The 48843-nt window shown below is 72.0% G+C and carries 41 protein-coding genes; 29 read left to right on the forward strand and 12 right to left on the reverse strand.

The genetic code is table 11. The annotated features are described in order from the left end of the window. Positions 1 to 69: 69 nt before the first annotated feature. From rpoZ to QQA02_RS09410, 4 genes are all read left to right on the forward strand, one after another. Positions 70 to 360: a DNA-directed RNA polymerase subunit omega gene (rpoZ, locus tag QQA02_RS09395; protein ID WP_075663755.1), complete on the forward strand. Its 291-nt coding sequence runs from the start codon at positions 70 to 72 to the stop codon at positions 358 to 360. A gap of 298 nt (positions 361 to 658) precedes the next feature. Then, positions 659 to 1927, forward strand: coding sequence for a bifunctional phosphopantothenoylcysteine decarboxylase/phosphopantothenate--cysteine ligase CoaBC (gene coaBC, locus QQA02_RS09400; protein ID WP_284776242.1), 1269 nt, complete (start codon positions 659 to 661; stop codon positions 1925 to 1927). A gap of 154 nt (positions 1928 to 2081) precedes the next feature. Further along, a complete protein-coding gene (gene metK / locus QQA02_RS09405; RefSeq protein WP_284776238.1) occupies positions 2082 to 3308 on the forward strand; it encodes a methionine adenosyltransferase in 1227 nt (408 codons plus the stop codon). Between the two features lie 41 nt (positions 3309 to 3349). Then, positions 3350 to 5380 carry a primosomal protein N' gene (locus QQA02_RS09410; RefSeq protein WP_284776236.1) on the forward strand — a complete coding sequence of 677 codons (2031 nt, stop codon included), beginning with the start codon at positions 3350 to 3352 and terminating at the stop codon, positions 5378 to 5380. 106 nt (positions 5381 to 5486) lie between these two features. Here the strand turns inward: QQA02_RS09410 and QQA02_RS09415 are convergent, their stop codons facing one another. Both QQA02_RS09415 and QQA02_RS09420 read right to left on the reverse strand, forming a co-directional pair. Next, a complete protein-coding gene (locus tag QQA02_RS09415; RefSeq protein ID WP_284864195.1) occupies positions 5487 to 6836 on the reverse strand; it encodes a D-arabinono-1,4-lactone oxidase in 1350 nt (449 codons plus the stop codon). Next, positions 6833 to 8065 carry an amino acid deaminase/aldolase gene (locus tag QQA02_RS09420; RefSeq protein ID WP_284864196.1) on the reverse strand — a complete coding sequence of 411 codons (1233 nt, stop codon included), beginning with the start codon at positions 8063 to 8065 and terminating at the stop codon, positions 6833 to 6835. Before QQA02_RS09420 ends, QQA02_RS09415 begins: the two co-directional genes overlap by 4 nt. Before the next feature lie 321 nt (positions 8066 to 8386). Here QQA02_RS09420 and fmt point away from each other — a divergent pair, with 321 nt between their 5' ends. From fmt to secG, 17 genes are all read left to right on the forward strand, one after another. Further along, on the forward strand, positions 8387 to 9367 hold the full coding sequence (fmt, locus tag QQA02_RS09425) for a methionyl-tRNA formyltransferase (RefSeq protein WP_284864198.1): 981 nt from the start codon (positions 8387 to 8389) through the stop codon (positions 9365 to 9367). Further along, entirely contained in the window at positions 9364 to 10929 is a 1566-nt protein-coding gene (locus tag QQA02_RS09430) for an RsmB/NOP family class I SAM-dependent RNA methyltransferase (protein ID WP_284864197.1), read from the forward strand. The genes fmt and QQA02_RS09430 overlap by 4 nt, the downstream gene beginning before the upstream one ends. A 10-nt stretch (positions 10930 to 10939) precedes the next feature. Then, a complete protein-coding gene (rpe, locus tag QQA02_RS09435; protein ID WP_284776230.1) occupies positions 10940 to 11617 on the forward strand; it encodes a ribulose-phosphate 3-epimerase in 678 nt (225 codons plus the stop codon). Between the two features lie 47 nt (positions 11618 to 11664). Beyond that, on the forward strand, positions 11665 to 12687 hold the full coding sequence (gene ribD, locus QQA02_RS09440; RefSeq protein ID WP_284864199.1) for a bifunctional diaminohydroxyphosphoribosylaminopyrimidine deaminase/5-amino-6-(5-phosphoribosylamino)uracil reductase RibD: 1023 nt from the start codon (positions 11665 to 11667) through the stop codon (positions 12685 to 12687). Between the two features lie 64 nt (positions 12688 to 12751). Continuing rightward, on the forward strand, positions 12752 to 13345 hold the full coding sequence (locus QQA02_RS09445) for a riboflavin synthase (protein ID WP_284774729.1): 594 nt from the start codon (positions 12752 to 12754) through the stop codon (positions 13343 to 13345). A gap of 183 nt (positions 13346 to 13528) precedes the next feature. After that, the gene (locus QQA02_RS09450; protein ID WP_284774727.1) at positions 13529 to 14812 is read left to right on the forward strand and encodes a bifunctional 3,4-dihydroxy-2-butanone-4-phosphate synthase/GTP cyclohydrolase II; all 1284 of its coding nucleotides are present in this window, start codon (positions 13529 to 13531) and stop codon (positions 14810 to 14812) included. 8 nt (positions 14813 to 14820) lie between these two features. Next, positions 14821 to 15306, forward strand: coding sequence for a 6,7-dimethyl-8-ribityllumazine synthase (gene ribH, locus QQA02_RS09455; RefSeq protein WP_284774724.1), 486 nt, complete (start codon positions 14821 to 14823; stop codon positions 15304 to 15306). A gap of 203 nt (positions 15307 to 15509) precedes the next feature. After that, the gene (locus QQA02_RS09460) at positions 15510 to 16061 is read left to right on the forward strand and encodes a PH domain-containing protein (protein ID WP_423777770.1); all 552 of its coding nucleotides are present in this window, start codon (positions 15510 to 15512) and stop codon (positions 16059 to 16061) included. Positions 16062 to 16071: 10 nt separating this feature from the next. After that, positions 16072 to 18177, forward strand: a complete 2106-nt coding sequence (gene uvrC / locus QQA02_RS09465; RefSeq protein ID WP_284774723.1) for an excinuclease ABC subunit UvrC — start codon at positions 16072 to 16074, stop codon at positions 18175 to 18177. Positions 18178 to 18310: 133 nt separating this feature from the next. Next, entirely contained in the window at positions 18311 to 19213 is a 903-nt protein-coding gene (gene rapZ, locus QQA02_RS09470) for an RNase adapter RapZ (RefSeq protein WP_423777769.1), read from the forward strand. Between the two features lie 116 nt (positions 19214 to 19329). Further along, positions 19330 to 20373, forward strand: a complete 1044-nt coding sequence (locus QQA02_RS09475) for a gluconeogenesis factor YvcK family protein (protein ID WP_284774720.1) — start codon at positions 19330 to 19332, stop codon at positions 20371 to 20373. 47 nt (positions 20374 to 20420) lie between these two features. Further along, positions 20421 to 21422 (forward strand): DNA-binding protein WhiA, encoded by a 1002-nt coding sequence (whiA, locus tag QQA02_RS09480; protein WP_284774719.1) that lies wholly within the window; start codon positions 20421 to 20423, stop codon positions 21420 to 21422. Positions 21423 to 21746: 324 nt separating this feature from the next. Beyond that, the gene (gene gap, locus QQA02_RS09485; protein ID WP_284774718.1) at positions 21747 to 22739 is read left to right on the forward strand and encodes a type I glyceraldehyde-3-phosphate dehydrogenase; all 993 of its coding nucleotides are present in this window, start codon (positions 21747 to 21749) and stop codon (positions 22737 to 22739) included. A gap of 152 nt (positions 22740 to 22891) precedes the next feature. Then, the gene (locus QQA02_RS09490) at positions 22892 to 24109 is read left to right on the forward strand and encodes a phosphoglycerate kinase (RefSeq protein WP_284774717.1); all 1218 of its coding nucleotides are present in this window, start codon (positions 22892 to 22894) and stop codon (positions 24107 to 24109) included. Positions 24110 to 24157: 48 nt separating this feature from the next. Continuing rightward, entirely contained in the window at positions 24158 to 24940 is a 783-nt protein-coding gene (tpiA, locus tag QQA02_RS09495; protein ID WP_284774714.1) for a triose-phosphate isomerase, read from the forward strand. A 194-nt stretch (positions 24941 to 25134) separates the two neighbouring features. After that, positions 25135 to 27903 carry a phosphoenolpyruvate carboxylase gene (ppc, locus tag QQA02_RS09500; protein ID WP_284774713.1) on the forward strand — a complete coding sequence of 923 codons (2769 nt, stop codon included), beginning with the start codon at positions 25135 to 25137 and terminating at the stop codon, positions 27901 to 27903. Positions 27904 to 28028: 125 nt separating this feature from the next. Beyond that, a complete protein-coding gene (gene secG, locus QQA02_RS09505) occupies positions 28029 to 28262 on the forward strand; it encodes a preprotein translocase subunit SecG (protein WP_075663773.1) in 234 nt (77 codons plus the stop codon). 104 nt (positions 28263 to 28366) lie between these two features. Here the strand turns inward: secG and pgl are convergent, their stop codons facing one another. The 5 genes from pgl to tkt all read right to left on the reverse strand — a co-directional run bounded on the left by pgl (position 28367) and on the right by tkt (position 35313). Next, positions 28367 to 29179 carry a 6-phosphogluconolactonase gene (pgl, locus tag QQA02_RS09510; RefSeq protein ID WP_284774712.1) on the reverse strand — a complete coding sequence of 271 codons (813 nt, stop codon included), beginning with the start codon at positions 29177 to 29179 and terminating at the stop codon, positions 28367 to 28369. A 25-nt stretch (positions 29180 to 29204) separates the two neighbouring features. Further along, positions 29205 to 30131, reverse strand: a complete 927-nt coding sequence (locus QQA02_RS09515) for a glucose-6-phosphate dehydrogenase assembly protein OpcA (protein WP_284774711.1) — start codon at positions 30129 to 30131, stop codon at positions 29205 to 29207. A 62-nt stretch (positions 30132 to 30193) separates the two neighbouring features. Then, on the reverse strand, positions 30194 to 31750 hold the full coding sequence (zwf, locus tag QQA02_RS09520; RefSeq protein ID WP_423777768.1) for a glucose-6-phosphate dehydrogenase: 1557 nt from the start codon (positions 31748 to 31750) through the stop codon (positions 30194 to 30196). A gap of 239 nt (positions 31751 to 31989) precedes the next feature. Beyond that, a complete protein-coding gene (tal, locus tag QQA02_RS09525; RefSeq protein ID WP_284774710.1) occupies positions 31990 to 33072 on the reverse strand; it encodes a transaldolase in 1083 nt (360 codons plus the stop codon). 144 nt (positions 33073 to 33216) lie between these two features. Then, positions 33217 to 35313 (reverse strand): transketolase, encoded by a 2097-nt coding sequence (tkt, locus tag QQA02_RS09530; RefSeq protein ID WP_284774709.1) that lies wholly within the window; start codon positions 35311 to 35313, stop codon positions 33217 to 33219. A 332-nt stretch (positions 35314 to 35645) separates the two neighbouring features. Here tkt and QQA02_RS09535 point away from each other — a divergent pair, with 332 nt between their 5' ends. Continuing rightward, on the forward strand, positions 35646 to 36578 hold the full coding sequence (locus QQA02_RS09535; protein WP_284774707.1) for a heme o synthase: 933 nt from the start codon (positions 35646 to 35648) through the stop codon (positions 36576 to 36578). 78 nt (positions 36579 to 36656) lie between these two features. On the opposite strand, the gene QQA02_RS09540 is transcribed toward QQA02_RS09535, so the two are convergent. From QQA02_RS09540 to mptB, 5 genes are all read right to left on the reverse strand, one after another. Further along, the gene (locus QQA02_RS09540; RefSeq protein WP_284774706.1) at positions 36657 to 37631 is read right to left on the reverse strand and encodes a quinone oxidoreductase family protein; all 975 of its coding nucleotides are present in this window, start codon (positions 37629 to 37631) and stop codon (positions 36657 to 36659) included. A 106-nt stretch (positions 37632 to 37737) separates the two neighbouring features. Continuing rightward, positions 37738 to 38628, reverse strand: a complete 891-nt coding sequence (locus QQA02_RS09545) for a COX15/CtaA family protein (RefSeq protein ID WP_284774738.1) — start codon at positions 38626 to 38628, stop codon at positions 37738 to 37740. 151 nt (positions 38629 to 38779) lie between these two features. Then, positions 38780 to 39586: an ABC transporter permease gene (locus QQA02_RS09550; protein ID WP_284774705.1), complete on the reverse strand. Its 807-nt coding sequence runs from the start codon at positions 39584 to 39586 to the stop codon at positions 38780 to 38782. Continuing rightward, entirely contained in the window at positions 39583 to 40533 is a 951-nt protein-coding gene (locus QQA02_RS09555) for an ABC transporter ATP-binding protein (RefSeq protein ID WP_284774703.1), read from the reverse strand. Before QQA02_RS09555 ends, QQA02_RS09550 begins: the two co-directional genes overlap by 4 nt. 6 nt (positions 40534 to 40539) lie before the next feature. Next, positions 40540 to 42318, reverse strand: coding sequence for a polyprenol phosphomannose-dependent alpha 1,6 mannosyltransferase MptB (gene mptB, locus QQA02_RS09560; protein ID WP_284774702.1), 1779 nt, complete (start codon positions 42316 to 42318; stop codon positions 40540 to 40542). Positions 42319 to 42437: 119 nt separating this feature from the next. Between mptB and QQA02_RS09565 the strand changes: the two genes are divergently transcribed. From QQA02_RS09565 to QQA02_RS09595, 7 genes are all read left to right on the forward strand, one after another. Then, positions 42438 to 43148 (forward strand): helix-turn-helix transcriptional regulator, encoded by a 711-nt coding sequence (locus tag QQA02_RS09565; protein ID WP_284774701.1) that lies wholly within the window; start codon positions 42438 to 42440, stop codon positions 43146 to 43148. Continuing rightward, a complete protein-coding gene (gene sufB / locus QQA02_RS09570) occupies positions 43145 to 44593 on the forward strand; it encodes a Fe-S cluster assembly protein SufB (protein ID WP_284774700.1) in 1449 nt (482 codons plus the stop codon). The genes QQA02_RS09565 and sufB overlap by 4 nt, the downstream gene beginning before the upstream one ends. Then, a complete protein-coding gene (sufD, locus tag QQA02_RS09575) occupies positions 44594 to 45763 on the forward strand; it encodes a Fe-S cluster assembly protein SufD (RefSeq protein WP_284774699.1) in 1170 nt (389 codons plus the stop codon). Between the two features lie 79 nt (positions 45764 to 45842). Continuing rightward, positions 45843 to 46598 (forward strand): Fe-S cluster assembly ATPase SufC, encoded by a 756-nt coding sequence (gene sufC, locus QQA02_RS09580; RefSeq protein WP_284774698.1) that lies wholly within the window; start codon positions 45843 to 45845, stop codon positions 46596 to 46598. Next, positions 46598 to 47863, forward strand: a complete 1266-nt coding sequence (locus tag QQA02_RS09585) for a cysteine desulfurase (protein ID WP_284774696.1) — start codon at positions 46598 to 46600, stop codon at positions 47861 to 47863. The genes sufC and QQA02_RS09585 overlap by 1 nt, the downstream gene beginning before the upstream one ends. A 1-nt stretch (position 47864) precedes the next feature. Continuing rightward, the gene (sufU, locus tag QQA02_RS09590; RefSeq protein WP_284774694.1) at positions 47865 to 48329 is read left to right on the forward strand and encodes a Fe-S cluster assembly sulfur transfer protein SufU; all 465 of its coding nucleotides are present in this window, start codon (positions 47865 to 47867) and stop codon (positions 48327 to 48329) included. Then, entirely contained in the window at positions 48329 to 48736 is a 408-nt protein-coding gene (locus QQA02_RS09595) for a metal-sulfur cluster assembly factor (RefSeq protein WP_284774692.1), read from the forward strand. Before sufU ends, QQA02_RS09595 begins: the two co-directional genes overlap by 1 nt. The last annotated feature ends 107 nt before the right edge of the window (positions 48737 to 48843 follow it).

A 48843-nucleotide genomic window follows, 5' to 3' on the forward strand; every position in this document is an offset into this window, starting at 1 on the left:
GACCGGACGTGTGTGCCCGTCCGGTCCGCCGCGGCCGCATTCAACGCAACCGAAGAAACACAGGTGTGAGTGACTAACGTGACTAACGAGACGGAAGAAAACCAGCCGGTCTTCGATCCGCCGGTCGGCATCACCGACCCGCCGATCGACCGTCTGCTCGAGAAGGTCTCCTCGAAGTACGCTCTGGCGATCTTCGCGGCCAAGCGGGCGCGCCAGATCAACGCGCACTACCAGCAGGCCGACAACGAGGTCTTCGAGTACATCGGGCCGCTGGTCACCCCGGAGCCGGGCGAGAAGCCGCTGTCGATCGCGCTGCGCGAGATCGACGCGGGCCTTCTCGAGTACGAGGAGGGCCGCTAGGCCCCTCGGGGTGACCCCACCCCGACGTCTGCTTTCCGACGCCCCCGTGCGCCCACCGTTTGTGCGGTGGGGCACGGGGGCGTCGGCGTGCGTGGGCGTGGGCGCAGGCGTGCATGGGCGGGGTATGTTCGGCGGATGAGCGCGGACGCATCCGCGGAAGCGCCGGACCATCCGCACCGACGAGCCCAGGGGAGTGGCACCCGTGACCGACCCGCACACCGACCACCGCCACGCGCAGCGCGCGCACGACGAGGCGCCGCGCGAGACCGGGGGAGAGGCGCCCGCCCGCGCCCCGCGCGTGCTTCTCGGCGTGGCCGGCGGCATCGCCGCCTACAAGGCCTGCCACCTGGTGCGCGAGTTCTCCGAGCACGGCGCCGACGTCACCGTCGTGCCCACCCCCAACGCCCTGAGGTTCATCGGCGCGGCGACCTTCGAGGCCCTCTCGGGCAACCCCGTGGCCACCGACGTCTTCACCGGCGTCGACGAGGTCCGCCACGTGCGCGTCGGCCAGGAGTCCGACCTCGTGGTCATCGCCCCGGCCACCGCCGACCTCATCGCACGCCTGGCCGCCGGGCGTGCCGACGACCTGCTGACCGCCAGCGTGCTGGTGGCCACCTGTCCCGTCGTCGTCGCCCCGGCGATGCACACCGAGATGTGGCTCAACGCCGCCACCCGCGACAACGTCGCCACGCTGCGCCGCCGCGGCATCACGGTGCTCGACCCCGCCAGCGGCCGGCTGACCGGGCCCGACTCCGGGCCAGGCCGCCTGCTCGAGCCCGCCCAGATCGTCGAGCTGGCCCGCACCGCCGCCGCCCGCGGCGGGCTTTCGCGCCCGCTGGAGGGAACCACCGTGGTCATCTCCGCCGGCGGCACCCGCGAGGCCCTCGACCCCGTGCGTTACCTGGGCAACCGCTCCTCGGGCCGCCAGGGCTTCGCCCTCGCCGAGCTCGCCGGTCAGCTCGGCGCCCACGTCGAGCTCGTCGCGGGGGCCACCGACGCGCTGCCGACACCCGCCAACACCACGGTCACCCGCATCGAGTCGACCGCCGAGCTCAAGGCCGCCGTCGACGAGCGCGCCGCCGACGCCGACGTGGTGATCATGGCCGCCGCCGTCTCCGACTTCCGCCCGGCCAACGTGGCCGGGGCGAAGATGAAGAAGGGCTCCGAGGCCGAGGCCGGCCTGGAGACCCTCCAGATGACCGAGAACCCGGACATCCTGCGCGGCGTCGTCGAGGCCCGGGAGAGCGGCGTCCTGGACGCGGACACCGTCATCGTCGGCTTCGCCGCCGAGACCGGCGACGCCGACGCGGACGCCCTCGAGTACGGCCGCCGCAAGCTGCTCAAGAAGGGCTGCGACGTCATCCTGTGCAACGAGGTCGGCGGCGGCAGGGCCTTCGGCACCCCGGACAACGCCGGCTGGCTGCTCACCGCCCCCGAGGGCGCGGCCGCACCGGCCGACGTCGAGGTGCGCGAGGTGCCCCGCGGCAGCAAGCAGGAGATCGCCGCGGAGATCCTCGCGGAGGTCGTGCGCATCCGACACGCGGACAGCTCGGCATTGCAGGATTAGACCGCTTGGTCTAATGTGGTCCGGGAATCCGACCCGCCACGCCGGCGCCCCGCGCCGTGGCGGGCCGGGCCGCGGCCCGGCACCTGCGCAGACGCAGGCCGCAACGCCCCGCCGCGGCGCAACAGGTCGAAGCGAGAGCAAAGGAAGCGATCAAGTGGCAGAGACAGCGAGCACGGTGCGACTGTTCACCAGCGAGTCCGTGACCGAGGGGCACCCGGACAAGATCTGCGACGCGATCTCCGACGCGATCCTGGACGCCATCCTGGCCGAGGACCCGACCGCGCACGTCGCCGTCGAGACCCTGGTGACCACCGGGCAGGTCCACGTCGTCGGTGAGGTGCGCACGAGCGCCTACGTCGAGATCCCGCTGCTGGTGCGCAAGACGCTCCTCGACATCGGCTTCACCTCCTCCGAGGTCGGCTTCGACGGCCGCACCTGCGCGGTCAACATCGCCATCGGCGAGCAGTCCGCGGAGATCGGCTCGGGTGTGGACACCTCCCACGAGGTCCGCTCCGGCAACGGCCACGAGGCCGACGACCAGGGCGGCGCCGGCGACCAGGGCCTGATGTTCGGCTACGCCACCGACGAGACGCCGGAGTACATGCCGCTGCCGATCGCCACCGCCCACCGCCTGGCGCGCCGCCTGACCGAGGTGCGCAAGGAGGGCATCGTCGACCACCTGCGCCCGGACGGCAAGACCCAGGTCACCTTCGCCTACGACGCCGAGGGCAACCCGACCCACCTGGACACCGTGGTCATCTCCACCCAGCACGACCCCGAGGTCGACTCCGCCTGGCTGGAGCCGCGCCTGCGCGAGCACGTCCTCGACCACGTCCTGGCCCAGGCCGACCTCGAGCGCTACCGCACCGACGAGCTCACCCTCCTGGTCAACCCCTCCGGCTCTTTCATCCTCGGCGGCCCGATGGGCGACGCGGGGCTGACCGGCCGCAAGATCATCGTCGACACCTACGGCGGCATGGCCCGCCACGGCGGCGGCGCCTTCTCCGGCAAGGACCCGAGCAAGGTCGACCGCTCGGCGGCCTACGCCATGCGCTGGGTGGCCAAGAACATCGTCGCCGGCGGGCTGGCGCACAAGGCCGAGGTCCAGGTCGCCTACGCCATCGGGCGCGCCGCCCCGGTGGGCCTGTACGTGGAGACCTTCGGCACCGCCGCCGAGGGGCTCGACGACGCCGCGATCCAGGACGCCGTGCAGAAGGTCTTCGACCTGCGCCCCACGGCCGTGATCCGCGAGCTCGACCTGCAGCGCCCGATCTACCGCCAGACCGCCGCCTACGGCCACTTCGGCCGCACCGACGTCGACCTGCCCTGGGAGCGCGTCGACCGCGCCGAGGAGCTGCGCCGCGCCGTCGGCCTCGGCTGAGCCGTGACCCGGGCAGGCGCCCGCGGGTAGAATCCCGCGGTATGTCACCGACCCGCGCCCCCGCCGAGACCCGGCCCGTGGCGCGGGTCCTGCCGTTGCTGGGCCTGCCGCACCTGGACCGGCCCTTCGACTACCTCGTCGCCGCCGACCAGGACGCCGAGGCACGCCCCGGCGTGCGCGTGCGCATCCGCTTCTCCGGGCGCCTCGTCGACGCCCTGCTCCTCGAGCGCGTCTCCGACAGCGAGCACGGCGGCCGCCTGCGCTACCTGGAGCGGGTCATCTCCCCGGAGATCGTCTACCCGAAACGCCTGGCCACGCTCATCGACAAGCTGGCTGACCGCTACGCCGGCACCCGTTCCGACCTCATCCGCGCCGCCGTGCCCCCGCGCCACGCCAAGGCCGAGGAGGCCGACACCGACACTCCCTGGGAGGAGCTCGGCGAGCCGGCCGAGGCGGATCTGTCCGCCTGGTCCGGCTACACCCACGGCGAGTCCTTCGTCGACGCCGTTATCGAGGGCCGCACCGCGCGGGCCGCCTTGCAGATCGCGCCGGGGGAGGACTGGGCCGCCGCGCTGGCGGCCCTCGCGGTGGCCGTCGTCTCCGACGGCGGCGGCGCGCTGATCGTGGCGCCGGACCAACGCGACGTCGACAAGCTCGAGGCCGCCTGCCGCACCCTCGTCTCCGCCCGCCAGGTCACTGTGCTCGGCGCGGCACTCGGCCCGCAGGCGCGCTACCGGCGCTACCTGTCGGTGCTGCACGGGCAGGCCCGCCTGGTCATCGGCACCCGCTCGGCCGCGTTCGCGCCGGTGCAGAACCTGCGCCTGGCGGTCTGCCTCTTCGACGGCGACGACAACCTCGTCGAGCCGCGCGCGCCCTATCCACACGCCCGCGAGGTGCTCACGACCCGCTCGGCGTTGGAGAAGTGCTCGCTGATCGTCGCCGGGCACACCCGCACCGCCGAGGCCGAGCTGCTCGTGCGCTCCGGCTGGGCCCACGGCCTGGTCGCCCCGCGCGAGGCCCTGCGCGCCCGCGCCCCGCGCGTGCAGGCCACCGCCGACTCCGAGGCCGCCCTCGCCCGCGACCCCCGCGCCCGCCAGGCGCGCATCCCCTCGGTCGCCTTCGCCGCCCTGCGCGAGGGGGTCGCGGCCGGGCGCCCCGTGCTCGTCCAGACCCCGCGGCGCGGCTACGTGCCCACCCTGGCCTGCGGCAACTGCCACACCCCGGCCCGCTGCCGAGCCTGCAACGGCCCGCTCGGTGTGCCCGAGGCCACCGACGGGCAGCGCGCGGCCGTGCCGCAGTGCCGCTGGTGCGGGCGCCTCGAGCCGCGCTTCCGCTGCCAGGAGTGCGGCTCGCCCAGGTTGCGTGCCGTGGTGCTGGGCAACCAGCGCACCGCCGAGGAGCTCGGCCGTGCCTTCCCCGGCACGCGCGTGATCGTCTCCGGCGGCAACCGGGTCATCGAGGAGATTGACGACGCCCCGGCGTTGGTGGTCGCCACCCCGGGTGCGGAACCCGAGGTAGCCGGCGGCGGCGCCTACGGCGCGGCGTTGCTGCTGGACACCTGGGCGCTGCTGGGACGCCAGGATCTGCGCGCCACCGAGCGCACACTCGCCGCCTGGACGGCGGTGGCGACCAGGGTGCGCCCGGCGCGCGAGGGCGGGCGCGTCATCGTCGTCGCCGACTCGGCGCTGCCGGTGGTCCAGCACCTGATCCGCTGGGACATGCCGGCCGCCGCGCGCGCCGAGCTCGACCAGCGCGGTGAGGTGCGCCTGCCGCCGGCGGTGCACCTGGCCGCCGTGGACGGAGCGGCCGCGGCCGTCGACGCCCTGATCGAGGAGACGGAGCTGCCCGCCGGCGCCGAGGTGCTCGGCCCCGTCGATCTGCCGGCCGGGGTGAGCCTGCCCGGCGAGTACGACGAGGAGCGCTTCGGCCCGCCGCAGCGCGTGCTCGTGCGCGTGCCCCTCGGCCCGGCCGGCGAGCTGGGCCGCGCGCTCAAGGCTGCCGCCGTGGCCCGGGTGGCACGGCGCGACGACCTGCCGCTGCGCATCCAGGTCGACCCCGTCTCCGTCGGGTGACGGAGCTTCGCTCCGTCACTGGGGCGCGGCGACGCCTCGTCACAGGGCTGGGGTGGCCCCGCACCAACCGTGAGGGCGCCCGGGGTGGGTGCCCCGCGGGACGTCGTCAATCCAGGCCGAAGACGCGGTCGATCATCGGGTTGCGGAACATGCCCTCAGGATCGACGCGGGCGCGCAGTTCGCCGACGGCGTCCAGGTGCGGGTGCACCGCGGCCAGGCCGTCGTGGTCGAGGGTGTGCAGCTTGCCCCAGTGGGGGCGCCCGCCGGCGGCCACCAGAACCGGCTCGATGAGCTCGAAGAGCTCCTCGTGGTCGTCGCGGTGGTAGCGGTGCACCGCGATGTAGCAGGACTGCCGGCCGTAGCCGGTCGACAGCGGCACCTCGTCGGCGCCGGTGGCGCGCACCTCGATGGGGAAGGTGACCTGCACGTCGCGGGAGTCCAGGCGGCGGTGGACCTCGCGGAGGACCTCGGCGGCGTCGGTAAGGGGCACCGCATACTCCATCTCGTTGAAGCGCACCCGGCGCGCGGAGACGAAGACGTCGTGGGCCAGGTCCGAGTACTCGCGCTGGGCGAGGAAGCGCGCCGAGAGCCGGTTGAGCGTCGGCGTTACCGCCGGCGCGAAATGCCCGAGCGCGCACATGGCGCGGTAGGCGACGTTGTTGGCCAGCTCGTCCTCGAACACGGCGCGCCAGCGCGGGATCGGGGCGGCGACCCGGTCGCGCTCGGCGAGGGTGTGCCGGGTGTTGCGCTTGACGTGGGCGACGTCGGTGCCGGGGAACCAGTAGTACTCGACGTGGTCGGCCGAGGCGGCGGCCTGGGCGAAGTCGTCGCGCAGCGCGGCGACCGGCTCGGCGCGCTCGACGGCGGCCAGCACGAAGGTCTCGACCACCGCGACGGTGACCCGGGTGACCATGCCGAGGGCGCCGAGGTGCACGCGGCCCAGCTCGAAGAGCTCGTCGCCGGGGCCGACGTCGTGGACGGTGCCTTCGGCGGTGACGATGCGCTGGCGGCGCACCATGCCGGCCAGGCCGGTGAAGCCGAGGCCGGTGCCGTGGGTGGAGGTCGCGATGGCGCCGGCCAGCGACTGCGGGTCGACGTCGCCCTGGTTGGCAAGTGCCAGTCCGTGCGGGCGCAGCAGGCGCGGCACGTCGCGAAGCCGGGTGCCGGCCAGGAAGGTGACCTCCATGGCCTCGCGGTCGACGTTGACCACGCCGGACAGCTCGTCGAGGCTGATGAGCACCCCGTCGGTGACGGCCACCCCGGAGAAGGAGTGCCCGGCGCCGACGGTCTTGACGTGCAGGCCGGCCTCGGCGGCGCGGGTGACGGTCTCGACGACCTCGGCCTCGGTGGCCGGGCGGGCGACCTCGCCGGGCCGGGCGGCCTGCGCGCCGGACCAGTTGCGCCAGGTGGCGCCCGCGCGGGCGCCGCGGCGGGTGGTTCGGGTCGGGGTGGTCATACGAAGCTCCTCTTCTCTCCGCGGTAGGTCGGCCATTCGGCCACGGTCAGCCCGTCGGAGACGACGAGCACCGAGTCGGTCCACTCGGCCTGTTCTCCGGCCTTGGCGTGGCGCATCCAGACGTGGTCGCCCAGGCGCAGCCGGTCCGCACCCGTCCCGCGCAGCGGGGTCTGCACCTCGCCGGCGCCCTCGAGGGCGATGGTGCGCAGCCCCTCGGGGTAGTCCACGACGGGCAGGCGGTCGTCGCCCGGCGCCCCGGAGGCCACCCGCCCGCCGCCGGCGACGGTGACGAAGCCGCGGGCCGGGTGGCGCACCACCGGCACCACGAACCACTCGGCCGGGTGGGGCGTGAAGGTCTTGTAGTGGTCGAAGAGGCCCGGTCCGAGGACCCCGGAGCCGGCGCCGATCTCGGTGACGGCCTCCTCGGCCCGGGTGGTCTCGATCGAGCCGGTGCCGCCGCCGTTGACGAACTCGAGCTCGAGGCCGTCGACGGCCAGCCGCTCGGCCACGGCGGCGACGACCTTCGCCCGCCGCCCGGCCAGCTCGTCGACCGAGAGGCGCTTCATCGCGGCGATCGCCGGGGAGGTGTCGGTGGTCCCGGCGATCTGGCCCTCGTAGGCCATCAGGCCGACCAGGCGCATGCCGGGCCGCGAGCAGATTTCCGAGGCCATCGCCTCGGCCTCGGCCGGGGAGTGCACCGGGGAGCGTCGCGCCCCGATGTGCACCGGGCCGATGACGTAGGAGGCGTCGACGTCCAGGCACACCCGCAGCTCGGCGGCGTCGGTGTCCGGCTCGCTCCAGTCCGGGTCGGGGTGGCACGTCTCCAGCCCGACGGCCTCGGCGGCCTGTTCGATCAGGCGCAGGTGGCCGGGGCAGTCGACCATGACCGTCACGGCCCGGCGGTAGGCGGGTTCACCGGCCCAGGCGGCCAGCAGGTCCGGGTCCGCGCACGGGTAGGCGACCAGGATGTCGTCGCAGACGCCCTCGTCGACCAGCCACAGCGCCTCGCCGAGGTGGTAGGAGAGCAGCCCCGAGAAGCCGGGCACCTCGAGCACCCGCGAGATCAGCTCCCGGATGCGCAGCGACTTGGTGGCCAGGCGGATCGGGGTGCCGCGGGCGCGCCGTGCCATGTCGCGGGCGTTGGCCAGCGCGGCGTCCAGGTCCAGCACGCTGAAGGGCGCGGGCCTGCCGGCCACGGCTTCGCGGACCTCGGGCGGGGGAGCGGTCACTTCAGGCCTCCTTGTCTTCGCGGTCTTCGCCGGGCTCCGCGTCGGTCCCGCCGTCGCCTGCGCCGGGGAGAAAAACTTTCGCGGATGCAAGTGCACCCATCCTGACACCGGGGCGACCGCGCCCGCAGCGGTTTGGCCGGGTTTTCTGTGGGCGGGGCCACAGTCGCGTGCCGACGCCGCGTGCGTGCCCCGCCGCCCCGCCGCCCACCCGGCGTGCGCGGCCGGGTCGCGCCCCGGCGCTACAATGGACCCCCTGAACGCGCCGGAAGCGGCGCCGGAACCTGCACCGAAAGGAGCGCGCGGGAAGCGCACATGACTCACCTGAGACTCGTCTTCGCCGGCACCCCGGAACCCGCCGTCGTCGCCCTCGACCGGCTCCTCGACTCCGACCACGAGGTCCTCGCCGTGATCACCCGCCCCGACGCCCGCCGCGGCCGGGGCCGCACGCTGCACCCCAGCCCCGTGGCCGCCCGCGCCGCCGAGCGCGGAATCGAGGTCCTCAAGCCCGCCACCCTCAAGCCCGGCACCGAGGACGGCGACGCCCTGCGCGCCCGCCTGGCCGAGCTCGCCCCCGACGCGCTGCCGGTGGTCGCCTACGGCAACCTGATCACCCCGGACCTGCTCGACGTCGCCGAGCACGGCTGGGTCAACCTGCACTTCTCCCTGCTGCCGCGCTGGCGCGGCGCGGCCCCGGTGCAGGCCGCGATCGCCGCCGGCGACGCCGAGACCGGGGCGAGCACCTTCCGCATCGCCGCCGGCCTGGACACCGGCGACGTGCTCGCCCAGATCCACGAGCCGATCGGGCCCGAGGACACCGCCGACGACCTCTTGACCTGCCTGGCCTACTCGGGCGCGGACCTGCTCGCCGAGACCATGGACGGGCTGGCCGCCGGGACGCTCACCGTCCGCTCGCAGGCCGAGCTCGGCGGCGAGCCCACCCACGCCGCGAAGATCACCAGCGCCGACGCCCGCATCGACTGGACCCGGCCCACCGCCGAGACCGACCGGATCATCCGCGCCCACACCCCGGCGCCGGGCGCCTGGACCATGTGGGGCGAGCGGCGCATGAAGCTCGGGCGCGTCGTCCCGCTGGCCGCCGACTCCGAGGCGGCCGCCCCGGTCGCCGGCCGCCCGGGTGCGGTGCACGCGGGCCGCCACAGCGTGGTCGTCGGCACCGCCGACGCCGCCGTGGAGCTCACCCGCATCCAGCCGCCGGGCAAGAAGGCCATGGCCGCCGAGGACTGGGCCCGCGGGGCACTGTCCGGCACCACCGACGAGGAGCAAGGAGTCACGTTCCAGTGAACCAGAACGCACAGGGCGGGGGCTTCCGCTCCCGCAGCAGGAAGGGCCGCGCCCGGTCCGGCGCCGCCGGCGCCGGCCGCGGCAACCACGGCACCGACGGCCACGGGCGCAGCCGCCGCGACGGACGCAAGATCTCCGACGCCCGCGGTGCGCGCGGGCGCGACGGTGCGCGCGGCGGCAACGGCGACCACCGCGGGCGTCGTCAATCGGACGAGGGGCAGGCCCGGCGCGACTACCGCGGCATCGACAAGGCGCGCCAGGCGGCCTTCGAGACGCTGCTGAAGGTCACCGAGGACGACGCCTTCGGCAACCTGACTCTGCCCGGCGAGCTGCGCGCGCTGGGGCTCAAGGGCCGCGACGCCGCCTTCGCCACCGAGATCACCTACGGCACCCTGCGCACCCTCGGGGTGGTCGACGCGGTGATCGACAAGTGCGCCGCCCAGGGCATCGAGTCGATCAACCCGCAGGTCCTCGACGCGCTGCGCCTCGGCGTCTATCAGCTGCTCTACACCCGCGTCGAGGAGCACGCGGCCGTGGACACCTCCGTGCGCCTGGTCGGCGCCACCGGACGGTTCAAGGCCAAGGGCTTCGCCAACGGCGTGCTGCGCACCGTCACGCGCACCCCGGTCGAGGAGTGGCTGGAGCAGCTCACCCCGGCCGACCCGCTGGAGGCGCTGGCCTTCCGCACCGCGCACCCGGCCTGGATCGCGAGGTCGTTTTCCAAGGTGCTGCCTGAGGGCGAGCTGGAGGCCGCCCTCGAGGCCGACTCCGAGCGCCCGCACGTGCACCTGGTCGCCCGCCCCGGCGAGATCTCCGCCGAGGAGCTGGCGCTGATCACCGGCGGCGAGCAGGGCAAATACTCGCCGTACGCGGTCTACCTGCCCGGCGGCGACCCCGGCACGCTCGAGCCGGTGCGCCAGGGTCTGGCCGGCGTGCAGGACGAGGGCTCCCAGCTCATCGCCCGCGCGCTGACCGAGGTCGAGCTCGAGGGCGAGGACACCGGCCGCTGGCTCGACCTGTGCGCCGGCCCCGGCGGCAAGGCCGCGCTCGCCGGCGCGATCGCGCGCATCGAGGGCGCGCACGTCGACGCCGTCGAGACCGCCGCCCACCGCGCGAAGCTGGTGGAGAAGGCCTGCGGCGACCTGCCGGTGACCGTGCACGTCGCCGACGGCCGCGACCCGGGCCTCGAGCCGGGCTTCGACCGCGTGCTCGTCGACGCGCCGTGCTCCGGGCTCGGCGCGCTGCGGCGGCGGCCCGAGGCGCGCTGGCGCAAGTCCGAGGCGGACATCCCGGGCCTGTCGGTGCTGCAGTTCGAGCTGCTGAGCTCCGCGCTGAGCCTCGTGCGCCCCGGCGGCGCGGTGGTCTACTCGACCTGCTCGCCGGACGTGCGCGAGACCCGCCAGGTCGTCGAGCGCGCCGTCCACGAGCTCGGCGCCGTCGAGCTCGACGCCCACGGGCTGGTCGGCGGGATGACGGACGTCGGCGAGGCGCCCTCGGTGCAGATGTGGCCGCACCGCCACGGCACCGACGCCATGTTCTTCGCGGTCCTTCGGCGTCGCTAGACTCGGGGGCATGCCGCAACCGATCATCGCGCCCTCGATCCTGAACTCCGACTTCTCGCGCCTCGGCGAGGAGATCGGCCGCATCAAGACCGCCGACTGGGTCCACGTGGACATCATGGACGGCCACTTCGTGCCCAACCTCTCCTTCGGCCCCGACATCACGGCGACCGTCGACAAGCTGACCGACCAGCCGCTCGACGTGCACCTGATGATCGAGGAGCCGGAGACGTGGGTCGACCGCTACATCGACGCCGGCGCCGACACCGTCATCTTCCACGTCGAGGCCACCGAGGACCCCGTGGCACTCGCCCGCCACCTGCGGGAGAAGGGCGTGCGCGCCGCGTTCTCCCTGCGCCCGGGCACCCCGCTGGAGGACTACCTGGACGTCCTCGACGAGTTCGACCAGGTGCTCGTCATGAGCGTCGAGCCCGGCTTCGGCGGCCAGTCCTTCATGCCCGATCAGCTGGACAAGGTGCGCACCCTGCGCCGCGAGATCGCCGAGCGCGGCCTGGAGTTGACCGTCGAGATCGACGGCGGCATCAACGCCGAGACCATCCGCGAAGCCGCCGCCGCGGGCGTGGACGTCTTTGTCGCCGGCTCCGCCGTCTACAAGTCCGATGACCCGGCCGCCGCCGTCGAGGAGCTGCGCGCCGCCGCCGCGGAGGCCGCCGAGGCCGTGCAGCGGTGACCCTGACGGACGCACCGGCCGGGGCGGGCCAGTCCCGCTTCCCGCACCTGCGCCCCGGCGAGCTTGAGGCGCTCGCCGCCGCCGAGGCCGCCTCGGCCGCCGTGCGCGGCACCACCAGCCCCAACCCGCCCGTGGGCGCGGCGATTGTCGACGTCGCGGGTGACACCGTGGGCGTGGGAGCCACCCGCCCGGCGGGTGGCTCCCACGCCGAGGTGATGGCACTTGCCGCAGCCGGCGAGCGCGCCCGCGGCGGCACCGCCGTGGTCACCCTCGAGCCGTGCAACCACACCGGGCGCACCGGCCCGTGCACCCACGCCCTGGTGGCGGCCGGGATCAGGCGTGTCGTCTTCGCCCGCCGCGACCCCGACCCTGTCGCCGGGGGCGGGGCGGAGTGGCTGCGCGACAACGGCGTGGAGGTCGTCCACCCGGAGGGCGATGAGCTGCCCGCCCCGACGCTGGAGCCGTGGCTCACCGCCGTGGCGGCCGGCCGCCCGGCGGTCACCCTCAAGTTCGCCCAGACCCTCGATGGCTTCACCGCCGCCGCCGACGGTACCAGCCAGTGGATCACCGGGCCCGAGGCCCGCCGCGCCGTGCACGCCGACCGGGCCCACCGCGACGCGATCATCGTCGGTACCGGCACCGTGCTGGCCGACAACCCGCGTCTGACCGCCCGCCGCGACGACGGCACGGAGTATGACCACCAGCCGCGCCGCGTGGTCATCGGCACCCGCGAGGTCCCGGCCGGGCACCACCTGGCCGGGGTCTGCGAGCACTACCCCGACATCGACACCGCGCTCACCGGACTGTGGGAGAGCGGCGCGCGCGACGTGCTCGTCGAGGGCGGGGCGGGCCTGGCGGCCGGCTTCGTCGCCGCAGGTGTGGTCGACTTCGTCCAGGCCTACCTCGCCCCGAAGCTGCTCGGCGCCGGCCACCCGGTGCTCGGTCGGGCCGTGACGGACACTCTCTCCGGCGCCTTCGAGTTCGAGACCACGGCCGTGCGACGCCTCGGCGCGGACGTGTTCGTCGAGGGCGTTGCACGGCTGCGCCGTGCAACCGGGGAAGACTTGTGACCGGGGCAGGCCCCGCTACCAACTGAACGCACCCGATACCGCACCAGACCAGGAAGGACCCGCCATGTTCACCGGAATCGTCGAGGAGATCGGCCGCGTAGCAGGCATCGAGCGGCTGAGCGATGCCGCCCGCCTCACCGTCGCCGCCGAGACCGTGCTCTCCGACGCCCGCCTGGGCGACTCCATCTCGGTCAACGGCGTGTGCTTGACCGTCGCCGAGCTCGGCGAGGGCACCTTCACCGCCGACGTCATGGCCGAGACCCTCGACCGCAGCGCGCTGGGTGCGCTGGCCGAGGGCGACCCGGTTAACCTCGAGCGCGCGCTGGCCGCCGGTGGGCGCCTGGGCGGCCACATCGTCCAGGGCCACGTCGACGCCGTCGCCGAGCTGATCTCGCGCACCCCCTCCGAGCACTGGGACGTGCTGCGCTTCCGCCTGCCGGCGGAGCTGGCTCGCTACGTCGTGGATAAAGGTTCCGTCGCGGTCTCGGGCACCTCGCTGACCGTCTCGGCGGTCGGGGCGGACCACTTCGAGGTCTCGCTGATCCCGGCGACGCTGCGCGACACCGTCCTCGGCGGGCTGGGGCCCGGCGACCCGGTCAACCTCGAGGTCGACGTGCTGGCCAAGTACGTCGAGAAGCTCACCGCTGCGCGGAGCTGAACCGCGGCCCCGCCCGCGGCTGAACCAGGCGTCCGCCCGCGGGGCGCAACCAGGTGACGCAGGTCATGGCCGTGGGCGTGCACCGCGGCCGCGCGCGGTGACCGAACCGGGGGCGGAGCCGGGGTGCACCGGGGGTGCACCCACCGGAATGGGGTGGGTCGACGGGTGACTAAGGTGTAGCGCGTGACTGACAACGAGGATCGCACCACCACGGTCAGGCTGGACAGCGTGGAAGACGCCATCGCGGACATCGCGGCCGGTAAGGCCGTGGTCGTGGTGGACAACGAGGACCGGGAGAACGAGGGCGACCTCATCTTCGCCGCCGAGAAGGCCACCCCCGAGCTGGTCGCCTTCATGGTGCGCTACACCTCCGGGTATATTTGCGCGCCCGTCGTGCGCGAGGACGCCGACCGCCTGCACCTGCCGCCGATGGTCGCACTCAACGAGGACGCCCGCGGCACCGCCTACACCGTCACCGTCGACGCCGCGACGGGCAGCACGGGCATCTCCGCCACCTCGCGCGCCGAGACCCTGCGCCGCCTGGCCGACCCGAAGTCCACCGTCAGCGACTTCACCCGCCCCGGCCACGTCGTCCCGCTGCGCGCCCGCGAGGGCGGCGTGCTCGAGCGCGACGGCCACACCGAGGCCTCCATCGACCTGGCACGGGCCGCCGGCCTGCGCCCGGTGGGCGCGCTGTGCGAGATCGTCTCCGAGGACGACCCCACCGACATGGCCCGCGGGCCCGAGCTGCGCCGCTTCGCTGACGCCCACGGCCTGCACATGATCTCGATCGCCCAGCTGATCGAGTGGCGCCGCCACCACGAGGTGCTCGTCGAGCGCGTCGTGGAGACCCGCCTGCCCACCGACTACGGCTACTTCCGCGCCATCGGCTTCTGCAACACCGTCACCGGCTTCGACAGCGTCGCACTCATCGCCGGCGAGCCTGACCAAGACGGCGGCGTGGACGTGCCCGTGCGCGTGCACTCCGAGTGCCTGACCGGCGACGTCTTCGGCTCGCGGCGCTGCGACTGCGGCCAGCAGCTCGACGCCGCGCTGCGCCTGATCCAGGAGCGGGGCCGCGGCATCGTGATCTACCTGCGCGGTCAGGAGGGCCGCGGCATCGGCCTGATGGAGAAGCTGCGCGCCTACCGCCTGCAGGACTTCGGCCTGGACACCGTCGACGCCAACCTGCAGCTCGGCCACACCGCCGACTCGCGCGAGTACTCCACCGCCGCGCAGATCCTGCGCGAGCTGGGCATCAAGTCGGTGAACCTGATGAGCAACAACCCCGCCAAGGTCGCCGACCTGACCGGCCACGGCGTGGAGATCACCGGGCGCACCCGCCTGCCCGTCGAGGTCAACGAGGACAACGTCCGCTACCTGCGTACCAAGCGCGACCGCATGGGCCACGACCTGCCCGCCGTGGCGGACTGGGACGCCGCCCACCCCGTGAACCGAGGAGAGTAGGAGACCCCATGGCCAAGGAAGGACTGCCCGCCGCCGGCGCCGACACCGACTCGCTCGACGCGAGCGGACTGCGCCTCGCGGTGGTCACCGCCACCTGGAACGAGGAGATCTGCGACCGCCTGCACGAGCGTGCCCTGGCCGCCGGCCGCGCGGCCGACGCCACGGTCGAGGGTTTCCGCGTCGTCGGCGCCCTCGAGCTGCCCGTCGTCGTACAGGCCGCCGCGCGCAACTTCGACGCCGTCGTCGCCTGCGGCTGCGTCATCCGCGGCGGCACCCCGCACTTCGACTACGTCTGCGACTCGGTGACCGCGGGCCTGACCCGCATCGCCCTGGACGAGGAGACCCCCGTCGGCAACGGCGTGTTGACCACCGAGACCCGCGAGCAGGCCGTCGAGCGCTCGGGCGGGCCCGGCGCGGTCGAGGACAAGGGCGCCGAGGCCGCAGTCGCCGCCCTGCGCACCGCGCTGACCCTGCGCGAGGTGCGCGGGAACTAGAAAGAGCTTGCCGGCGCCCGCGCCGCCCCAGGCGGCGCGCAGGCGCCCCACGCCGTGACGGGCGCGCCCACGGCGCGCCGACGCGGGCGTCGGAAATCAACGCTCAACCACGGTGCATTGGCGCCGGAGGGGCGCCGGCGGGCACACTAGAGTGGTTGAGCAGAAGGGACTGCAACGTGGAGAACACGGGAAAGGCTGGGAGCGTGACCGACGCGGACCACACCGAGGGCGCCGCGCGCCGCGACCGCGCGCTGACCGACGAGGAACTGAGCTACTACAACGCGCTCGACCCCTCGGCGGTGACCTCGACCAAGCCCTGGGAGCTCGAGGTGCGCTCGCCGACGATGCGCGTCATCGGCGTGGCCTGGGTCGTCGTCGTGATGGCCGTGCACATCTTCATGGCACTGGTCGTCGGCGTCGGTGACACCGGCGCGGCGGTGACCACCATCGACAAGTGGGCCTTCGTCGGCATCGGCCTGATCATCTCCGTCGTCTGCTACCTGGGGCTCACCCGCCCGCGCGTGCGCGCCAACGCCGACGGCGTGGAGGTGCGCAACTTCATCGGCACCCGCTTCTACCCGTGGACCGTCATCTACGGGCTGTCCTTCCCCCGCGGCTCGCGCATGGCCCGCCTGGAGCTGCCGCAGTTCGAGTTCGTGCCCATGTGGGCGATGATGGCCACCGACCGCTCCACGATCCTCGACGACGTCGAGCGCTTCCGCGAGCTGGAGTCGCGCTACATGCCGCAGGAGTGAGGCGCTGACCGTGGCAGACCCCTCCACCTACCGTCCGGCCCCCGGGACGATCCCCACGTCCCCGGGGGTCTACCGCTTCCGCGACGCCGACGGGCGCGTCATCTACGTGGGCAAGGCCAAGAACCTGCGCGCGCGGCTGTCCAACTACTTCCAGGACATCACCCACCTGCACCCGCGCACCCGTCAGATGGTGCTCACCGCCGCCGGGGTGACCTGGACCGTCGTCGCCAGCGAGGTCGAGGCGCTCCAGCTCGAGTACACCTGGATCAAGCGCTACGACCCGCGGTTCAACGTCATGTACCGCGACGACAAGACCTACCCCATGCTCGCCGTGAGCATGGGCGAGGAGTTCCCGCGGGCCTTCTTCTACCGCGGGCCGCGCCGGCGCAACGTGCGCTACTTCGGGCCCTTCGCCCATGCCTGGGCCGTGCGCGAGACCCTCGAGCTGCTCACCCGCGTCTACCCGATGCGCACCTGCACCAAGGGCGTCTTCCGCCGCCACGAGCAGCTGGGCCGGCCCTGCCTGCTCGGCTACATCGACAAGTGCGCCGCGCCGTGCACCGGCAAGGTCACCGCCGCCGAGCACCGCGAGATCGCCGAGGGTTTCTGCAGCTTCATGAACGGCCACACCGACGCCGTGCGCAAGCGCCTGACCGCCGAGATGCAGCAGGCCAGCGAGGACCTCGAGTTCGAGCGCGCCGCCCGGCTGCGCGACGACCTGGGCGCGATAGACAAGCTGATGGAGCAGCAGACCGTGGTGCTCGGCGACGGCACCGACGCCGACTTGATCGCCTTTTCCACCGACGAGCTCGAGGCGGCCGTGCAGATCTTCCACGTTCGCCACGGCCGCGTGCGGGGCCAGCGCGGCTGGGTCGTCGAGAAGGCCGGCGACCAGGCCGGCGACACCGGGCCGGTCGAGGAGGGCGAGGCCGATCCGGCGCTGCCGAACCTGATCCAGAACTTCCTGATCCAGTTCTACGGCGACGCCGCGGAGCGCGCCGAGCAGGAGGCCGCCGAGGACGCCAAGCTCTACGGGCGCCGCGGGGTGGACAAGATGTCCCACGGCACCGACGCCGCCGGCGAGCACCGCACCGGCTCGCGCCGGCGCAACGAGGTCATCCCGCGGCTGATCCTGCTGCAGGACGAGCCCGAGGAGCCCGCCGACACCGCCGCGGCGCTGGAGGCGCTGCGCGGCGGGCCCGTCGAGCTGCGCGTGCCCCAGCGCGGCGACAAGCGCGCCCTGATGGAGACCGTCGAGCGCAACGCCAAGGAGGCCCTGCGCCAGCACAAGCTGCGCCGCGTGGGCGACCTCACCGCGCGCTCGGCGGCGATCCAGGGCATCCAGGACGCCCTCGGCATGGACGAGTCGCCGCTGCGCATCGAGTGCACCGACATCTCGCACCTGCAGGGCACCGACGTGGTGGCCTCCCTGGTCGTCTTCGAGGACGGCCTGTCCAAGAAGTCCGATTACCGCCGCTACCGCATCCGCGACGCCGCCGGCGACGGCCACAGCGACGACGTCGGCTCCATCGCCGAGGTCACCCGCCGCCGCTTCCTGCGCCACAACCGCGACAAGCGCTCCGTGCCCGAGGCCGAGGAGTTCGACGGCTCCAGCTTCGCCGAGGAGACCGACGCCGCCGCCAGGGTCGAGGAGATGTCGACGGACAACCGCCGCTTCGCCTACCCGCCGCAGCTGTTCATCGTCGACGGTGGCGCCCCGCAGGTCGCCGCCGCCCAGCGCGTCCTCGACGAGCTCGGTGTAACTGACGTCACATTGGCCGGCCTGGCCAAGCGCCTCGAGGAGCTGTGGGTGCCCGGCGAGGAGGACCCGGTGATCCTGCCGCGTAACTCCCAGGCGCTGTTCCTGCTCCAGCAGATCCGCGACGAGGCGCACCGCTTCGCCATCACCTACCAGCGCCAGCAGCGCTCCAAGCGCATGCGGCGCAGTGAGCTTGACGACGTCCCGGGGCTCGGCCCCGCGCGCCGCACCGAGCTGGTGCGCCACTTCGGCTCCCTGAAGAAGCTGAAGGAGGCCAGCGTCGAGGAGATCGCCGAGGTCAAGGGCTTCGGGCCGAAGCTGGCCGGCGACGTCCACGCCTCGCTGCACAAGGCGTGAGCCCGCGGCCGCCGCGCGACTGCCGGGGGAGTGCCACGCGGCCGCCGGGGAGCGCCACGCGGCCGCCGGGGGAGCGCCACGCGGCCGCCGGGGGAGCGGCACGCGGCCGCCGGGGGAGCGGCGATGACTTACCATGGGGGCCATGACCGCCGCTGACACCGAGAACCTCGGCCACCTGCTCGCCCCGCCGCTTTTGATCACCGGCATGTCCGGGGCCGGCCTGTCCACCGCGGCCAAGGTCTTCGAGGACCGCGGCTGGTTCGTCGCCCACAACCTGCCCCCGCAGCTCATGCTCGAGCTGGTGGAGATGTGCCGGGCGGACACCTCGCCGGTGGAGCACCTGGCCATTGTCACCGACGTGCGCTCGCGCATGTTCCCCGGCTCGATGATGCAGACGCTCGCCGAGCTCAAGGCCCGCGGCGTGCGCCCGACGATCCTCTTCCTCGACGCCCGCAAGGACGCGCTGATGAAGCGCTTCGACTCGGTGCGCCGCACGCATCCGCTGCAGGGCCGCGACACGCTCTCGCAGGGCATCGACCGCGAGCGCGCGATGCTCGGCGACATCAAGGAGGACGCCGACGTCAGCATCGAGACCTCCGATCTGTCGGTGCACGACCTGCGCCGCCGCATCGAGGGCGCCTTCGGCGAGTCGGTGGCCCAGCAGCCGCACGTGACCGTGCAGTCCTTCGGCTTCAAGCACGGCGCCCCGCGCGACTCCGACCTGACCGTCGACGTGCGCTTCCTGCCCAACCCGTTCTGGGTCCCCGAGCTGCGCGAGCAGCGCGGCACCGACGCGCCCGTCTCCGACTACGTGCTCAGCCGCCCCGGCGCGGCGGACTTCATCGACAACTTCCTGACGATGTTCAACTCGATGCAGGCCGGCTTCCGCCACGAGGGCAAGAACTTCATGACGGTCTCCATCGGCTGCACCGGAGGCCACCACCGTTCCGTCGCCGTCGCCGAGGAGATCGGGCGCCGGCTGCGCGAGGAGTCCGGCCTGGACGTCAACGTCATCCACCGCGACATCGCCCGCTGAACAGGCGGACCCCGATCCCGCGGGGCGCCGCAGCCGGCGGCTCCGCGCCCGCCGTACCCCGCGGGGTGGCGCGCCCGGCCATCCCGCACCCCAGACAACTGAGAGACCCGAGAGACATGCCCGACCCCGACAGCACCGCGAGCGCGGAGAAGACCGCGAGCGCCCACGCCGTATCCGCCGGTGACACCGCGCACCCGGCCCTGACCTGCCTCGGCGGCGGCCACGGGCTCTACCAGACCCTGCGCGCCGCCCGGCTGTGCGACCCGGCGAGCATCACCGCCGTGGTCACCGTCGCGGACGACGGCGGCAGCTCCGGGCGCATCCGCCGCGAGCTCGGCCAGGTCCCCCCGGGCGACCTGCGCATGGCGCTGGCCGCCCTGGCCGGCGACTGCGCGTCCGCCGACGGGCCGGGCCTGAGCGCCGAGCTGCTCCAGCACCGCTTCGGCGGCCACGGGGCGCTCGCCGGCCACGCCGTGGGCAACCTGCTCATCTCCGGGCTCGTCGAGCTCGGCGGCGACGTGCAGGAGGCCCTGGACACCGTCGCGAACCTGACCCACTCCTGCGGGCGCGTTGTGCCCGTGTGCACCCGCCCGCTTGACATCGCCGCCGAGGTCGCCGGGCTTGACGACGACCCGCGCGTGGTCCGCGAGGTCCGCGGCCAGGTCGCCGTCGCCTCCACACCCGGTTCCGTGCGCCGCGTGCGCCTGGTGCCGAGCGACCCGCCGGCGAGCTCGCAGGCCCTCGAGGCCATCCGCGGTGCGGACCTGATCACGTTGGGGCCCGGCTCCTGGTTCTCCAGCGTCATCCCGCACCTGCTGGTCCACTCCGTGGTGGACGCCATCAACGCCTCGGACGCGCTGAAGGTCGTGGTGCTCAACCTCTCGGCCGAACCGGGGGAGACCCAGGGCTTCTCCCTGGAGCGCCACATCCACATCATGGCCCAGCAGGCCCCTGCGCTGCGGGTCGACCGCATCCTGGTCGACTCCGACTCGCTGCTGTCGAAGGCCGAGCGCGCCTACCTCTCCCGAGCCGCCGGCCGGCTCGGCGCCGAGATCGTCTTCGCCGACGTGCACAGCTGCGACGGGAACGGCATGCCGCGCAACGTGCACGACCCGGAGAAGCTGGCCGCCGCCCTGACGGGCATGCTGGCCGCGGACTAGTATCGACGCGTCCCCGGGGGACAGGGAAAGAAAGGAATGCAGGCACGGTGTCGCTGACGAACGAGGTCAAGGACGAGCTCACCCGCGTCGAGACGCGGGGCACCCGCGCACGGCTGGCGGAGGTCGCCGCGGTGCTGCGCTTCCGCGGCCACGCCGTGCGCCACGGGGGAGCGGAGAGCATCGAGGTCGAGCTCGACCACGGCGGTGCGGCGCGCCGGCTGGTCGCCTACCTCGACGAGCTCTTCGACGCCCGTGTCACCCTGCGCACCCTCGAGGCCGACCGCGCCGGCAAGCCCGGCCGCCACCTCGTGGTCATCGACCGCGGCATCGCCGAGGTCTACCGGCGCACCGGCCTGATCACCCGCGCCGGGGTGGCCGTGGTGGGCCTGCCCCCGCAGGTCATCTCCGGCACCGTCGCCGACAAGGAGGCCGCCTGGCGTGGCGCCTTCCTGGCGGCGGGCACCCTGACCGAGCCGGGCCGCTCCGCCGCCCTCGAGGTCGAGTGCCCGCGCGCCGAGGCGGCGCTGGCACTCGTCGGCTGCGCCCGCGCCCTGGGTGCGACGGCCAAGAACCGGGAGTCCCGCGGCGCCGAGCGCGTCGTCGTACGCGACGGCGACTCCGTCGGCGCGCTGCTGTCCCGCATGGGCGCGCACCGCACCCGGCTGCAGTGGGACGACAAGCGCCGACGCCGGGAACGCACGGCGTCGACAAGCAGGCTGGCCAACTTCGACGACGCGAACCTGCGCCGCTCGGCGCGCGCGGCCGTCACCGCCGCCGCGCGCGTGGAGCGCGCCATGGAGATCCTCGGCGACGACGTCCCGGAGCACCTCGCGGAGGCCGGCAGCCTGCGCGTGCGCCACCGCCAGGCCTCGCTCGAGGAGCTGGGCCGGCTGGCCGACCCGCCGATGACCAAGGACGCCATCGCCGGGCGCGTGCGCCGTCTGCTGTCCACCGCCGACAAGAGGGCGAAGGAACTGGGCGTCCCGGACACGCACGCCGCCGTGACCGAGGAGGTCCTCGACGAAGCGGACAGTGGCGAAGGTCACTGATTCGGGCCCGTGATGTCCCTTTACGGACATTCGGGCGCCCGGGCGGACCCCCGGACGGGGGCAGGGATGGTCCGTTCACCGGGGCGTTCGGGATATTCCGCCCGGTTGATCCATCGAATTGCGGACCCGGATCTGTTCAGTTACCCCCGGTAATGCCCGGATGTGCCCGTAAATTTCCGCTCGTGTCTGATTTCTTTGCGGTTCGGTAGTGCGGGACGGCCGATCGGGCGGTACACTCTGAATCGTGAGGCAACGACGTGGGCGTCACAGAGGCGCACACGGTCCCTCTCGGACACAACCGCAGATTTGACGAGGAGATCAACTGTGACCATTCGTGTTGGTATCAACGGCTTCGGCCGCATCGGCCGCAACTTCTTCCGTGCCGTCCTGCAGCGCAGCGACGACCTGGAGGTCGTCGCCGTCAACGACCTGACCGACAACAAGACGCTGGCCACGCTGCTCAAGTACGACTCCATCCTGGGCAAGCTTGACCAGGAGGTCTCCTACGACGAGGAGTCCATCACCGTCGGCGAGCACAAGCTGCACGTCACCGCCGAGCGCGACCCGAAGAACCTGGACTGGGCCGCCCACAACGTGGACATCGTCATCGAGTCCACCGGCTTCTTCACCGACGCCAACGCCGCCCACGCGCACATCGACGCCGGCGCCAAGAAGGTCATCATCTCCGCCCCCGCCAAGAACGAGGACGCGACCTTCGTCTACAACGTCAACCACGAGGACTACGACCCGGAGAAGCACACCGTCATCTCCGGCGCCTCCTGCACCACCAACTGCCTCGCCCCGATGGCCAAGGTGCTCGACGAGAAGTTCGGCATCGAAGAGGGCCTGATGACCACCGTGCACGCCTACACCGGTGACCAGCGCCTGCACGACGCCCCGCACCGCGACCTGCGTCGCGCCCGCGCCGCCGCCGTGAACATCGTCCCGACCTCCACCGGCGCCGCCAAGGCCGTCGCCCTGGTCCTCCCGCAGCTCAAGGGCAAGCTGGACGGCTACGCCCTGCGCGTGCCCGTGATCACCGGCTCCTGCACCGACCTGACCTTCACCGCGAAGAAGGAGGTCTCCGTGGAGGCCGTCAACGCCGCGATGAAGGAGGCCGCCAGCGAGACCCTCGGCTACACCGACGAGCCGCTCGTCTCCCACGACATCGTGACCGACCCGCACGGCTCGATCTTCGACTCCGGCCTGACCAAGGTCATCGGCAACCAGGTCAAGGTCGTCTCCTGGTACGACAACGAGTGGGGCTACACCTGCCAGCTGCTCCGCCTGACCGAGCACGTCGCCTCCAAGTTCTAACAGGCGCCTGACTCGGCTCGTGCCGACCGATGAGCGGCCTCGCTCGAGGGGGCAGCGGCACACCGCCGCGTTCCCCTTTGAGCCGGGGCCGCTCTTCGCATACCTGAACACCCAGACACACCCCTAACTTTTCACCGAGGAGAAACCCAGACATGGCCATCAAGACCATCGACGACCTGCTCGCCGAGGGCGTCGCCGGACGCCACGTGCTCGTCCGTTCCGACTTCAACGTCCCGCTCAACGACGCCGGCGAGATCACCGACCCGGGCCGTATCACCGCGTCCCTGCCGACCCTCAAGGCCCTGCTCGAGGGCGGCGCCAAGGTCATCGCCATGGCCCACCTCGGCCGCCCGAAGGGCGAGGTCAACCCGAAGTTCTCCCTGAAGCCGGTCGCCGAGGCCCTCAGCGAGGCCCTGGGCCAGTACGTCGCCCTGGCCGGCGACGTCACCGGCGAGGACGCCCACGAGCGCGCCAACGGCCTGAGCGACGGCGAGATCGTCCTGCTCGAGAACGTCCGCTTCGACCCGCGTGAGACCAGCAAGGACGAGGCCGAGCGCGCCGAGTTCGCCGACGAGCTCGTCGCCCTGGCCGCCGACAACGGCGCCTTCGTCTCCGACGGCTTCGGTGTCGTGCACCGCAAGCAGACCTCCGTCTTCGACGTCGCCGGCCGCCTGCCCGCCTACGCCGGCTACCTGGTCAACAAGGAGGTCTCCGTCCTCGACTCCGTGGCCAAGGAGCCCGCCAAGCCCTACGTGGTCGTCCTCGGCGGCTCGAAGGTCTCCGACAAGCTCGGTGTCATCGAGGCCCTGGCCGGCAAGGCAGACAGCCTCGTCATCGGCGGCGGCATGTGCTACACGTTCCTCAAGGCCAAGGGCTACGACGTCCAGGAGTCCCTGCTCCAGGAGGAGATGGTGGAGACCTGCGGCGAGCTGCTCGAGCGCTACGGCGACAAGATCGTCCTGCCGGTCGACCTGGTCGCGGCCGAGAAGTTCGACAAGGACGCCGAGCACAAGGTCGTCGAGCTCGACGGCATCCCCGCCGGCTGGATGTCCCTGGACATCGGCCCGAAGTCCGTCGAGCGCTTCGCCGAGGTGCTCGCCTCCTCCAAGACCGTGTTCTGGAACGGCCCGATGGGCGTCTTCGAGTTCGAGGCGTTCTCCAAGGGCACCAAGGGCCTGGCCCAGGCGATCATCGACGCCACCAAGAACAACGGCTCCTTCTCGGTGGTCGGCGGCGGCGATTCCGCGGCCTCCGTGCGCGTGCTCGGCCTCGACGAGGACGGCTTCTCGCACATCTCCACCGGCGGCGGCGCCTCCCTCGAGTTCCTCGAGGGCAAGGAACTGCCGGGCGTCGCGGTCCTGAACCGCTGAGCCTGCCGTAACCCGAAACCAGCCACCCACAGAAAGGCCGAAACGCACATGGCACGCACCCCCCTCATCGCGGGCAACTGGAAGATGAACCTCAACCACCTCGAGGCCATCACCGTCCTGCAGAAGTTCGCCTTTGCCCTGCCGAAGGAGTACTACGAGAAGATCGACGTCGCCTTCACCGTCCCGTTCACCGACCTGCGCTCCGTCCAGACCCTCGTCGAAGGCGACAAGCTGCAGTTCACCTACGGGGCCCAGGACGTCTCCGTGCACGAGTCCGGCGCCTACACCGGTGAGGTCTCCGCCGAGATGCTCGCCAAGCTGGGCTGCGCCTGGGTGGTCGTGGGCCACTCCGAGCGCCGCGAGTACCACGCCGAGACCGACGAGACCGTCGCCGCCAAGGCCGCCGCCGCCCTCGGCGCCAGCATGTCGCCGATCGTCTGCGTCGGCGAGCCGCTCGAGATCCGTGAGAAGGGCGAGCACGTCGACTACGTCGTCGAGCAGGCCCGCAAGTCGCTGGCCGGCCTCGACGCCGCCCAGCTGGCCCGCACCGTCCTGGCCTACGAGCCCGTCTGGGCCATCGGCACCGGCAAGGTCGCCTCGGCCGACGACGCCCAGGAGGTCTGCGGCGCACTGCGCACGCTGATCGCCGAGCTCGCCGACGAGAAGACCGCCGAGGAGTTCCGCATCCTCTACGGCGGCTCCGTCAAGGCCGACTCCGTCGCCGAGATCGTCGGCAAGCCCGACGTCGACGGCGGCCTGGTCGGCGGCGCCTCCCTGGACGGCGAGGCCTTCGCCAAGCTGGCCGCCAACGCCGCCCAGACCGTCGCGTAAGCGACGCAACCTGGCGTGACTCGAGGCCGCCCCGTGGTGGCGACCCCACCACGGGGCGGTTTTTCACGCCCGAACCCGCCCGCAAGGGCATAGAAACCGCAGCTCAAGAACCTAATACCTCACCTACTGCACACCCCTCCCGGCGACCTGGGGCCCGCGCCCGCGGCCGCCCGGGGTGGAGAGGAAGAACCGTCATGGTTGACGATCAAACCAACATGCAGGACGACATCCGGTTCCTCGGCCGCGTCCTCGGCGAGGTCATCGCCGAGCAGGAGGGTCAGGAGACCTTCGACCTGGTCGAGAACTCGCGCCGGCGCGCCTTCGAGGTCGCCCGCGGCGAGGCGGACATGTCCGACCTGGCCGCCATGTTCCACGACATCGAGGCCGAGAAGGCCCGCGACGTCATCCGCGCATTCAGCCACTTCGCCCTCATGGCGAACCTGGCCGAGGACCTCTACGACGAGTCGGCCCGGCTGCACCGCCGCCAGGCCGGCGAGCCCGCCCCCGCATCCACCCTCGACGCGACCTGGCGCAAGCTGGCCGAGGCCGGCGTGGACCCGGCGACGATCTCGCGGGAGTTCCCCGCAACCCAGGTCGCCCCGGTGCTCACCGCCCACCCGACCGAGACTCGCCGCCGCACCGTCTTCGACGCTCAGAAGCACATCTCCGAGCTCATGCGCCGCCGCCGCGTGCTGCTGACGGCCGGCGAGAACGCCCTGACCGCCGGCGAGCTCGACGAGATCGAGCGCGACGTGCGCCGCCGCCTGACCATCCTGTGGCAGACTGCGCTCATCCGCGTCGCCCGCCCCCGCCTCGAGGACGAGATCGAGGTCGGCCTGCGCTACTACAAGCTCTCGCTGCTGCAGGCCATCCCGAAGCTCAACCACGACGTCGTCAAGCTGCTCTCCGACTCCGCGGGCGCGCCCGTGCCGCAGCACCCGATCGTGCAGCCCGGCTCCTGGATCGGCGCCGACCACGACGGCAACCCATCCGTCACCGGCACCACACTGGACTACGCGGCCACCCGCGCCGCGGAGACCGTGCTGAAGTACTACGCCGTCCAGCTGCACGACCTCGAGCACGAGCTGAGCCTGTCCGACCGGCTCGGCGAGGTCTCCGAGAAGCTCTACGCGCTTGCCGACGAGGGCCACAACGGCGTGCCTTCGCGCGTCGACGAGCCCTACCGCCGCGCCGTCCACGGCGTGCGCGGCCGCATCCTGGCCACCATCGTCGGGCTCATCGGCCCCGACGCCGTCGAGGGCGACTGGTTCACCGTCCACGAGCCCTACGCCGACGCCGAGGAGTTCCTCGCGGACCTCGACCTCATCGACTCCTGCCTGCGCGCGGAGCACGACGAGATCATCGCCGACGCCCGCCTGGCCGACCTGCGCGCCGCCGTGCGCACCTTCGGCTTCCACCTCTACGCCCTGGACATCCGCCAGAACTCCGAGAGCTACGAGGACGTGCTCACCGAGCTGTTCTCCCTGGCCCACGTCGCTGAGGACTACCGGAGCCTGGACGAGGAGGCGAAGATCGAGCTCCTGGTCGACGAGCTGCGCACCCCGCGCCCGCTCGTGCCCACCGGCTACCACGACTTCACCGAGCCGACCGAACGCGAGCTCGGCATCTTCCGCGCGGCCGCCGAGGCCGTGGACAAGTTCGGCCCCGAGATGGTGCCGCACTGCATCATCTCCATGGCCGCCTCGGTCAGCGACATCCTCGAGCCGATGGTGCTGCTCAAGGAGGTCGGCCTGATCCACGCCAACGGCGAGGACCCGACCGGCTCCGTCGACGTCATCCCGCTGTTCGAGACCATCGACGACCTCGAGGGCGGCGCCGACATCCTGCGCGCCGTCTGGTCGATCCCGCTCTACCGCACCTACGTGCGCAACCGGGGTGACCTCCAGGAGGTCATGCTCGGCTACTCCGACTCCAACAAGGACGGCGGTTACTTCGCCGCGAACTGGGCCCTGTTCAACGGCGAGACCCAGATCGTGCAGGCCTGCCGCGAAGAGGGGCTGCGCCTGCGGTTCTTCCACGGCCGCGGCGGCACCGTCGGCCGTGGCGGCGGACCGTCCTACGACGCGATCCTGGCCCAGCCCGCCGGCGCCGTGCAGGGCGCGGTGCGCGTCACCGAGCAGGGCGAGATCATCTCCGCGAAGTACGGCTCGCCGGAGACGGCGCGCCGCAACCTCGAGGCGCTGGTTTCGGCGACGCTGGAGGCCTCGCTGATGGACGTCAACGACCTCGACGACCCGCAGCGCGCCGCCGAGATCATGACGTGGCTCTCCCACGCCAGCCAGGAGGCCTACACCCGCCTGGCCCACGAGGACCCCGGCTTCATCCAGTACTTCACCGAGTCGACCCCGGTCGCCGAGATCGGCAAGCTGAACATCGGTTCGCGGCCCTCCTCGCGCAAGCAGACCGAGTCGCTGGATGACCTGCGCGCCATCCCGTGGGTGCTGTCCTGGTCGCAGTCGCGCGTCATGCTGCCCGGCTGGTACGGCGTGGGCACCGCGCTGCGCGACTTCATCGACCAGTCCGAGGACCGCGACGCCGCGGTCGCCGAGCTGCGCGACCTCGCCGAGAACTGGCCGTTCTTCGCCTCGGTGATGTCCAACATGGCCCAGGTCATGGCCAAGGCGGACATGAGCCTGGCGCAGATGTACGCCTCGCTGATCTCGGATCAGGAGGTCGCCCGCCGCGTCTTCGACGCCATCCGCGCCGAGTACGAGCTGACCTGCGAGATGTTCGCCAAGGTCACCGGCCGCGACGAGCTGCTCGCCGACAACCCCGGGCTGGCCCGCTCCGTGCGCGACCGCTTCCCGTACCTGCTGCCGCTCAACGTGCTGCAGGTCGAGCTGCTGCGCCGCTACCGCGCCGGCGACGAGGACCCGAAGGTCCCGCTGGGTATCCAGCTGGCCATGAACGGCCTGGCCACCGCCCTGCGCAACTCCGGCTAGTCGACGCCGGGCGCCGCGACGCGTCGGCAATCGACGCGCCGCGGCACGCGCCGCCCGGCCGGGCGGCGATGGTGTAGACTGTCCTGAGTCATTCAACCCGTCAGACAGAAGGGGACTTCACTTCAATGATCCTCGCGCTCCAGATCGTGCTCGTGCTCAGCGCCGTGCTGATGTCGGTGTTCGTGCTCCTGCACAAGGGCAAGGGCGGCGGCCTGTCCAGCCTCTTCGGCGGCGGCGTGCAGTCCAACCTGTCGGGTTCCACCGTGGTGGAGAAGAACCTCGACCGCTACACGGTGATCATGGCCCTCATCTGGATCCTGTGCATCGTGGCGCTGAACCTGCTGCAGGCCTACGCCTGACACACACCCACGATTGACGACGACCCCGCCGCGCCCACCCGGGCGCGACGGGGTCGCTGTCTTGCGGGGCGTCGGTCCGGCGTGGGTGCCGGCCCGGTGGGGGCTCAGCCCAGTTCGCCGGCTGCGGCGTCGTCGAGGAAGAGCAGCGTCTCCGCCGCACCCCGCGCACCGGCGGCCGGCCAGTCGGCCGGGCTCGAGCCGGAGGCCACGTGCGCGGCAGCCTCGGCCTTGCCGGCGCCGGCCACCAGCAGCCAGACGCGCTCGGCGCGGGCCACCCCGTTGAGTGTGATGGTGCCGCGGCGGGCCGGCGGCTTCGGCGAGTCGGTCACGGCGAGCACCTCGGGGGCGTCGGCGCGCGTGCCGGGAGTGTGCGGGAAGACGGAGTTGACGTGTCCCTCGCCGCCCATTCCCAGCAGGTGCAGGTCGAAGCCGCGCGGGGCGAACTCCTCGAGCACGGTGGCGTAGCGCTCGACGGCGGTCTCCAGCTCGAGGCCGTTGCCGCCGGCCCGGCCGGCGCCGAGGCGCCAGCCGTGGATGTTGGCCCCGGGCACGCCGACGGCCTCGAGGAGGACGGCGCGGGCCTGGCCCTCGTTGGACTCCGGGTCGGTGACCGGCACGTCGCGCTCGTCGCCGAAGAAGACCTCGACGCGGCTCCAGTCGACGCGCAGGGCCGGGAACGTCTCGGTCTGGGCGTCGGCGGCGGCGTCGAACTCGGCGAGCTTGGCCAGCATCCCGGTGCCGGCGCCGCCGCCGGTGAGCACGACGCGCGCGACACCGTCGCCGTGGCGGCCGCCGCCCGGGGCCTGCACGGCGGCGACGACCTCGATGAAGCGGGCCGCGGCGGTGCGGGTCAGCTCCTCGAGGTCGGCCACGCGGACGATCTCGGGGCGGGCGGGGTGGACGGGGGCGTCAGTCATTTCGGTTCTCCTTCTGCGGGCCGTCTCAGGCCCAGTTGAGGCGGCGGATGCCGTCGAGGGCGCCGGCGTAGGCGTCGTCGGGGTCGAGGTGGCGCAGCTCCTCGGACAGGCAGTCGGCCTGGGAGCGCTCGTTGAGGGCGACCAGCTGCTTCGCAGCGCCCGGCACGTCCACCTCGACGGTGTCCAGGGAGCGCTGGTCGATGACCAGCTCGCCGTCGGCACGCGTCATGGCCAGGCGGATGCCGTGGCCGGTGTGGGTCTCGCGGGTCACCGGCACGCGCAGGCGGTCGGCCAGCCAGCCGGCGGCCAGGTCGACGCTCGAGCTGCCCGCCGGGCCGGAGATGTGCGCCTCGGTGATGTCGTGGTGCGGCGGCTGGTCGAGGGTGGAGGCCACGATCGCGCGCCACAGGGTGATGCGCGCCCAGGCCAGGTCGGAGTCGCCGGGGGAGTAGTGCTTGCGCTGGACGGCGAGGGCGTCCTCGTGGCCGCTGCAGCGGCTGTCGACGATGCGGCGCTGGGCGATGCGGCCGACCTTGGTCGCCGCCGGGTCGGCCGGGGCCGCCGAGGGCCACCAGCACACGATCGGGGTGTCCGGCAGCAGCAGCGGGGTGACCACGCTGGCCGGGTGCTCGGCGACCTCGCCGTTCATGCGGATGACCACCAGCTCGCTGGCGCCGGCGTCGCCGCCGACGTGGATCTCGGCGTCGATGCAGGAGTCCTTGCCGTCCGGCAGTGGGCGGCCGTGGGCGGCGTCGAGGAGGACGAGCACGCGGGAGGGGTGCTCCCGGGAGGCGTCTTTCACGGTGCCGATGACAGACTCCAGGTTCTCGTCGGCGCCGGCGAGGACGATGAGGGTGAGCACGCGGCCGGTGGTCTGGGCGGTGGTCTCGTGTACGCGGACCAGGCGCTGGGCGATGTAGCCGGTCGAGGTGTCGGTGAGGATCTCGGTCATGGTGTCTCTTTCACTGCGGGTGGGGTCGGTCTCCGGGGCGGGTCGCGCGGGCTTCACGCCCGTCACGGGCGGCGCCAGGTGCGGCCGTGGCGCGCGAGCATCTTCTCGGCGGAGGCCGGACCCCAGGTACCGGCGGGGTAGGTGTCGGGCCGGCCGTTCTCGGCCCAGTACTCGAGGACGGGGTCGAGGATCTTCCAGGACAGCTCGACCTCGGTGTTGGTCGGGAAGAGGCTGGCCTCGCCGAGCAGCACGTCGAGGATGAGCCGCTCGTAGGCCTCTGGGGAGTCGGAGGTGAAGTTCTCCGAGTAGGAGAAGTCCATGTTGACGTCGCGGACCTCCATCGAGGAGCCCGGCACCTTCGAGCCGAAGCGCATGAGCACGCCCTCGTCGGGCTGGACGCGGATGACCATCGCGTTCGGGCCCAGGGCGGCGGTCTGCTCGTCGCGGAAGGGCTGGTGCGGCGGCATCTTGAACACGAGCGCGATCTCGGTGACGCGCCGGCCCAGCCGCTTGCCGGTGCGCAGGTAGAACGGCACGCCGGCCCAGCGGCGCGAGCCGATCTCCACGGTCAGCGCGGCGAAGGTCTCGGTGGTCGACTCCGGGTCGAAGCCCTCCTCGTCGCGCAGGCCGGGCACCTTCTCGGAGCCCTGCCAGCCGGGGCCGTACTGGCCGCGGGCGGTCGTCTCGTCGAAGGGCTCGACCGGGGCGGCGGCGCGCAGCACCTTGATCTTCTCGGCGCGCAGCTGCCCGGGGTCGAAGGCCACCGGCTCCTCCATGGCCACCAGGGCGGCCAGCTGGATCAGGTGGTTCTGGATGACGTCGCGGGCCGCGCCGATGCCGTCGTAGTAGCCGGCGCGCCCGCCCAGGCCGATGTCCTCGGCCATGGTGATCTGGACGTGGTCGATGTAGCGGGCGTCCCAGAACGGCTCGAAGAGCTGGTTGGCGAAGCGCAGCGCCAGGATGTTCTGGACCGTCTCCTTGCCCAGGTAGTGGTCGATGCGGAAGACGGCCTCCTCGGGGAAGACCGAGTTGATCGTCTGGTTGAGCTCCCTGGCGCTGGCCAGGTCGTGGCCGAAGGGCTTCTCGACGATCACGCGGCGCCACGAGCACTCGGAACCGGCCGCCAGGCCGGAGCGGTCCAGCTGGGCGCAGACGTCGGCGAAGCTGCCCGGCGGCACCGAGAGGTAGAACGCCCAGTTGCCGCCCGTGCCGCGGGGGCGGTCCAACTCGGCGAGGGTCTCGGCGAGCCGGTCGAAGGAGGCGTCGTCGTCGAAGGTGCCCGTCACGAAGTGCATGCCGGCGGACAGGCGCTCCCAGACGTTGTCGTCCCAGGGGGTCCGCGCGCCGTCGAGCACGGCGGCGCGCACGTGGTCCTCGAAGTCCCGCTTGGACCACTCGCGGCGGCCGAAGCCGACGAGGGTGAACCCGGCGGGCAAAAGGCCGCGGTTGGCCAGGTCGTAGACGGCGGGCAGGAGCTTGCGGCGCGAGAGGTCGCCGGTCACGCCGAAGATGACCATCCCGGAGGTGCCGGCGATGCGCGGCAGGCGGGTGTCGTGCGGGTTGCGCAGCGGGTTGGTCCAGTCGGCGGGGCTGTGTGCGGCGGTCACGGGGACGGTCACGGCCTTTCATCAGGGCCGCCCGCAGGCGCGTTTCGCGGCTCCGGCGGGCGGGGTCGAGCGGGCGGTCTCGGAGGTCGGGAGGGGAACGGAAGGAAAAGTCTACGGGGCGCCGTCGCGGCGGCGGGTCAACGTCGCGCGCGACGCCAGCCGGCACCGGTGGGCACCGGGTCCTGACGGCGCTGCCCCGCCCGGGACACCGCGGGGTCTCGGGCGGGGCGGGGCGGGGTCAGGTGCCGGGATCAGGCCAGCTGCTGGGCCATCTTCTCGAGCAGCTCGGACCAGGAGGCGACGAACTTCTCGACGCCCTCGCGCTCGAGCACGACGAAGACGTCGTCGGTGTCGACGCCCACGGCGCGCAGCTTCTCGAAGACCTCGGCGGCCCCCTCGGCGGTGCCGTTGAGGGTGTCACCGTGGACGTTGTCGCCGTCCAGGGCGGCGTCGATGGTCTTCTCCGGCATGGTGTTGACCGTGTTCGAGCCGGCCAGCTCCACGACGTAGAGGTCGGCCGGGTACTCCGGGTTCTTCACGCCGGTCGAGGCCCACAGCGGGCGCTGGACGTTGGCGCCCTCGGGCAGCTCGGCGGCCGCGAAGAACTTCAGGTACTCCGCGTAGGCCAGGCGGGCGTTGGCCACGCCGGCCTTGCCGCGCAGGGCCAGGGCCTCATCGGAGCCGATGGCCTCGAGGCGCTTGTCGATCTCGGTGTCCACGCGCGAGACGAAGAAGGACGCCACGGAGTGGATCCCGGAGACGTCGTGGCCGGCCTCGGCGGCGCGCTTGACGCCGTCGGCGAAGGCCTGCATGACGGCGCGGTAGCGCTCGACGGAGAAGATCAGCGTGACGTTGACGCTGATGCCCTCGGCCAGGGCGTCGGTCACGGCGGGCAGGGAGGCCTTCGTCGCCGGGATCTTGATCATCACGTTCGGGCGGTCCACCTTGGCCCACAGCTCCTTGGCCTGGGCGAGGGTGCGCTCGGCGTCGTCGGAGATGCGCGGGTCGACCTCGATGGAGACGCGGCCGTCCTTGCCGCCGGAGCGCTCGTAGATCTCGGCGAAGACGTCGCAGGCGTCGCGGACGTCGTCGATGCTCATCGCGTAGACGGCGGTGTCGACGTCGGCGCCGGCGGCCTTGAGCTCCGCGATCTGGGCGTCGTAGGCGGTGCCCTTCGACATGGAGGCGGCGAAGATGGCGGGGTTGGTGGTGACACCCACGACGGACTTGTCCTTGATCACCTCGGCGAGGTTGCCGGAGGTGATGCGGTCGCGGGAGAGGTCGTCGAGCCAGGTGGAGGTGCCCACCGAGGCGAGATCGTCGATAGCGGTCATATGGATCTTCCTAACTTCTGGTGTGTCGACCGGTGCAACCGTGTCGGTAGGTTCAACGGGGGGACTGTCGTGCGGGCCCGGGGCGCCCGGCGGGCACCGGACCCCGGGACCCGGCGGCACCGGAGGTACCGCCGGGGGCGTCGGTCAGGCGTCCAGGGAGGCGCGGGCGGCGTCGTGGACGGCGTCCACGGTGAAGCCGAAGCGCTCGAAGAGCTCGGCCGCCGGGGCGGAGGCGCCGTAGTGCTCCAGGGAGACGGCGCGGCCGCGCTGGCCCAGCCAGCGGTACCACGGCATCGCGATGCCGGCCTCGACGGAGACACGCGCGGTGACCTCGGGCGGCAGGACCTCGTCGATGTAGGCCTGGTCCTGCTCGGCGAACCAGTCCATGCAGGGCACGGAGACGACGCGGGCGGCGGTGCCCTCGGACTCGAGGCGCTCGGCGGCATTGACGGCCAGCTGGACCTCGGAGCCGGTGGCCATCAGGATCACGTCCGGGGTCTCCTTGGAGCCCTCGACCAGGACGTAGGCGCCGCGCTCGACGCCCTTCATTGCCTTCTCGCGGGTGCCCTCGAGCACCGGCAGGTTCTGGCGGGAAAGCGCCAGGCCCTTCGGGCCGAAGCCGTCGTGGGCCAGGGCGGCGCGCCAGGCGGCGGCCGTCTCGTTGGCGTCGGCCGGGCGCAGCACCGCCAGGTTCGGGATGGCGCGTAGGGCAGCGAGGATCTCGACCGGCTGGTGGGTCGGGCCGTCCTCGCCCAGGCCGATGGAGTCGTGGGTCCACACGTAGTAGGAGTTGACCTTCATCAGGGCGCCGAGGCGCACGGCCGGGCGCATGTAGTCCGAGAAGATCAGGAACGTGCCGCCGTAGGGGCGGGTCGGGCCGTGCAGGGCGATGCCGTTGAGGATCGAGCCCATGGCGTGCTCGCGGATGCCGAAGTGCAGGGTGCGGCCGTAGGGCTCGGCGGACCAGGTGTCCGTGGAGATCGACTTCGGGCCGAAGGAGGGCGAGCCCTCGATGGTGGTGTTGTTCGAGCCGGCCAGGTCGGCGGAGCCGCCCCACAGCTCGGGCAGGGTCTTGCCCAGAGCCTGCAGCACGGCCGCGGAGGCCTTGCGGGTGGCGATGCCCTTCTCGTCGGGCTCCCAGGTCGGCAGCTCGGCGTCCCAGCCCTCCGGCAGCTCGCCGGCGGTCAGGCGGTCGAAGAGCGCCTTGCGCTCCGGGTTGGCCTCGGCCCAGGCGTCGAACCTCTCCTGCCACTCGGCGTGGCGGGCCGCGCCGCGCTCGCGCAGCTTGCGGGTGTGTGCCAGGACATCGTCGTCGACGTCGAAGTCCTTCTCCGGGTCGAAGCCGAGCTCCTTCTTGACGGCGGCGACCTCGTCGGCGCCCAGGGCGGCGCCGTGGGAGGCGCCGGTGTTCATCTTGTTCGGCGCCGGGTAGCCGATGACGGTGCGCACGCGGATGAAGGACGGGCGCGAGGTGTCCTTCTTGGCCTCCTCGACGGCCTCGAGGATCGCGGTGACGTCCTCGCCGCCCTCGACGTCGAGCACCTGCCAGCCGTAGGCGGCGTAGCGGGCCGGGACGTCCTCGTCGAAGGCGATGTCGGTGTCGTCCTCGATCGAGATGTCGTTGTCGTCGTAGAAGACGATCAGGTTGCCCAGCTGCTGGGTGCCGGCCAGGGAGCAGGCCTCGGAGGTGACACCCTCCTGGAGGTCGCCGTCGGAGGCGATGACGTAGATGTAGTGGTCGAAGGGGGACTCACCCTGCGGGGCCTCCGGGTCGAACAGCCCGCGCTCGCGGCGCGAGGCCATGGCCATGCCCACGGCGGAGGCCAGGCCCTGGCCCAGCGGGCCGGTGGTGATCTCGACGCCGTCGGTGTCGCGGTACTCGGGGTGGCCCGGGGTCTTGGAGCCCCAGGTGCGCAGCTCCTCGAGGTCCTGCAGCTCGAGGCCGAAGCCACCCAGGAAGAGCTGGATGTACTGCGTCAGCGAGGAGTGGCCGCAGGAGAGCACGAACCGGTCGCGGCCGGTCCAGTGCACGTCAGCCGGGTCGTGGTCCATGACCCGCTGGTAGAGGGTGTAGGCGAGCGGAGCGAGGCTCATCGCGGTGCCGGGGTGGCCCGACCCGCAGTTCTCGACGGCGTCGGCCGCCAGGATGCGGGCGGTGTCGACGGCACGGGTGTCGGTGTCCGTCCAGTCGTCCGGGTACCGACGCTCCGTCAGTGCCTGCAGTTCAGGAGAAAGGCTCACTGTTCAATTCCTCTCGGTGATGCTCGGTGTGCGGGTGCCGGATGCCGGGGCGCCGCGACCGCCCCGGCGGCACCGCGCCGTGCTGCCCCGGGAAGTTCCGGGTTCGCAGGCAATCGTACCCGCGCGACGGCACCTGGTGGCGTGGCCGCGCGGGCGGGCACGATAGAGTGTTGTCTCGTACGCGACGCCGCCCCCGTGCCGTACCCCGCTCGAACGGGGGCGGCGGCCGGGCGGCGGGAACTTCCGTGCGGTCGGTTTCGACCACTGCCACGTGCCCCCGCCCCTGTCTGCGGGGAGCCCACCGCGAGGACTGTGAGCTGGAGGACTTCTACTTGGACACGATCAAGGCCTACTTCGCGCTGACGAAGCCGAGGGTGATCGAGCTGCTGCTCGTGGCCGCGATCCCGGCGATGCTGCAGGCCGAGCGCGGTGAGAACAACATCGTGCTCATCCTGCTGACCGTCGTCGGCGGGTGGATGGGCGCCGCCGCGGCCAACACCTTCAACATGGTCGCGGACTCGGACATCGACCGGAAGATGGGCCGCACGCGCGCCCGCCCGCTGGTGCGCAACACCGTCAGTGACCGCAACGCCGCGATTTTCGCCTGGGCGCTGATGATCATCAGCTTCTTCTGGCTGTGGCTGCTGTGCGGCTCGCTGCTGGCGGGTGTGTTCATCCTGCTGACGGTGTTCTTCTACATCTTCGTCTACACGAAGTTCCTCAAGCGGCGCACCTACATGAACATCGTCTGGGGCGGCGCGGCCGGCTGCATGCCCGTCGTCGTCGGCTGGGCGGTCATCGTCGCCAACGCCCCCGACCCGTCGCCGGCGAAGTGGTGGCAGGCCATCGTGATGTGGTTGATCATCTTCTTCTGGACGCCGCCGCACACCTGGTCGCTGGCCATGAAGTACCGCGAGGACTACAAGCGCGCCCAGGTGCCCATGCTGCCGGTCGTGCGCGAGCCCGTCGAGGTCACCCGCCAGATCCTCTGGTACTCCTGGGCGACCGTCATCGTCTCGCTGCTGCTGGTGCCGGCCGCCTCGTGGATCTACGGCGTCGTGGCCGTCCTCTCGGGCGCGGCCTTCCTGATCATGGCCACCAACCTGCACAACGGCGTGCGCCGCGGTGAGAAGGTGCACCCGCTCAAGCTGTTCATCCTGTCGAACAACTACCTGGCGGTGCTCTTCGTGGGCTTGTCCATCGACGCCGTCATCGGCTGGGAGACCCTCGGCGTGCTCGCCGGCTGGTCGCCCGCCTGGTTCTAGCCCCACCCGGAAGCCCCCACCCGGACCACGGTCCGGATGCGGGGGCCTTCGTCGTGCAGTTCGATTGACGACGTCGCGCTACTCGCCGTCGCCGGTGACGTCCAGCGCCAGAGAGCCCGTGGTGCGCCGCTCCTGCAGGTCCCGGTGGGCCTGCGCGGCGTCGGAGAGCGGGTGAACCCCGCCCACGCGCACGTTCAGGGTGCCGTCGACGATCGCCTGCGTGATCGCCTGGGCGCGCATGCGGAACTCGTCGGCGTCGGCGGTGTAGGCGCCCAGCGAGGGGCGCGTCAGGAAGATCGAGCCGTGCGTGTTGAGCAGCTGCGGGTCGAAGGGCTCGACGGGCCCGGAGGCCGCGCCGAAGAGGCAGACCGTCCCGCGCGGGCGCACGGCCTCGAGCGACTCGCCGAAGGTGTCGCGGCCCACGCCGTCGTAGACGACGTCCACGCCGCGCCCGCCGTTGCGCCGGCGCACGGTCTCGGCGAGGTTCTCGGAGTAGGTGAACACCTCGGTGGCCCCGGCCTCGTATGCCAGCTCCTCCTTCTCCTTGGTGGAGACCACGGAGAAGACGCGCACGCCGCGGTGGGCGGCCAGCTGGGTGGCCAGCAGCCCCACGCCGCCGGCCCCGGCGGTGATCAGGCAGGAGTCGCCGGCGGCCAGCGGGTAGACGCCGTTGACCAGGTAGTGGGCGGTCATGCCCTGCAGCAGCATGGTCGCCGCCACGTGCTGCGGGATGTCCTGCGGGACGGCGACGAGCCGGTCGGCGTCGACGACGACCTTCTCCGCGTAGGAGCCGGGCGCCGAGCACCAGGCGACGACGGTGCCCGGGGCGATCTGGCCGGCCGGGTCCTCGATGACCCGGCCGGTGCCCTCGGAGCCGGGCACGAAGGGCGGGGCGGAGTGGTAGAGGCCCTCGCGGTAGTAGGTGTCGATGTAGTTGATCCCGGCGACGTCGACGCCGACGAGCACCTGTCCCGGCTCGGGGACCGGGTCGGGCACGTCGGTGTACTCCATCACCTCGGGGCCGCCGTGGCGGGTGACCTGGATTGCCTTCATGCACCCCACGGTAGCGCGATCACAGGGCCCGGCGACGGCGAACGCCGACGGCGGGTGCCCTCGGCGTCGGTGGTCGTCCGGCAACTCCCGGAGAGATTCGGCGGCGCTAACGCCCCAGGGCCTCGGCGGGCACGCGGGCGGAGTCGCGGAAGCGGACGACGCCGTGCGCCCAGAGGAAGGCGGTGAACGCGGTGACCACGGAGCTCATGCCGATGTGGATCGGCACGGTCCAGCGCGGCACGCCCATGCGGTACTGGGCGATGCCGATGGCGGCCTGCACGACGATGCAGCCCACGAGCACCCAGCCGGTGCGGATCGCCGGTCGGTCGGCGCGCGAGCGGTAGAGCAGCCAGACGGTGATCAGGGTGAACGCCAGGTAGACGTACATGCTCCAGGCGTGGATGTGGGCCATCAGGTCGATGTCGACGTCAAGGCGCCCGGCCATGCCGTCGCCGGCGTCACCGGAGTGCACGCCCGCGCCGGTGACCATGGTGCCGGTGGTCAGCACGATCGCCAGGGCGCAGGCGGCGACGACCGCGCAGACGCGCGCGGCGGGGGAGAAGGTGCGCTGGCGCACGCCGTCGTCGGGCTCGGCGAGGCGGGTGTAGAGCACGGCGGCGACCCACACCAGGATCATTGAGGGCAGGAAGTGCAGGGCGACGGCCCACCACTTCAGGTCCAGCCACACGGAGACGCCGCCGATGACGGCCTGCACGAAGATGCCGGTCAGCGAGATGATCGCCAGCGTGAGCAGGCCGTTGCGGCGCTTGGCGCCGACGACGGCGACGAGCACCGCGACGGCCACGGCCAGGAGCACGAAGGTCAGCAGCCGGTTGCCGAACTCGATGGCCTGGTGGACGGCCGGGGCGGCGCCGGCGACGGGCACCAGCGAGCCCTCGTGGCAGTTCGGCCAGGTCTCGCAGCCGAGGCCGGAGCCGGTCACGCGCACGGTCGCGCCGGTGACGGTGATGCCGCCCTGGGCGATCAGCAGGATCATGGCCAGGACGCGCTGGGTGCGCAGGCTCGGCCCACGGCGGGTCTTGGTCGGGGTTTGGGTCGCGGTAGTCACAGGCCCCGAGCATACCTGGGCCGCCCGCGCCCGCCGAATCCGCGAACGCGCAGGCAGATCCAATAAAAAGGGGAGTGATCTATCCCGCAAACCGGAACCAGCGGGTGCAGGCGGCCGACGCGGCGGCCGCCCAGGCCGCCAGGATGAGCCACTGGACCCAGGGCACGCCGCCGGAGAAGGCCACGGTCAGCCCGCTGGCCATGGCCACCGAGGGCACCACGTCCCACCAGGACGCGGCGTCGAGACCCTGGACGTAGAGCACGTACCCGGTCACCCCGATCAGCGCGACCCAGATGAGGTTGGCCAGCCCGAGCACGAGCTCGGAGCTGAGCGTGCCGCCCATCAGCAGGCCCATGGCGGTGAAGGCGGCCGCGCCGATGACGATGGTGACCAGGCCCAGCAGCGCACCGGTGAGGTCCGTGCGCCAGCCGAGCGCCAGCGCGATCGCGCCGAGCAGCAGCGTCTGGACCAGCGCCGTGGCCGCCACCGCGATGGCCTTGCCCGCGATGATCGTCCACGCGGGCACGCCGGACGCGCCCGTGCGTTTCAGCGCCCCGTAGCGGCGGTCGAAGGCCAGCGAGATGGCCTGGCCGGTGAATCCCGAGGAGGTCGCCGCGATGGCCAGGGCCACGGGAAAGAACCGGTCGAGCGGGTCTCCGCTGCCCGCCATGGGCCACTCCAGGGGCAGGAAGGTCAGGCCCAGCAGCATCGCCACCGGGATGACGAGGCTGAGCAGCTGCTGCTCGCCGTGGCGCAGGAAGAGCAGGGACTCGATGCGGCCCTGGGCGAGGACCATCTTGATCACGCCCGCGCGCCCCGGCGCGGGCGCGAACGTCCCGGCGGGCAGGTGGGCGACGTCGGTCGCACGGTTGTCGGTGGTGGTCATCGCCGCAGGCTCCTTCCGGTGAGGTCGAGGAAGACGTCTTCCAGGCTGCGGTGGGCGACCTCGAGCCCCCGCACCGTCACGCCCTGTTCGGCCACGGCCGTGACCAGCCGGGCGACCTGGTTCGGCCCGGCCGGGTCCAGGGTGACCCGCCAGGCGCGCGGGCGCACGCGGCTGACGGCCTCCTCGGGCACCCCGGCGGCGACGGCCAAAAGACGTGCGTCCAGGTCGCCGTCGACGTTCAGGGCGACGTCCTGGCGGGTGCCGTCGGTGCCGGCGGTCAGCTCGGCGGGGGTGCCGGCGGCCACGCGCCGGCCGTGGTCGATGATGACGACCTGGTCGGCCAGGCTCTCGGCCTCGTCCATCAGGTGGGTGGTCAGCAGCACGGTCACCCCGTCGCGGCGCAGCGCGCGCACGAGGTCCCAGACGGCCAGGCGCGACTGGGCGTCCAGGCCCGCGGTCGGCTCGTCGAGGAAGACCAGCTCGGGGCGGCCGACGACGGCCAGCGCCAGTGAGAGGCGTTGCTGCTGGCCGCCGGAGAGGCGCCGGTAGGTCGTCTTGGCCACCCGCTCCAGGCCCAGCAGATCGATCAGCCAGTCGGGGTCGAGGGGGTCGCGGTTGTAGGAGGCGGTCAGCCGGAGCAGCTCGCGGACCCGGATGCCCGAGTAGGCACCCCCGCCCTGGAGCATGATGCCGATGCGCTCGCGCACCCGCTCCGGCTCGCGGGCAGGGTCGAGGCCGAGGACGCGCACAGAGCCGGAGTCCGGGGCGTGGAAGCCCTCGCAGATCTCGATGGTCGTCGTCTTGCCCGCGCCGTTGGGGCCGAGCAGCGCGGTGATCTCCCCGTGTCCGGCGGTCATGGAGAAGCCGTCGACGGCGGTGGTCGCGCCGTAGCGCTTGACCACGCGCTCGAGTACGAGCCCGGGGGTGTTCGGGGGATTGAGACTCACGACGGCCTAGTCTAGGCCAACGAAGCGCGCCTTCCTCAACGCCCACCAGCCCAGCGCGACGACCACGAGCGTGGTCACGACGGTGGCCACGTAGATGGTCAGCACGGTGCCCGGCGGCAGGGCCAGCCCGCGCGGCAGGACGAAGAAGCTGAACGCCGCGGAGTAGAGCACGACCGCCCAGCGGAAGAACCGGCGGTTGGCCCAGGCGGCAAGGGGGACCACGGCCCACAGCACGTACCAGGGGTGGACGACGGGGAAGAAGATGACCAGCACGAAGAAGGACACCCCCAGCCCGCCGACCGGGTGGATGGTGCCGCGGTAGGTCGCCAGGAGCATGCGCAGCGAGAAACCGACGGAGACCAGCACACCGGCGGCGCGGGTCACCGAGAGCATCGCGTCGGTGTGGTCGCCGAGGTCGAGCAGCATGCCGACGAAGCCGGCGATCACGCCGACGTCGGTGGTGATCGACATCCAGCTGCGGATGGTCGCCGCCCCGCCCTGGCCGGTCACCCAGCCCAGGCCGATGCCGGTGACCACGGAGACCACCGCGGCGGTGGCCACGAGGATGACCACCTGGAGAACCGCCGCCATCGCCACGGCGAGCACCGCCGGGCGCACGCCCGGGCGCGCACGGGTGCCGGACGCGGCGTCGTCAATCTCTCGTGTCCCGGATTCGTCGGTGCTGGGGCGCCCGGCCAGGGCGCGCGCCAGGGCCATGCCGGTGAATCCGAGGCCGAAGAAGCCGACGACCTTGACCATGCCGCCACACGAGATCAGCGCGCCGGAGAGGACGAAGAGGCCGAGGCCGCGCCAGTGCCCGGCGGTGCCGGCGCGGGCGGCGATGTGGTCGACGCCGCGCAGGCCGACCTCCATGCCGACGAGGACGAAGCCGAGCATGACCGACTCGTTGTGGATGCCGCCGACAAGGTGCAGCAGGGTCAGCGGGTTGAGCAGGCCCAGCCACAGCGCGGTGGACGCGGAGATGCCGCAGCGCCGCGCCAGGCGGGTGACGGCCCAGGCGGCCGCGGCCAGCGCCAGCACGCCGAGAAGCCGGTGGGCGAGCACGCCGAGGATCACCGAGTCGCCGGTGACCCGGCTGACGGCGGCGGCCATCCCGAGGGCGACCGGGCCGTAGGGGGAGGGGGAGTGCGCCCAGATGAAGGGCACGGAGCGGGCCAGGTGGTGCTCGGTGCCCAGAAGATCGACCGGGCCGGCGGAGTAGGGGTCCAGGCCCATGCGCACGATCGCGCCGTTGGCCAGGTAGGAGTAGATGTCCTGGGTGAACAGGGGAGCGGTCAGTACCAGCGGGGCGACCCAGGCGGCGGCGGTGCGCCACAGCATGCCGGGGCTGACCCGGCCGGGGGTAGGGCGGCCGAAGACGCCGCCGAGGTCCGCGCCGACGTAGCGGCTCATGCACACCCACGCCAGGACCAGCAGGGCCACGCCCAGCAGGACGATGACGGAGGAGGCCTGGAGCAGCTGGGCGAGCAGCGTGCCGCCGGGGAAGGCGCGGTAGGGGTTGTCGACGACCGGCAGGGCGCCGGCGCCCAGGGCGCCGAAGCCCATCAGCAGCGCGCCGACGGTGCCCACCCAGCGCACGACGGCGAAGGAGAGCATCTCCCGGGGGCGCAGGCCGCCGAAGGTGTGCCTCGAGGCGAGGTCGGAGCCGGCGACGGCGGTGACGAGCGCGGAGGAGTGCAGGCGCGCCGAGCGGCTGCCCGCGGATCCGATCCGGGGCAGGTCATTCACGAGTGCCCGCCAGAGCACCCATCGCTCGCCTCGCACGGGCCTGATCGTAGTCGGAGGCTACACGCCGGCGGGTAAGGAGACCCGATGTTGGCGCGGTCACGGGAAATACGTAACATCGCTGTTGTCTAAAGGCGAACGCCGCCAGGAGGTGACCGATGTCCGAGGCGAAAACACCCCACGACCACGCGAAAGCGCCCGAGGGGGAGACCCGTCACCGGATCATGCGCGCACTCCTCAAGCACGCCCCGGTGACCGCGGCGGAGATGGCCGAGCATCTCGGCATGTCCGCGGCGGGGGTGCGCCGCCACTTAGACATCCTCCACGAGGAGGGGCTCATCGAGTCCGTCCGACGCAACCCCCCGCGCGGTGTCACGCGCCGCCGGGGCCGGCCCGCCCGCAGCTTCCGGCTGACGGACCGCGGCCGCGAGGGCTTCGGGCACGACTACGACTCGCTGACCGCGCTCGCCCTCGAGGCGCTGCGCGACGTCGGCGGGGAGGAGGCCGTGCGCGACCTGGCCCGGCGCAGGATCGAGGAGATCCTCGCCGGGATCCCGCGGGCGGACGAGGACGACCCCGAGTCCGTGGAGGAGACGGTCCGCGCCGTGGCGCGGGCCTTCGACGAGAACGGATACGCTGCAACAGTCACCGCCGCCGGCGGGGGTGTGCAGATATGCCAACACCACTGCCCGGTTTCCCACGTGGCAGAGAAGTTCCCGGAACTGTGCGCCGCCGAGCACGAGGCGATCGCGAGACGCGCGGGGCTGCACGTGCAGCCCCTGGCCGCCATCGCCCACGGCAACGACGTGTGCACCACGAACATTCCGCTGTCCACCATCAACACTCCTGAGGAAAGGAGAGGCTCATGACCCAAGCGACGCAGAACCCGAACGTCGGCAAGCCGCGGTCCGATGACGAGATCATCGAGGAGATGGACGTCAAGTACAGCTACGGCTGGCACGACTCCGACACCGCCGGCGCCAGCGCGCGCCGCGGCCTCGACGAGAGCGTGGTCCGGGACATCTCCCGGATGAAGAACGAGCCCGAGTGGATGCTCGAGCAGCGCCTCAAGGCCTACCGGACGTTCGAGAAGAAGCCCATCCCGACCTGGGGCCCCGATCTGTCGGGCATCGAGTTCGACAAGATCAAGTACTTCGTGCGCTCGACCGAGACGCAGGCGACCTCCTGGGACGACCTGCCCTCCGACATCAAGAACACCTACGACAAGCTGGGTATCCCCGAGGCCGAGAAGCAGCGCCTCGTCGCCGGCGTCGCCGCCCAGTACGAGTCCGAGGTCGTCTACCACCAGATCCGCGAGGACCTCGAGCGCCAGGGCGTCATCTTCGTCGACACCGACACCGCCGTGCGCGAGTACCCGGAGCTCGTCCAGGAGTACTTCGGCACCGTCGTGCCCGCCGGCGACAACAAGTTCTCCGCGCTCAACGCCGCGGTCTGGTCCGGCGGCTCGTTCATCTACGTGCCCAAGGGCGTGCACGTCGACATCCCGCTGCAGGCCTACTTCCGCATCAACACGGAGAACATGGGCCAGTTCGAGCGAACGCTGATCATCGTCGACGAGGACGCCTACGTCCACTACGTCGAGGGCTGCACCGCCCCGATCTACAAGTCGGACTCGCTGCACGCCGCGGTCGTCGAGATCATCGTCAAGAAGGGCGCGCGCTGCCGCTACACCACCATCCAGAACTGGTCGAACAACGTCTACAACCTGGTCACCCAGCGCGCCCGCGCCGAGGAGGGCGCGACGATGGAGTGGATCGACGGCAACATCGGCTCCAAGACCAACATGAAGTACCCGGCCGTCTGGATGACCGGCCCCTACGCCCGCGGTGAGGTGCTCTCCGCGCAGTTCTCCGGCGAGGGCCAGTTCCAGGACACCGGCGCGAAGATGGTCCACATGGCGCCGCACACCTCCTCGAACGTCGTCTCCAAGTCCGTCTCCCGCAACGGCGGGCGCTCCGCCTACCGCGGCCTGATCGAGATCCACGCCAACGCCCACCACTCGACCGCCAACGTCGAGTGCGACGCGCTGCTGGTGGACAACATCTCGCGCACGGACACCTACCCCTACAATGACATCCGCAACGACCACGTCACCCTCGGCCACGAGGCGACCGTGTCGCAGGTCTCGGTGGACCAGCTGTTCTACCTGATGAGCCGCGGACTGTCCGAGGAGGAGGCCATGGGCATGATCGTGCGCGGCTTCGTGGAGCCGATCGCCAAGGAGCTGCCCATGGAGTACGCACTCGAGCTCAACCGCCTGATTGAACTGCAGATGGAAGGATCGGTGGGTTAGTTGACGGAGATCGTCAAGAACGGAACGCCGCACGACACCAAGGGTGACGTCTTCACCTCCTACAACGTCGACGACTTCGACGTGCCCGGGGGCCGCGACGAGATCTGGCGTTTCATCTCGCTGCGCGCCCTGCGCGGCCTGCACAACGGCAAGTTCCCGGAGCAGACCGCCCCGGACATCGAGGTCACCGTCGCCGACGGCCAGCAGGGCGTCGAGGTCGGCACCCTGGCCAAGGACGACGAGCGCGCCCTGCGCGCCGGCGCCCCGGCCGACCGTGTGGCCGCGCAGGCCTGGACCTCGATGGACGAGCTGACCTACGTCAACGTCGCCCGCGACACCGAGGTCGCCTCCCCGGTGCACATCGACGTCACCGGCCACGGCGCGGACAAGACCGCCTTCGGCGGCATCCTCGTCGAGCTGGGCGCCCACGCCAAGGCGACCGTCGTCCTGCGCTACCAGGGCTCGGCCATCTACGCCGACAACGTCCAGTACGTCCTCGGCGACGGCGCCAAGCTGACCGTGGTCACCGACGCGGACTGGGAGGACGACACCGTCCACCTGTCCAACCACCAGGCGCTCATCGGCCGCGACGCGGACCTGCACCACAGCGTGGCCACCTTCGGCGGCCAGGTCGTGCGCGTCGCCCCGCGCGTGCGCTTCGGCGGCCAGGGCGGCAACGTCGAGATGCTCGGCGTCTACTTCGCCGACGACGGCCAGTACTTCGAGAACCGCCTCCTGGTCGACCACTCCGAGCCGAACTGCACCTCCAACGTCCTCTACAAGGGCGCGCTGCAGGGCGACAAGGAGACCAAGACCGAGGCGCGCACCTGCTGGGTCGGTGACGTGCTCATCCGCGCCAAGGCCAGCAACACGGACACCTACGAGGCCAACCGCAACCTGGTGCTCAGCGAGGGCGCGCGTGCGGACGCGATCCCGAACCTGGAGATCGAGACCGGCGACATCCCCGGCGCCGGCCACGCCGCGACCGTCGGCCGCTTCGACGACATGCACCTGTTCTACCTGATGAGCCGCGGCATCCCGGAGGCCGAGGCCCGCCGCCTCATCGTGCACGGCTTCTTCACCGAGGTCATCAACAAGATCCCGGTCGAGTCCGTCCGCGAGGAGCTGGAGAAGCGCGTCGAGGACGAGCTGGAGAAGGTCGTCCTCTAGGGTCCCGCCCACCACTCAGGGGGCCGGACCCGACCCCACTCACTGACACCGACAACTTAGAGAACAGCGGAGAAAAGCGATGTCTACTCTCGAAATCAAGAACCTGCACGCCCAGGTCGTCCCCGCGGAGGAGGACGCCGAGCCGAAGCCGATCCTCCACGGCGTCAACCTGACCGTGAACTCCGGCGAGGTGCACGCCATCATGGGCCCGAACGGCTCCGGCAAGTCCACCCTCGCCTACGCCCTGGCGGGCCACCCGCGCTACGAGATCACCGAGGGCGAGGTGCTCCTCGACGGGGTCAACCTCCTCGACCTCGAGGTCGACGAGCGCGCCCGCGCCGGCCTCTTCCTGGCCATGCAGTACCCGACCGAGGTGCCGGGCGTGTCCATGTCGAACTTCCTGCGCTCGGCCGTGACCTCCGTGCGCGGCGAGGCGCCGAAGCTGCGCGACTGGATCAAGGAGATGGGGCAGGCCCGCGAGAACCTGAAGATCGACAAGTCCTTCACCGAGCGCTCCGTCAACGAGGGCTTCTCGGGCGGCGAGAAGAAGCGCCACGAGGTGCTGCAGCTCGACCTGCTCAAGCCCAAGTTCGCCGTCATGGACGAGACGGACTCCGGTCTGGACGTCGACGCGCTGCGCGTCGTCTCCGACGGCATCAACTCGTACCACGAGCAGAACAACGGCGGCATCGTGATGATCACGCACTACAAGCGCATCCTCGAGTACGTCAAGCCGGATGTGGTGCACGTCTTCGCCCACGGTCAGATCGTCAAGACCGGTGGTCCCGAGCTCGCCGACGAACTCGACGCGCAGGGCTACGAGCAGTACATCTGATGGCCGGCTTCCGAACCGCCGACGGGCGCCTCGACGTCGAGGCCGTCCGCGCGGAGTTCCCGATCCTCTCGCGCACCGTGCGTGACGGGAAGCCCTTCGTCTATTTGGACTCCGGGGCGACCTCGCAGCGCCCGGAGCGGGTGTGGCGGGCCGAGGAGCGTTTCGTGCTGCACACCAACGCCCCCGTGCACCGCGGCGCCTACCAGGTAGCCGAGGAGGCCACCGACGCCTACGAGGAGGCGCGCGAGCGCATCGCGCACTTCATCGGCGCCGACGGCCCGGAGATCGCCTTCACCAAGAACGCCACCGAGGGCCTCAACCTCGTCGCGTTCTGCCTGGGCGACCACCGCGCCGGCGACCTGCGCGTCGGTAAGGGCGACACCGTCGTCGTCACGGAGCTGGAGCACCACGCCAACCTCGTGCCCTGGCAGGAGCTCTGCCGGCGCACGGGCGCGACGCTGAAGTGGTACTCGGCGACCGAGGACGGCCGCATCGACCTCGACTCCCTCGAGCTCGATGACTCGGTCAAGGTCGTCGCCTTCACCCACCAGTCGAACGTGACCGGCGCGGTCACCGACGTGCCGGAGCTGGTGCGCCGGGCGCGCGCCGTCGGTGCGCTCACCGTGCTCGACGCCTGCCAGTCCGTGCCCCACCAGCCGGTCGACGTGCACGCCCTCGGCGTGGACTTCGCCGCCTTCTCCGGGCACAAGATGTGCGGGCCCTCGGGCGTGGGCGCGGTCTACGGGCGCGCGGAGCTGCTCGAGCAGCTGCCGCCGTTCCTGACCGGCGGCTCCATGATCGAGGTCGTGACCATGGAGAAGACGACCTTCGCCGAGCCGCCGCAGCGCTTCGAGGCCGGCACCCAGATGGCCAGCCAGGTCGTGGGCCTCGGCGCGGCGGTCGACTTCCTCGAGGAAGTCGGCATGGACGCGGTTGCCGCCCACGAGCACGAGCTGACCGCGCACGCCCTCGAGGTGCTCCCGCAGATCGAGGGCCTGCGCATCCTCGGGCCGACCGAGCCGGTCGCCCGCGGCGGTGCGGTCTCCTTCGTCGTCGACGGGATCCACCCGCACGACCTCGGCCAGGTCCTCGACGACCGCGGCGTGGCCGTGCGCGTGGGCCACCATTGCGCGTGGCCGGTGCACCGCTGCCTGGGCGCGCAGTCCACGGCGCGGGCGTCGTTCTACCTGTACAACACGGAAGCGGAGATCGACCGGCTGGCCGAGGCGATCGACTACGCGCGAGATTTCTTCGGGGTGAAGTAGCGTGAGCGTTGAATCCATGTACCAGGAGGTCATCCTGGACCACTACAAGAACCCGACCCACTCCGGGCTGCGCGAGCCCTTCGAGGCCGAGGTCTTCCACGTCAACCCGTCCTGCGGCGACGAGGTCACGCTGCGCGTGCACCTCTCGGCGGACGGCGAGACGGTCGAGGACGTCTCCTACCAGGCGAGCGGCTGTTCGATCTCCCAGGCCTCCACGTCGGTGATGGCCGAGGAGATCGTCGGGCAGCCGGTGGCCAAGGCGATGGAGAAGCTCGAGGACTTCGACCGCATGATCACCTCGCGCGGCAAGGATGAGGGCGACCCCGAGCTGATCGGCGACGGCGTCGCCTTCGCCGGGGTGGCCAAGTACCCCGCCCGGGTCAAGTGTGCGCTGCTCGGCTGGAAGGCCTTCCAGGCCGCCACCGCCGAGGCGCTCGACAAGATGAACGGAGGCTCTGACAGGTAATGACCGAAGAGGACCAGAACGCCGGGACCCCCGAGCGCGCCGCCGCCGACGGCCCGCAGGCCCCGCCCCAGACGGAGCAGGACATCAAGGACGCCGCCGACGTCGAGGAGTACCTCCGCGACGTCATCGACCCCGAGCTCGGGATCAACGTCGTCGACCTCGGTCTGGTCTACGACATCTTCATCGACCGTTCCGACGACGTGAAGACCGCGGTGATCAACATGACGCTGACCTCGCCGGCGTGCCCGCTGACGGACATGCTTGAGGATCAGGCCTCGGTGGCCGTGGTCAACAACGGCGCGGCCGACGAGGTGGAGATCAACTGGGTGTGGATCCCGCCCTGGGGCCCGCACATGATCACCGAGGAGGGCCGCGAGCAGCTGCGCGCGCTCGGCTTCGCCGTCTAGCGCAGCGCGTCGCGCGCCTCGCGCGCGGCCTTCAGCAGGTCGTTGAAGGTGACGCCCTGCGGCTGGGCGGGGTAGTTCGATTGACGACGCCCCGTCCCTCCCCGTTG

This window comes from Corynebacterium sp. MSK006, assembly GCF_030232385.1.
Taxonomy (GTDB): Bacteria; Actinomycetota; Actinomycetes; order Mycobacteriales; family Mycobacteriaceae; genus Corynebacterium; species Corynebacterium frankenforstense_A.

What these genes read in the sequence shown, in the direction of transcription:
- tal (WP_284774710.1), bottom strand. Translation starts at nt 33,072, where the DNA reads ATGACCGCTATCGACGATCTCGCCTCGGTGGGCACCTCCACCTGGCTC.
- pgl (WP_284774712.1), bottom strand. Translation starts at nt 29,179, where the DNA reads ATGACTGACGCCCCCGTCCACCCCGCCCGCCCCGAGATCGTCCGCGTG.
- ppc (WP_284774713.1), top strand. Translation starts at nt 25,135, where the DNA reads ATGGTTGACGATCAAACCAACATGCAGGACGACATCCGGTTCCTCGGC.
- QQA02_RS09595 (WP_284774692.1), top strand. Translation starts at nt 48,329, where the DNA reads ATGACCGAAGAGGACCAGAACGCCGGGACCCCCGAGCGCGCCGCCGCC.
- sufC (WP_284774698.1), top strand. Translation starts at nt 45,843, where the DNA reads ATGTCTACTCTCGAAATCAAGAACCTGCACGCCCAGGTCGTCCCCGCG.
- sufB (WP_284774700.1), top strand. Translation starts at nt 43,145, where the DNA reads ATGACCCAAGCGACGCAGAACCCGAACGTCGGCAAGCCGCGGTCCGAT.
- QQA02_RS09550 (WP_284774705.1), bottom strand. Translation starts at nt 39,586, where the DNA reads ATGACCACCACCGACAACCGTGCGACCGACGTCGCCCACCTGCCCGCC.
- QQA02_RS09565 (WP_284774701.1), top strand. Translation starts at nt 42,438, where the DNA reads ATGTCCGAGGCGAAAACACCCCACGACCACGCGAAAGCGCCCGAGGGG.
- secG (WP_075663773.1), top strand. Translation starts at nt 28,029, where the DNA reads ATGATCCTCGCGCTCCAGATCGTGCTCGTGCTCAGCGCCGTGCTGATG.
- QQA02_RS09540 (WP_284774706.1), bottom strand. Translation starts at nt 37,631, where the DNA reads ATGAAGGCAATCCAGGTCACCCGCCACGGCGGCCCCGAGGTGATGGAG.
- QQA02_RS09415 (WP_284864195.1), bottom strand. Translation starts at nt 6,836, where the DNA reads ATGACCACCCCGACCCGAACCACCCGCCGCGGCGCCCGCGCGGGCGCC.
- QQA02_RS09445 (WP_284774729.1), top strand. Translation starts at nt 12,752, where the DNA reads ATGTTCACCGGAATCGTCGAGGAGATCGGCCGCGTAGCAGGCATCGAG.
- QQA02_RS09475 (WP_284774720.1), top strand. Translation starts at nt 19,330, where the DNA reads ATGCCCGACCCCGACAGCACCGCGAGCGCGGAGAAGACCGCGAGCGCC.
- ribH (WP_284774724.1), top strand. Translation starts at nt 14,821, where the DNA reads ATGGCCAAGGAAGGACTGCCCGCCGCCGGCGCCGACACCGACTCGCTC.
- rpe (WP_284776230.1), top strand. Translation starts at nt 10,940, where the DNA reads ATGCCGCAACCGATCATCGCGCCCTCGATCCTGAACTCCGACTTCTCG.
- QQA02_RS09410 (WP_284776236.1), top strand. Translation starts at nt 3,350, where the DNA reads ATGTCACCGACCCGCGCCCCCGCCGAGACCCGGCCCGTGGCGCGGGTC.
- QQA02_RS09515 (WP_284774711.1), bottom strand. Translation starts at nt 30,131, where the DNA reads ATGACCGAGATCCTCACCGACACCTCGACCGGCTACATCGCCCAGCGC.
- tpiA (WP_284774714.1), top strand. Translation starts at nt 24,158, where the DNA reads ATGGCACGCACCCCCCTCATCGCGGGCAACTGGAAGATGAACCTCAAC.
- rapZ (WP_423777769.1), top strand. Translation starts at nt 18,311, where the DNA reads ATGGGGGCCATGACCGCCGCTGACACCGAGAACCTCGGCCACCTGCTC.
- QQA02_RS09490 (WP_284774717.1), top strand. Translation starts at nt 22,892, where the DNA reads ATGGCCATCAAGACCATCGACGACCTGCTCGCCGAGGGCGTCGCCGGA.
- QQA02_RS09585 (WP_284774696.1), top strand. Translation starts at nt 46,598, where the DNA reads ATGGCCGGCTTCCGAACCGCCGACGGGCGCCTCGACGTCGAGGCCGTC.
- QQA02_RS09545 (WP_284774738.1), bottom strand. Translation starts at nt 38,628, where the DNA reads ATGATCCTGCTGATCGCCCAGGGCGGCATCACCGTCACCGGCGCGACC.